The organism is Bradyrhizobium sp. RDM12 (assembly GCF_051917485.1).
In the GTDB taxonomy this organism is placed as follows: domain Bacteria; phylum Pseudomonadota; class Alphaproteobacteria; order Rhizobiales; family Xanthobacteraceae; genus Bradyrhizobium.
The window spans coordinates 1,659,089-1,714,822 of the sequence record NZ_CM133064.1; the positions used below are offsets into that span (position 1 = coordinate 1,659,089).

A 55,734-nucleotide genomic window follows, 5' to 3' on the forward strand; every position below is an offset into this window, starting at 1 on the left:
TATTTTGTCGGGCATTTTTGCCGCCGCGCTGGCTCTCGGCGCGAGCGCTGCGCAAGCCCAGGACAAGCCACCCCTGAAGATCGGCGGCATCCTCGACATGTCGAGCCTCTATGCCGACATCACCGGCCCCGGCAGCGAGACCGCAGCCAAGATGGCAGTGGAAGATTTCGGCGGCGAGGTGCTGGGGCGCAAGATCCAGGTGATTGCGGCCGATCATCAAAACAAGGCTGACCTGTCCGCCAACCTCGCCCGCGACATGCTCGACAACCAGGGCGTCGAGATGATCTACGACGTCGCGGCGTCCGCGACCGCACTTGCCGCGGGCGAGATCGCGAAGGCGCGCAACAAGATCATCATGTTCAACGGCCCGGGCTCGATCCGTCTCACCAACGAGGCCTGCGGTCCCTACACCATCCATTACGTGTTCGACACCTACGGCCAAGCCAACGTGACCGGCCTTGCCGCCGTGAAGTCGGGCCTCGACACCTGGTTCTTCCTCACCGCCGACTATGCCTTCGGCCAGGACCTGGAGAAGGACACCAGCGCAGTCGTGACGAAGACCGGCGGCAAGGTGCTCGGCAGCGTGCGCCATCCGCTCAACACGTCGGACTTTTCGTCGTTCCTGCTGCAGGCGCAGGCCTCGAAAGCCAAGGTGATCGGGCTCGCGAACGCCGGCGGCGACACCGTCAACGCCATCAAGCAGGCCGCCGAGTTCGGCATCACCAAGGGCGGCCAGAAAGTCTCGCCGCTACTCGCTTTCGTCTCCGACATCGACTCGATCGGCCTCGAGACCGCGCAGGGCCTGCTGCTGGCCGAAGCCTTCTACTGGGACCTCAATGACGACACCCGCGCGTGGTCGAAACGCTTCATGGAGCGCACCAAGCGGATGCCGACCTCGGCGCAAGCCGGCGTCTATTCCTCCGTCATGCACTATCTGAAGGCGGTGAAGGCGGCCGGCACCACGGATTCGGCCGCGGTCATGAAGGTGATGAAGGACACGCCGATCAACGACTTCTTCGCCAAGAACGGCAAGATCCGTGAGGACGGTCGCATGATCCACGACATGTACCTGTTCGAGGTGAAGAAGCCGTCGGAGTCCAAGGGCCGCTGGGACGACTACAAGCTGATCGCCACCGTGCCTGGCAGCGAGGCGTTCCAGTCGCTCGAGCAGTCGCGCTGCCCGTTGGTGAAGAAATAAGCCTCGTCATTGCGAGCGTAGCGAAGCAATCCAGAAATGTTTCCGCAAGGACGGTCTGTGCTTCGTCGCTTCGCTCCTCGCAATGACGAGAAAGACTGAGCAAAACAACGACAAGGGAGACGTCCCATGAACGACATGGTCCTGCAAAAGCTCGAAGGCGGACTGCTCACCATCACGATGAACCGTCCCGAGCGGAAGAACGCGCTCAATCCCGAGATGGTCGCCGGGCTGGTCGAGGCGGCGCGGCGCGCGGCCGACGATCCGGAGGTGCGCGCGGTGCTGTTCAAGGGCGCCGGCGGCTCGTTCTGCGTCGGCGGCGACGTCAAGTCGATGGCGGCCGGCCGCGCGCCGCTGCCGTTTGAGGTGAAAATGGCGAACCTGCGTCGCGGCATGGAAGTCTCGCGCATCCTGCATCAGATGCCGAAACCGGTGGTGGCGCAGCTCGATGGCGCGGCGGCCGGCGCCGGTCTTTCGATGGCGCTGTCGTGCGATCTCCGCATCGCCTCCGAATCCTGCAAGATCACCACGGCGTTCGCCAAGGTCGGTTTCTCCGGCGATTACGGCGGCACCTATTTCCTCACCCAGCTGCTCGGCAGTGCCCGGGCGCGCGAGCTCTATCTGACCTCGCCCGTGCTGACGGCGAAGGAAGCCCATGCGATCGGCATGGTGACCAAGGTCGTGCCCGATGCCGAGATTGATGCTGCCGCGCACGAGCTGGCACTATCGCTGGCGCAGGGACCATCGATCGCGCTCGGCTACATCAAGCGCAACATCAACAATGCCGAGCACCTGCCGCTGGAAGATTGCTTCGACGGCGAGGCGATCCATCACACCCGCTGCAGCGATACCGAGGATCACAAGGAGGCCGCGAAGGCTTTCGTCGAGAAGCGCAAGCCGGCCTTCAGGGGCGCATGACGATGGCGCCCTATATGCGGCTGCGGCAGATTTGTCTGGTCGCGCCGCAGCTCGCGCCTGTGATCTCTGATATCGCCGAGATCATGGGCCTCGCCGTCTGCTACCGCGACGGCAATGTTGCCAAATACGGCCTGGAGAATGCACTGCTCCCGGTCGACACCATCATGCTGGAGGTGGTCGCGCCCTTCAAGGAGGGCACCACGGCTGGTCGCTTCATCGAGAAGACCGGCGGCCGCGGCGGCTACATGGCGATCTTCTGCTGCAACGATCCGGACGAGCGCGGCCGCAACGCCAATGCACTTGGCGTGCGCACCGCCAATGTCATCGACCACGCGCCCTATCACGGCGTGCAGCTCCATCCCCGCGACTGCCGCGCCGCCTTCATCGAATTCAACCACACCGAGGGCAGCGACGACATTCTTGGTGCGTATCCGCCGGCCGGGCCGGACTGGCAGAAGTTCATCCGCAAGGATGTGACGCGGGCGCTCACGGCCGTGGAGATGCAGAGCCCGGACCCACAGGGGCTGGCGCAGCATTGGGGCAAGATCATCGGTGTTGCGGTTGATGACGCTGAACTGAAGCTGCCCAATGCGACGTTCCGATTCGTCAAGGGCGCCAGCGAGATCATGAGCGCGCTCGAGTTTCGGGTGGCCGATGCCGCGCACGTGCTGCAGGCCGCGAGGTCAAAGGGCTCGCGGTTGCGGCGAATGAGTTTCTGCTCGGCGGCGTGACCTTCCGCGTCAGTTGAGCCCTCGTCGCGATCCGTCACCCTGATGAGGTGCTCATCAGCGAAACGCCGCCGCAATCACCGCCCCTTGAAATTCGCCACACGCCGCTCTTCCGTGGCCTTCACGCCCTCCTTGAAATCTTCCGTCGCGCGCAGGCGGGTCTGCTCGGCGAGCTCGTGATTGGTCGCGGCCATGACGCGATCGGCCAATCCGGCGCGCATCGTGGCGCGGGTCGAGAGCAGGCCGAGCGGGGAGCATTCGGCGATCTCGCCGGCGAGCTTCATCGCCTCCGCTTTCACCTGGTCCTGCGGCACCAGCACATTGGCGAGGCCCCATTTGAAGGCCTCTTCGCCGGTGACGCGGCGGCTGGTGTAGAACATCAGCTCGGCGTTGTTCTTGCCGATCAGCTCGGGCAGCGTCGTCGTCAGGCCGAAGCCGGGATGAAAACCCAGCTTGGTGAAATTCGCGGAGAAGCGCGCTCCGGGGCAGGTGACCCGGAAGTCGGCCGACACGGCAAGACCGAGGCCGCCGCCGATGGCTGCGCCCTGCACGGCGGCGACGATCGGTTTTTTGGCCCGGAAGATGCGCACGGCCTGGATGTAGAGATGGTTGATCGGGCCGAGATTATCGGCGGGATCGCCCTTTGCTTTTTTCACAGCTTCTTGCGCTTCCTGCGCCTGCCGCGCGGGATCGCCAAAATTGGCGCCGGCGCAAAACGCTTTGCCTTGCGCTGAGAGAACGGAGGCGCAGATCTCGATGTCGCGATCGAATTCGTCGAGCGCATCCGCGATCTGGTTGATCAGGGAGATGTCGAAAAAGTTGAGCGGCGGCCTGCGGATCTCGATGGTGCCGACGTGGCCAACTTTCTCGACGCCGATATCTTTGTAGGTGCTCATGATGTCCTCGAATGATTTAGCGCAAACCAGGTCCGCGCGACTAGCGCAAACCAAGTCCGCGGGCGATGATGCCGCGCAGCACTTCCGTGGTGCCGCCCTGGATGGTGAGTTTCGGTGCGGTCTTGATCGCGAAATCGAGTTGCCGCTCCAGCGTCTCGCGGTTGGTCGCGGTCTCCTCGACGAAGGCGGCGAGATCGCGCACGCGATGCGGAAGCTGTTGCTCCCAGACCGTACCGATGTCCTTGACGATGGAGGCTTCCACCACCGGCTCCTTGCCGGCCTGCAGCATGCCGGCGACGGAGACCGACATGCGCCGCATGGTGTGGAGCTGCGCGACGAGGCGTCCGATGCCTTCCGCGCTGCGCGTATCAGGATTGGGGCCGACTGCGCGGACCAGCTCGGTCAGCACATAATAGGTTTCGAGGAAGCGCTCGGGGCCTGAACGCTCATAGGCGAGCTCTGAAGTCGCCTGTTTCCAGGCGCCGTCGACCTCGCCGAGCACGTGATCCTCGGGCACGAAGAAGTCGGTGAACACGACCTCGTTGAACTCGTATTGGCCGGTGATCTGGCCGATCGGGTTCACCTGGATGCCCGGTTGCTTCATCTTGACCAGGAATTGCGTCAGGCCGTGACGGCGGTTTTCCTTGGTCGGCGGCGAGGTCCGGAAGATCGCGATCATGTAGTCGGCGATATGCGCCGACGAGGTCCAGATCTTGGTGCCGTTGATGAGATAACCGCCATCGGTCTTGGCCGCACGCGTCTTCGCCGCGAATAGGTCGGAGCCGGAGTTCGGCTCGCTCATGCCGATCGCAAAGCAGATCTCGCCGCGGCAGATGCGCGGCAGGATCTCCATCTTGATGTGTTCTGGCGCGTACTTCAGCAGCACCGGGCCGCTCTGGCGGTCGGCGACGAAGAAGCGCCGCGTCGGGGCGTTGGCGACGCGCATCTCCTCGGTCACCACGTAGCGTTCGAGGAAGGAGCGCTCCTGGCCGCCATATTTCTTCGGCCAGGTCATGCCGAGCCAGCCCTTGGCGCCGACCCGGCGGGAGAATTCCGGCGCGTCGGTGTCCTCGCGGTTGGGCTTGTGCGGATCGAAGGTGCCGGCGGCGATCTCCTCGACGAGGAAGGCGCGCACTTCCTTGCGCAGTTGCTCGCATTTCTCGGGCAGGCGGATCGGATCGAAACGGAGCGCAGCGGTCATGTGTTTCGTTCCCTGTTAGCGCGACGCCACGAGCGGCCACAATTCATCGGCGCCGCGCCTGGCGACGAGTTTGCCGAGCTCGACGGCCCAGTGGCTTTCCGAGCCGAAATCATCGCGCCAGGCCAGCGCCCGCAACGAGTAGCGGTGCAGGATGTGCTCGATGGTGAAGCCGATCGCGCCATGGACCTGGTGCGCGATGCCGCCGCCCTTTTCCGCGGCTTCGGCGCAGCGGATCTTTGCGGAGGCGGCTTCGAGATAGACCTCGTCGTCGAACGACTTTGCGTTTGCGATGGCGTCGGCGGCCGAGGTTGCCGCCGCAAGTGCCGCGGCGGATTCGCCGGCGAGGCGCGCGAGATTGTGCTGCACGGCCTGGAATTTCGAGATCTTCTTCTCGAAGGCGACGCGCTCGTTGGAGTAGCGCACGGAGATGTCGAGCATGGCTTCCAGCGCACCCGCGATCTGAAGGCTGCGCGCGACGCCGCCCATCAGCATCAGATTGGTCTGGTCAAGGCCCTTCGGTGCGGCCTTGATGGTGACAGGCTGCACCTTGTCGAGCGTCACGGTATCGCTTTGGTCGTAGCCGACATTGAGCCCGGATTCGATCCGGCCCTTGCTTGCATCGACCAGCGCGATCGAGACGCCGTCCTTGCCATGCGCGAGCACCGCAAAATGCCTCGCCGCTTTCGCAAACGGCACGCCGCGGCAGCGGCCCGAGAGCGCGCCGTCGGCATCAATCGTGATGCGATCCTTTGGCGAGGCTGGCAGCACCGTCATTTCGCCTTCGGGCGAAGCGATCTTCGCCTGCGCCAGCAGCCAGCCCGCGAGCATCGTCTCGGCGAGGGGAACCGCGACCGCGAAACGGCCGGCGGCGTTCAGCAACGCAAAACCGTCGGCAAGGCTCGCGCCGGAGCCGCCGAGATCGTCTGGCACCCAGGACAAAGGCAAGCCGGCTTCGCTCAGCGCCTGCCACAGCGGCGCCTGCCAGGAATTCTTCTTGTCGTTGTTGATCGTTTGCGGGTCGGCGAGATCGGCGAAGATCTTCTCCGCGGTCTCGACGACGATATTGTCACTCTCCGCCACAGCGTTCCCCGTGTTTTGCCATTGGCGCGTCCTGCCCTGACAGGCCGGCGCGCGGTCTCTTCTTGCGCCCGATGATCTGAAAAAGCCATGGCCCTGACAAGCGCTGATCGCAGGCCCATCTGCAGCGCCAGCATGGGGGCAAGACCCGGTCTGGACTAATTCCGCTTAGCGGAGTTTGCTTGATTTGCAGGGCGCGGCAAACTCGTTAAACAGGGCGCCGGCAACTCGATAAGTGGGAAGGAAATCCGGATGGCAAAAGACACTCTGAATGCAATCGTGACGGGGTCCGCATCCGGACTTGGTGCTGCGACCGCGGAAATTCTGGCACGGAGCGGGGCGCGGCTCGTCATCAACTATTCGTCGAGCCAGAAGGAAGCCGAGGCCACGGCAGAGCTCTGCCGCAAGGCCGGCGCGGCGGACGTGCTGGTCGTACAGGGCGACGTCTCGAAGGATGGCGATTGCCGCAAGATCGTTGCGGCCGCGAGCGGCTGGGGCCAGCTCGACATTCTCGTCAACAATGCCGGCACCACCAAGCACGTCGTCCACGCCGATCTCGAGGGATTGTCGGCTGAAGATTTCCAGCGCCTCTATGGCGTCAACACCATCGGCCCGTTCCAGATGGTGCGCGCGGCACGCAGCTTGCTGGAAGCCGGATCGAAGGCGTCGGGGCGCCCGTCCGCCGTGGTCAACGTATCGTCGGTCGCCGGCATCAGCGGCGTCGGCTCCTCGATCGCCTATGCCGCGAGCAAGGGCGCGCTCAACACCATGACGCTGTCGCTGTCGCGCGCACTCGCGCCGCTGATCCGCGTCAACACGGTGTGCCCCGGCTATATCGACACGCCCTGGTTCACCAAGGGCCGCGGCGAAGCCGGCGCCAAGCAGGTGCGTGACAGCGTGGTGGCGAAGGTGCCGCTCAAGGTCGCCTCATCCGCCGAGGACATCGCGCAGCTCGTCTGCTTCCTGGCGATGCCGGCCTCCAGCAACATGACCGGCGAGGTCGTGCGCATGGATGCGGGGATGCATTTGATTTCCTAACTCGTCATTGCGAGCGAAGCGAAGCAATCCAGATCGTGTCCGCGGAGACAGTCCGGATTGCTTCGTCGCGCCAGCGCAAAATTGCTTCGCAATTTTGTCGCGGGCTCCTCGCAATGACAGAGTATGAGGCGGCAGCGTGGGTCTATCTGACGCTTACGCCGTCATCCCTTGATCACACCGCTCGCCACCAGCCGGTGCCAGATGAACAGCACCACCACGGCACCGATCGTGGCCATGATGAATCCCGCGCCTTGATCCGGACCGTAATGGCCGATGGCCTGGCCGATGAAGGTCGCCAGAAACGCGCCGACGATACCGAGGATGGTGGTGAGAATGAAGCCGCTCGGGTTATTCGGCCCCGGCGCCAGCCAACGCGCGATGAGGCCGGCAACGAAGCCGACGACGATGATCCACAAGATGCCGCCCATGCTCATGTCAGTGCTCCCCTCGGTTTGACTAAATCAGACTCGGTCCGAAATTTCGTTCTCGGTCGGCAGCCGTCCGTCCGGCGTCAGGTGGTCGATCACCTGGGGCAGGTACTGGCTCAAGCCGGAAAGCAGTTCGTCGCGCGACAGGCCGCTCTGGGCGGAGAGGCTCTGGATCTGGTCGGCGCCGAGTGCGTTGGCGAGATCGCCGGGGGCGATCGGTTTGTTCTCACCCTTGCCGACCCAGCTGTTCGCGGTCTCGCCGTGGCCGCCCTGCTGGAGCTGGTTGAGGAGATCGCCGAGGCCGCCGCTGAGCACGCTACCGGCTGCGCCGCCCGCGAGCAGGCCGCCGAGGCCGCCCTTGAGAACATCGCCGAGGCCGCCACCGCCGCCGAGCGCACCGCCAAGGCTGCCGCCCGGGCCCGCATTCGCCGGCGGCGGCATAGGGGTCGGCGTCGTCTGCGGGGCTGCGCCCGGCTGGCCGGCCGTTATATGCTTGAATGCCTTCCAGGCCAGCAGGCCGAGGATCGCCATGGTCATCGGCGACATGCCGCCGCCGGAGGATGATTGTGAGCTCGGAGTGCTCGGACCGCGAGGGCCGTTCTGCATGCCATTGAGGACGTCGAGTAGACCCATGGTTCTCTCCTTTGGCGTTCTCGTCAGCGAGTTCTCGCTGGTGACAAAGCCCCCGAGGCAAAAGCATATGAGGCTCTCATGACGGTTACAAGGCGGATGCGCCGTGATGGGCATGCCGCTCCGCCTCTGCTATCGAATACGGGTCGTTGAGGGAGCAAGATCTGGTGGTTACGGATCGACCGATCGTGGTGGCAGGCGCCGGCGCCATCGGCTGCTTTGTTGGAGGCCAGTTGGCGGCTGCCGACCGTCGGGTCGCACTGTTGGTGCGGCCGCGGGTGAAGACCGAGATCGAGCGGTTCGGCCTGCGTCTGACGGATTTCGACGGCGCTGAGAAGAAGCTGGATGCGGGCCGGCTCGCGCTGTCGGAAGATCCCGCAATCTTCCACAGCGCCGGCATCGTGCTGGTCACGGTGAAGAGCGCCGACACTGCTGAGGCCGCGGACCAGATCGCGCAGCACGCGCCTCACGATGCCGTCGTCGTGTCGTTGCAGAATGGCGTCGGCAATGTCGCCGTGCTGCAGCAGCGGCTCGGTGGCCGGCGCGTGCTCGCGGGCATGGTGCCGTTCAATGTGGTCGCAATGGGGGAAGGGCGTTTCCACCGTTCGACCTCCGGCGACATCACGATCGGCGAAGATGCTGATAACACGGCGGCGTCGCTCTCGGTGCCGGGGCTTAATTTGCGCGGAAGCCGTGACATCGCAGGCGTGCAATGGGGCAAGCTGATCATCAACCTGAACAACGCGCTCAGCGCCCTGTCCGACATGCCGCTCGCCGCGCAATTGGCGAACCGCGACTGGCGAAGATTGTTCGCCGATCAGATGGCGGAAGGTCTGGCCGCGCTAAAGGCCGCCGGCATCACGCCGGCTTCGACAACGCCGATCCCGCCGAACTGGACGCCGACCCTGCTGAGATTGCCCGATATGATCTTCAACGCGATCCTCGGGCGGACGATGAAGATCGATCCCGAGGCGCGCTCCTCGATGTGGCAGGATCTGAAGCAGGGCCGCAGGACCGAGATCGACTATCTCCAGGGCGCGGTCATTGCGCTGGCCGAGCAGAACAACGTCGATGTGCCGCTGATGCGCCGCATTGTTGCGTTGGTGAAGGACGCCGAAATTGCCGGCAAGGGCCCGCCGGGGCTTTCGCCGCGGCAGATCCGCGGTGTGGCCTGAGCGCGAGGAGGAGCGGGATGGAACGCTATTTGATCGTCGGGCTGGTGCTGGCCGCGCTCTGCGGCGCGTCAACGCTGGCCCAGGCCCGGCCGCCGACTGTCATGAACTCGCCCGGCTACGACGCGAGACTGCAGGAGAGCCGCAAGGCATTGAGCAATTCAGCCACGGCAAATGTGCCGACACCTGCGGTGACGCCCAAGCGCACCAAGAAGAAGCATCCGAACTGAGAATTTGGACGCAAATCTCCATCCAACTCGTCATTGCGAGTTGGGACCGGCTTGAGGAGCCGACGCGCGCTGAATGAAACGTTGTTTGGCGACGCAAATGGAATCAATGGGTTAGCTCGACGTTTCTTCCTAGCGCAGCGAAGCAATCCAGAGTCTTTCCGCGGAGGATTCTGGATTGCTTCGCTCCGCTCGCAATGACGGTTGTGACTCAGCCCTTCTTCGCCGGCTTGCTCTGCGTCGGGCTGAACAGCTTCTTCAACTCGCTCAGGCCTTCCGACAGCCGCGGCCATTCGCAGGAGAACGAACCTTTGGTGCAGGGCGCGCCCTTCTGTCGCAACACCTTCGGCCGCTCCACGGGCACGGGCACGCGCTCCACCTCGGTTCTCAGCGCGACCTGCTGAAGCTGCTGCACCTGTTGTTCCTGCTGCTCGCGCTGCTGACGTGCAGTGGCCTCGGCCGCTTCATTGCTACGGCGCTGATTGGCGAGATAGGCGGTGTAGGATTCGTCGATCTTCTTCTGCTCGTCCGTCGTCGGGTTCGGCCCGGCGATGTCGAAGGTGCGGTCCTGGAGGAAGTCGTAATAGGTATAGCCGCCGCCCGCCTTGCGCCGGCCCGCGAACTTGGCGTTGCAGTCTGCGAGCGCTGAGGTCTTTTCGGCCTTGGTCGGGGCTTTTTCCGCAGCGTCGGCGCATTCCTCGAAATCAACAGGTGCGCGCTTCCACCATTGGGCGTGGGCATGCGGCCACGTCAGCAGAAAAAACTCCTGCTGCGGTAACAAGAAGCGGCGCCGCACGACGCGATGCAACTACGTCCGACATTCTACGAGAGCATTCCCTGCAAAACTCAACTCAAACTGAGTCGGGCCCGATTTTTGCTCCATTATCGCCGTCTTGTCACCCGTGGAACTCGGGAATTTCGTGGCTGGGTTGCTGACATTTTTTGCTTGACGTGGCGCAGGAGTCACAGCCGTGCGGCGCAGGATGCGCTTAGAGTTTTATCGGTTCAAGCTGGAAGGGAATTGTTCGTCATGAGAGCGCTGACTTGTTTCGCCGCAATCGCATTGGCGCTGGTTTGCGGCCGCGCGCTCGCCGCGGACGAGGATGCACCGAACCGCAAGCCGGTGAAGGTGGTCGCCGACGCGCGGCTGTCGGTCGGCGGCCAGGGGATGTTACCGCTCTATCTCTCCAGTGACTGGTCGATACCGCTGCCGGCGATCTCGCGCGCCATCATTGTGCTGCACGGACGGCTGCGTAATGCCGACGAATATTATATGTCAGCGCATACCGCGCAGGTCGCGGCAGGGGACGATGGCAAGAGCGCGCTGATGATCGTCCCGCAGTTTTTGGCTGAGATCGACATCGAGGCGCACAAGCTGCCCGCGGAGACGCTGCGCTGGTCATTGGAAGGATGGGAAGGCGGCGATGGCGCGCTTGCTCCGAACCCGGTGTCCTCCTTCGACGCGCTCGACGCGATCCTGGCAAAGCTCTCCGACCGCCGCATCTTCCCGAATCTGAAGCAGGTCGTGGTCGCCGGTCATTCCGGCGGCGGCCAGGTCGCGCAGCGCTATGCCATCGCCGGCAAGGGCGAGGCGATGCTGTCGCGTCAGCACATCGACGTCCGCTACGTCGTCGCCAACCCCTCGTCCTATGCGTATTTCAGCGCGGAGCGGCCGGTGCCCGCCATCGCCGCATCCTGCTCGGGCTACAACAATTGGAAATACGGCATGGACGTGCGTCCGCCTTACCTTGCCGATGCGACGCCGGCCGCGCTTGAGCAGCGCTATGTCGAGCGTGACGTGATCTACCTGCTCGGCACCCTCGACACCAATCCGGAGCATCCTGCGCTGGACAAGAGCTGCATGGCCGAGGCGCAGGGTCCCTATCGCTACGCCCGCGGCCACGCCTATGTGGAAGCGATGGCCAAGCGCGATCACGGCACGCCCAATCATCGCGTGTGGGACGTCGCCGGCGTCGGTCATGACGGCGACAAGATGCTGACCTCGAAATGCGGCCTTGCAGCGCTGTTCGACAGTCCAGGCTGCGGGGCCGAGCGGTGAAGCTGATACCTTGAAGGCAGATACCTTGAAGGCAGATACCTTGAAGGCAGATACCTTGAAGGGTTGGCTCCGGCTGTTACACTTCGTCCTCGCGAGCGCCTCACCGTGAGGCGACGCCAAGAACACGAAGTGGAAACGCCTGATGCTGCTGCCCCTGTCCGATGTGCCGCGCTGGTACGCGCAACGCAAACCCGAAGGCACCATCGCCGTCCAGCATGGGCACGACAGGCTGACCTGGGACCAGCTCGAGCGCGGTGCCAACCGGCGCGCGCGGGCATTTGCGGCGAAGGGTGTCAAGCCCGGTGATTTCGTCGCGATCGGATTGCCCAACGGTAATGCGTTCTTCGAGACCGGCTTTGCGGTGTGGAAATGCGGCGCGACGCCGACCTCGCTGTCATGGCGGCTGCCGCGCGGCGAAGCCGCAGCCGTGCTGGAGATTCTCAAGCCGGCGCTGGTGGTCGGCGGCGAGGCCGACTGGAATGCGCCGAACCGGTTGCCTGCGGATTTCGTGCCGGAAGGATTTTCCGACGCGCAGATCGACCCGCCGGCGGCGCGCTACTGGAAGGCCATGACCAGCGGCGGCTCGACCGGCCGTCCCAAGGTGATCCTCGATCACAATCCCGCGGTCGTCGACACGGTCGCGCCGCCGCCGCTCAACATGCCTTTCGGCGCCTCGCTGCTCAATCCGGGGCCGCTCTACCACAATGCGCCGTTCATCGTGTCGCATTACGCGCTGTTCGGCGGCGGTAAGCTCACCGGCCTCGTCAAGTTCGACGCCGAGGAGACGCTGCGGCAGATCGAGCGCGAGCGCGTGCAATGGGTCAATTTCGTTCCGACCATGATGCATCGAATCTGGGCGCTGCCGGAGAACGTCCGCAATGCTTACGACCTGTCGAGCCTGCAGACCGTCTTCCACATGGCGGCGCCGATGCCGCCCTGGCTCAAGGAGAACTGGATCGCCTGGCTCGGGCCGGAGCGGGTCTGGGAGCTCTATGGCGGCACCGAGCGGCAGGGTGCTTGCATCATCTCCGGCACGGAGTGGCTGACGCACAAGGGCTCGGTCGGCAAGATCGGCGAGACGGCGAAGCTCCGCATCATCGGCGAGGACGGCAACGACGTCGCGCCTGGCGAGACCGGCGAGATCTATTTCCTCAACAATGACGGCAAGGATGCCACCTATCACTATCTCGGCGCCGAACCGAAGCGTCGCGCCGACGGCTGGGAATCGCTTGGCGATATCGGCAGGCTGGATGCCGAGGGCTACCTCTATCTCGGCGACCGCCTCGCTGACATGGTGCTGCGGGGCGGCGCCAACATCTATCCCGCCGAGGTCGAGGCTGCGGTGTCCGAATGTCCCGGCGTGCGCTCCTGCGTGGTGGTGGGCTTGCCGGATCCGGAATTGGGCCAACGCGTGCACGCCATCATCGAGTCGGACGCAAATGTGGACGGTCAGGCGATTGCGGACGGCATGGCGGAGTTCCTGAAAGACAGGCTCAGCCGCTACAAGCATCCCGAGAGTTTCGAGTTCGTCAGCACGCCGCCACGCGATGATTCCGGAAAGGTTCGCCGCACGTTGCTGCGCGACGAGCGCGCGGCGTGGATGAAGGAGGGGCGTGCCTTCCGGATCATGCCAGCGAAGGCGCGGGCGCACGCCGAATAAGGACTGAATTCCATGACGATTACGATCGCCGCAAACAGCGTGCCGAAGCCGCCCGCCGATATCATCGAGGGCTTCAGGAATGCACCGACCTCGATCATATCAGACAATCTCGGCCGGCTGCCGGGTGCGGTCGGGCTCAAACCCTATCATCGCAGCGGCAGGTTGATCGGCGCAGCCTTCACAGTGCGCACCCGGCCCGGCGACAATCTCGCCATCCACCGCGCGCTCGAGCTGGTCGGTCCCGGCGATGTCATCGTGGTCGATGGCGGCGGGGACGAAACCCGGGCGCTGGTCGGCGAGATCATGAAAAACATCGCGCAGTGGCGCAGGGCGGAAGGATACGTGATCGACGGTGCGATCCGCGATGTTGCGGCGTTTGCCGGCGACGACTTTCCCTGCTTCGCCCGCGCGGTGATCCATCGCGGCCCGTACAAGAACGGTCCTGGAGAAATCAACGTGCCCGTCTCGATCGGCGGCAGCGTGATCTCGCCCGGCGACGTCGTGGTGGGCGACGAAGACGGCGTGGTGTCGTTTCCCGCCGCGGGTGCGGCGGCGCTGCTGGAGGCGGTGCGTGTCCAGATCAAGCGCGAGGATGAGACGTTGAAGGCGATCCGCGAGGGCCGGTATCAGGGCTCCTATGGCAAGTCGTGAAGCAAAGCAGGGCAGGGAGAGCGACTTCTGACGCTCGCCCGCCAACGTGCCGCACACCATGCGTGCCTGGCCCCAACGGTGCCTGCGTGCTCGACATTTTCAGTCCACCACAGCCCGAGTACAAGAAGGCGGGGCGGGTTTCGGGACGACGTGAACCGAGCGAAGGGCTTCCGGTCCCGCCCTCGCTTTGATATGAACGGCGCCGGCAACCTGCCGATCGGCGGGTTCCGCGGTCCCGTAGCTCAGCCGGATAGAGCGGCGGTTTCCTAAACCGTAGGTCGGATGTTCGAGTCATCCCGGGATCGCCATTATTTCATTGGCTTAGGGCGTCTCGATCGGGCGGCCTTTGCTTTTGCCTCCTTTTTGGCTCCTTCGCCCTTTTACGGTGGTGACGTGTGACGTGCACCCGATAGAATGGTTTCGGGAACGCGGGGGCGTTGCATGACGGATTTATGGTACTACGCCGAAGGCGGACAGCAGCGTGGCCCGCTATCTCTCACCGAATTAATACCTCTCCTTGCGCGCAATAGCGACCCTCGGAACGTCCTCCTTTGGCGACATGGCTTCGGCGATTGGAAGCCGGTCGTTGAGGTGAGCGAGGTCGCTCGGCAACTCGTTCGACCGCCGCCTTTACGGCCCAACGCTCTGGCCGCTCCGCCCCTCCTACCCGTAATTCGAGAGCCCTCGGTTGGGATCGAGGACGCTGCAGAGTTAAAGAACGTGCAGCCGCCGCTTAAGGGGATCGGCGGCTGGCTGGCATTTGTCGCCTTCGGGCAGGTCGTCGGTATTCTCCGACTGATCGTTTCGGTCGGGCAGTACGTGCAGTCTGTCAGCGACGACGTATGGAAGCGTTTCCCAACGGCGGTCTGGGGCGACATCGTGATGTACATCCTGCTCATCATCCTATGTATCTACACGGCATCATTGTTGTTCAGCCACTCCCGCCGCTTCCCGAAATTCTTCATTGCGCAGTTAGTGTGCGCGATCGTGTTGCCGATCGTCGATCTCTTTTGGATCGCGGGCATTTTCTCGATCTCGCTGAACCGGCCAATGAGTGAATTCATGAAATTGGAGCCGCAGGTCGTCGGCCAAATATTCTCTGGCGTCGTCGGCGCCGCGATCTGGATATCGTACGTGCTGCGCTCCCGACGGGTAGCGAATACATTTATCAAATAAAGAATCTCTCCGCGTATGCGAGGACGTACCGACGTATTGTCCGCCGGGCTGGGCCTCGTGCTGTGCCCCCGCGCGCGGTGCGAAGGCAGCACGCAAATCCAATGAACAGGACCGCAGCCGATTTGCTTAGCTGGTGCGAAAATTGCTAACAGAAGCGGAACGAACAGTCTGGAAGACGTCCTTCCAGCCTGACCTGCTGCCGCAGGTCGCCACCCCTTCCCGTCCTATCCGGAGACGACAATGCCTTTCGACTTGATCTTGCGCGGCGGCCGCGTGGTCGACCCGTCCCAGAAGCTCGATGCTGTGACGGATGTGGCCTTTGCCGGTGGCAAGGTCGCCGCCGTCGGCAGCGGGCTCAAGCCGGATCCGGCGACCGAGGTCCGCGACGTCTCGCAGCTCATCGTGGCGCCGGGCCTGATCGATCTCCACACCCACGTCTATTGGGGCGGCACCTCGCTCGGCATCGATGCCGAGGAATTCTGCCGTGCCTCGGGCGTCACCACCTCGGTCGACACCGGCAGTGCCGGCCCCGGCAATTTCGCCGGCTTCCGCAAGCATGTGATCGAGCCGAGCCAGGTCCGCATCCTCGCATATCTCCACGTCTCCCATGCCGGCATTTTCGGCTTCTCGCACCGGATCATGGTCGGCGAGAGCGAGGAATTGCGGCTGATGAATCCGATCGAGGCGGCCAAGGTCGCGGATGCCAATCGCGACGTCATCGTCGGCATCAAGGTGCGCGTCGGGCTGCACTCCTCGGGCACATCGGGGACCTTGCCGCTCGATATCGCGCTGGAGGTCGCGGACGAGGTCGGCATGCCCCTGATGGCGCATATCGACCATCCGCCGCCGAGCTACGAGGAGGTGCTGGCCCGCCTGCGTCCCGGCGACGTGTTGACCCACGCGTTCCGGCCGTTCCCGAACACGCCGGCCACCGCGCAAGGCACGGTGAAGAAGGCGGTGCTGGATGCGCGCGAGCGCGGCGTGCTGTTCGATATCGGCCACGGCAAGGGCTCGTTCGCCTTCAAGACCGCACGCGCCATGCTCGCCAACGGCTTTATCCGGACACCATCTCATCCGATATCCATCAGCTCTGCATCGACGGCCCGGCCTTCGACCAGGTGACGACCATGTCGAAATTCCTCTGCATGGGCATGTCACTGTCGGACGTCATCGCGGCCTCGACGGAGAACGCCGCAATGGCGCTGCGGCGGCCCGAACTCGGCAGCCTCAAGCCGGGCAGCGTCGGCGATGCCACGCTGATCTCGGTGAAGCAAGGCCAGTTCGACTATGAGGGGACGTGGTTGGCGAGCACCTCATCGGCGATCGCAAGATCGTCTCTGAAGGAGTCGTCATCGGCGGCCGCTGGTGGCATCCGAATTAGGGCTTTGGTACCCTCGCCCGTAGGCACGGCGAGAGGGAGAGCAGCTCAATCGTTCTTGTCCACATTCCAGAACATCGGCGTCGCCGGGCCGTCGATCATGCCAGTGAGCGATTTGCGCCATGCGCTCGGCGCCTGGAACTGGCCGAGCGGGACGTAGATCACCTGATCGTAGGCCTCCTTCTGCACGTCGAAGGCGATCTTCTTCCGCTCTTCCGGTGAGGCGGCGCGGGCAAAGGCGTCGCGCAGCTCCTCGAGCTTGGGATCCTCGGACCAGCCGAACCAGCCGCCCTCCTTGCCCTTGCCGACCATCGCGCCATTGACGAGCGGGTTCATCGAGTCGGCAGCGCCCTGATAGGTGAAGAACATGTTCCAGCCGCCTTCCTTCGGCGGCTTCTGGTTGGCGCGGCGGGTGACCACGGTCTGCCAGTCCATCGCCTGAAGGTCGACCTTGAAGCCGGCCTCGCGCAACAGCTGTGCGACCACGACCGGCTGCGCTTTGAGCAGGATCTGATCGGTCGGCGCCAGGATCACCACGGGCGTGCCGTCATAGCCGGCTTCGACCAACGCCTTCCTGGCGTCCGCCATGCCGTTGCCCTTGATCAGGGTCTCGCCGCCGGCGTCGCTGGCGAGCGGCGTATCGCAGATGAAGAATGCGCCGCAAAGCTTGTAGTATTTGGGATTGCCGATCTGTGCGTCGAGCACGTCCTTCTGGTTCATCGCGAGCAACGCGGCGCGGCGGATCTTCACATTGTCGAACGGCGGATGCAGGAAGTTCATCCGGCCGAACGATTGGAAGCCGAATTTGTTCAGGATGGTCACGTTGACATCCGGATTGGACTCGAGCGCGGGCAGCATGTCGAACGGCGGCGTTTCGACGAAATCGACATCGCCCGATTGCAGCGCGTTGAGCGCGGTCTGGGCGTCCGGCATCGTCAGCCATTCGACCCGGTCGACCTTGACCACCTTGCCGCCCGATGTCCATTCGGCCGGCTCCTTGCGCGGAACATAGTCGGTGTTCTTCTCGTAGACGGCTTTCACGCCGGGCTGGAATTCGGCAGCGACGAATCTGAACGGGCCGGAACCGATCTGCTCCGGAATCTGCTTGCTGATCGGGGTCTCCGCAAGCCGCTTGGGCATCATGAAGGCACAGATCGACGACGGCTTGGCGATCGTCTCCAGCACGAGGCCGTAGGGCTCCTTCAACTTGAGGACGATCGTTTTGGCGTCCGCGGCTTCGATGCCGGCCGTGAAGTCCACCAGCTTGCGCGCCATGCCGTCGACGCTCGTGCCCCAGCGCTTCAGCGAGGCGACACAATCCTCCGCCGTCACTGGCGCGCCGTCATGCCACTTCAGGCCGTCGCGCAGCGTGAAGGTGTAGGTCAGCTTGTCCGCGGATACCGTCCAGTCGGCCATCTGCGGCCGCACCTTGAAGCTGGAATCGATGCCGAGCAGCGTATCGTAGACCATATAGCCATGGTCGCGGGTGATGATCGCCGTCGTGAAGCCGGGATCGGTGACGCGAAGGTCCGATTGCATCACCGCAGTCAGCGTCTTCTTTCCGGTCGCAGCAGACACAACCGACGTCCAGGCCAGGGGAAGTGCCGATGGGGCAACGGCCGCAAGCTGAAGCAGTTTCCGTCGCGAGACGTGAACCATTCGCAATTCTCCCGATGCAAGCGAGACCAGATGGCGGCTGCCGATGACGGGCAGGGTATGGCGGGGAGCCAGAGGTGACAAGCAGGCTTGCTTCCATCGAGCTGAATTCGTTGGCGACCGAGCAAGGGCTGTGCCGCCGAACCCTGCGGTGCAGCAACGCTTCAATCAGCGTTTTGATTGCCGCCCGCGCGATTGGCGTGCGCGGTAGCGACGCCCCTACAGCGACCGCGCAATGAGCAGCTTCATGATCTCGTTGGTGCCGCCATAGATCTTCTGGATGCGGGAATCGATGAAGATACGCGAGATCGGATATTCCTGCATATAGCCGTAACCGCCGAACAGCTGGAGGCACTCGTCGGCGGTCTGGACCTGCTTGTCCGAGCACCAGTATTTCGCCATCGACGCGGTGACGGTGTCGAGATCCCCGGCGACCAGGCGCTCGATGCACCAGTCGACGAAGACGCGCGCGATCATGGCTTCGGTCTTGCGCTCGGCGAGCGTGAAGGCGGTGTTCTGGAAGTCCATCAGCGGCTTGCCGAACGCCTTCCGCTCCTTGGTGTATTCGGTGGTGAGCTTGACGGCACGCTCCATCGAGGCGACGGCGCCGACCGCGAGCGCGAGGCGCTCCTGCGGCAGCTGCTGCATCAGCTGGGCAAAACCCTGGCCCTCTTCCTTGCCGAGCAGGTTTTCCGGGGCGACCTGCACATTGTCGAAGAACAGCTCCGACGTGTCGGAAGCGTGCAGGCCGATCTTGTCGAGGTTGCGCCCGCGCTTGTAGCCGTCCGCGCCCGCGGTCTCGACCACGATCAGCGAAATGCCCTTGGCGCCGGCGTCGCCGGTGCGCGCGACCACGATGACGAGATCGGCGGCCTGGCCGTTGGTGATGAACGTCTTCTGGCCGTTGATGACGTAGGAATTGCCCTGCTTCTTCGCTGTGGTCTTCACCGCCTGGAGGTCCGAGCCGGTGCCGGGCTCGGTCATGGCGATGGCGCCGACCATCTCGCCCGAGGCCATCTTCGGCAGCCAGCGCTTCTTCTGCTCCTCCGAGCCGTAGTTAAGAATGTAGTGGGCGACGATGGCGCTGTGCACGGAGACGTCGGTGGTTAGCTCCGGCACGGTGCTTTCGAGGTCGTCGAGCACGGCTGCGTCATAGGCGAAGGTCGCGCCCAGGCCGCCATATTCCTCCGGGACGCTCGCCAACAGCGCGCCCATTTCGCCCAGCCCGCGCCAGGCGAAGCGATCGACCATCTTCCGCTCGCGCCATTTCTCGGCGTGCGGCGCCAGATCCTTGGCGAGATATTTCCGGAACTGGTCGCGGAAGACATCGAGCTCTTCGGTCATCCAGGAGGAGCGGTAGGGCATGATTACCTCGGTTGATGCGACTTGCCGGCTTGGTAGGCCGGTCGGCGGCGGTAATTATTGTGTTTTCAGGCTGCGCCGGTGACGCTACCAAGGCGGCCGGAAACGTGTCTGTCGGGATGGTTGATTGTGGCTGTCAAAACTCAAGAGCTCAAGCTCGACATCGATCGCATCGGCATGGTCTCGGCGATCCTGATGCAGCCAGCCACCGCGCGCGCCTGCTACGTCCTGGCACACGGCGCGGGCGCCGACATGCGGCATTCCTTCATGGGCAAGATCGCCGAGGGCCTCGCGGACCGCGGCATCGCGACGTTCCGCTTCAATTTTCCCTACATGGAAAACAAGCAGGGCCGTCCCGACCAGCCGGCGGTCGCGCATGCCGCGATCCGTGCGGCGGTCGAGCAGGCAGCACGGCTGTGCCCGGGATTGAAGCTCGTCGCCGGCGGAAAATCGTTCGGCGGGCGCATGACCTCGCAGGCGCAGGCCAAGGCGCCGTTGCCCGGTGTGAAGGGGCTCGCTTTCCTCGGCTTTCCCCTGCATGCTGACAAGAAGCCGTCGACGGAGCGTGCCGAGCATCTCGCCCATGTCGAGATTCCCATGCTGTTCCTGCAAGGCACGCGAGACGGGCTCGCGGATCTCAGTCTTCTCAAGCCCGTCGTCGCGGCGCTCGGGGCGAAGGCGACGCTGCATGAGGTCGAAGGCGGCGATCACTCGTTTGCCGTGCTGAAGAAGTCCAGCCGCAGCAACGATGAGGCGCTCACCGAGGTGCTCGACACGTTCACGGCCTGGATCGGCGAGCTCGCCCGAGACTCAGGCTGAATACAGCCCCTTGTCGCGCGCCTTCTGGATCGCCAGCGCTGCAATGAGATCGAGCGTCGGCGTCGACAGGCCGGCGGTCCGCGCGAAGGCGGCGGGCGCCTTCACCAGCACGTCGATCTCCATGGCGCGGCCGAGCTCGTAATCCTGCAACAGCGACGGTTTGTGATTGGGGGCGGGGCCGCTACGTGTCACGCGCTTGACCTCGGGAATGAAGTGTTGCGCGATATCGTTAGCCTCATTCAACATGCGCGGGATGACCTCGGCGAATGCGGGGTCGTCGCGCACGCCACGCGCGGTCTGTCCGGTCAGCAGGCACAGCACGGAGAGCGACATGTTGGTCAGCAGCTTTGACCAGATCGCTTCGCGGATATCGGCCACCGGCGGCGATTCCAGCCGTGCGTCGTTGAATGCGCCGCGGAGTTTCGTGATGCGCTCGCAATTGCGGTCGTCGCATTCCCCGATCAGGAGCCGGTTGCGGTCCGGCGTCAGGTTCTGCACCACGCCCGGCGCGGTCACCTCATTGGAGGAGAAGACCACCCCACCGACGATCCGCTCCTTCGGGATGCAGGCGCGCAAGCGCCCGCCTGGATCGAGGAAGGAAATGTCCGGCGGTGTCGGGTGTCGCGGCGGCAGGCCGATACCGTACCACCAGGGAATGCCGTTTTGGGCAAACACGATGGCGGTGTCGTCCTCAAGCAGCGGCTTGATGTTGGAGACCAATCCGGTCAGCGCCGTGGCCTTGAGCGTCGAGATCACCACATCCTGCGGGCCGAGTTGAGCCGGATCGCCGGATGCGTTCACCTTGGCCGAGACCTCGGAATCGCCGACGCGCAGCTTCAGGCCGTTGGCGCGCACCGCCTCGAGATGAGCACCGCGCATCACGCATGAGACCTCGTGGCCAGCGCGTGCGAGCCTGACCGCGAGATGGCTTCCGACGGCACCCGAGCCGAAAATGCAGATGCGCATAAATGATGTCCCGTCCCTGATCGCCTGGCCTGGTCTCTTGGCCGCCGCCCGGCGGCAGCATGACACAAGCCGCCATGCGATGGGCGCGACCGCCCCACGCCGGAAAGATATGGATCAGGGTCTACGGCCTCGTCCATAGTGGGCGGCAATCGATATGACCGGAGGATCGCCGATGACCGCCAACCCTGTCCTGTGGACTCTCGACGAGCGTGGGGTTGCGACCGTCACGTTGAACCGCCCGGAGGTCAACAATGCCTATGACGCCGCCTTGATTGCCGGCGTGCTTGAGGCCATGGACGATCTCGGTAAGAAGCCCAATCTTCGCGTTGTCGTGCTCCGGGGCAACGGCAAGCATTTCCAGGCCGGCGCCGACCTCAAATGGATCAATGGCGTACGGCCGCAATCGCCTGAAGCCAACGAGGCGGCGTCGCGCGCGACGTTCGAGGCGGTGCAGCGGCTCAATACGCTGCCGATCCCGACGGTAGCGCTGGTGCAGGGTGGCTGCTTTGGTGGCGGCACCGGCGTGATCGCGGCCTGTGATGTCGTGATCGCCGCCGACAACGCGCTGTTCTCGATCACCGAGGTGCGCTGGGGTCTGACCGCCGCGATCATCATCCCGCAGCTCTGCGACGCCATCGGCGTGCGGCAGGTGCGCCGCTACGCGCTGACAGGCGAGCGTTTCGGCGCCGAGGACGCCCGTCGCATCGGCCTCGTCCACGAGGTCGTCCCGCTCGCCGATCTCGAAGCCGCGGGCGCCAAGGTGGTCGAGCAATTGCTGGCCAACGGACCGGAGGCGATGGCCGAGACCAAGCGCCTCGCGCTGGAGAGCTCGTTCGGCGGGATGTCGGTGGACGATGCCGCATACAAGCGGCTCGTGCAGCTGCATTCGCTCAAGCGCCAGAGCGTAGAGGCAGCGGAAGGGCTGGCCTCGTTCGCCGAGAAGCGGGCGGGGCGTTGGAGCAACCAAGGGTAGATTTTGCTCCGGCGATGTGCAGGATGGCCACCACTATCGAAAGTGTGGGGGCTGAGAGGTCATGCGTCGGAAGTTCATTCTTGCGCTGTCGTTGATCGTCGCAATCTGGCCTGGTCATGCAAGCTCCGATGACAGCGTCGTCTGCAACGACGAGAAGGTTGCCTCCAACATACGCATAAAGGTTTGCACAAGACTGCTCGATCAGGAGAAGAACAAGGAGAGCCGATCCCGACTGCTGGCCCGCCGCGCCGACGCTTATTTTGACAAGGACGACTTCGCACATGCGTTGACCGATTTCGACGAAGCGATTGCAAGTCATCCGGGGAATGCTGACGCCTTTATGCGTCGCGGTTTCCTGCACTGGTACCGTCTCGAAGATGACGCCGCGTTCAAGGATTTCGATGCGGCGCTTCGGCTTGATCCGACGCCATCGCACCTGTTGTCCCGCGGGCGGAGATACGTTTTGCTGCGACAGTTTGATGCTGGGATCGCCGACATGACACGGGCGATCGAGCTCGATTCCCGTTCCAGGGACGCCTATGCGGATCGCGCATGGGCTTACAGCCGGAAAAAGGCATTCGATCTCGCGATCGCGGACTATGACCGGTTGCTCAAGCGTGACCCGAGCGACGGCCGCAGTGCGCTGGCGCGTGAGAATGTGCGCGCGGCGAAGGGCGCAGGTGTGAAATCCATCGATGGATACATCCGCATGTTGGTTGCGCGGCTGCAAATCGAAAAGTCCTACCCGCGGCGGCCCCTCAGCGAAAGGGTCGAGGGGACGGTTGAGCTTGCATTCAGCATCACCCGCTGGGGATTGCTCGCGGCGAGCAGCGTGAAAACCAGCTCGGGCTCGGCCATGCTGGATGAAGCGGCGCTCAATACCCTCAGACAGGCACAACCGTTCCCGCCATTGCCTCCCGGCAGCAGGTCGATCGAGGCCTTCGTGATCTCACTGGTCTATCGAAATCAAGTGGAGCGCTAGGCGCCTTGAGTTCAGTCGCGATCTCAGCAGCCGCGGCAGATGTTGTTGATGCTGCGATAGACGGCGTCGTCGTCCTGCCGCATCTGCCGCACCGATTCGAGCGTCTTACTCTCGGTGGCCGGCGCCGCCGGCTTGCGCTTTGCCGCGAGTTCTTCTTCCTGCCGCTTGTAGCAGGCCTCGCGATCGGTCTTGGCCTGGATGAAGCGGCAGTTCTGCTCCACGGCGGCAGCGGAGCTGCCGAGAGCGCAAGGACGACAAGGGCGGGCAGAGCGGATTTGACGATCATGGAATTCATGCGAGCACTTCTGTCAGGTCCGTCATGTCTAGACAACCGTCTTGTGGCACGCGTGTAGCCCGGATGGAGCGGAAGCGTAATCCGAGGACCGGCGTCCCCGCATTCCGCTGCGCTCCATGCGGGCTACAGCGACGGCGCGAGCGACGTTTTCAGCAGAGTCAGCAGCGCCTGCACTGCGGCCGCATTGCGCCGCCGCTCGGGAATCGCGGCCTTCACCCACAGTTCGGGAATCGGAAAGTCGCGCAGCACGGGCTTGAGCGTGCCGTCACGCAACGCCTCCGCGACAAGATAATGCGACATCAGCGCAATGCCGTTGCCGGCGATCGCGCTTCGCGCCAGCACATGTCCTTCGTTGGACGACAGCAGCGGGCTGACCTGGATGTTGATGCGGCCGCGCGGTCCGTCAAAGATCCATTCAGGGCCGGTCGGCAGGAAGCTGAGGCAGCGATGATCGACGAGGTCGCGCGGATGCTTTGGCGTGCCGTGCTTCTTCAAATAGGCCGGTGAGGCGCAGAGCAGCCGCTTCAGCACGCACAGCGGCTCGTCGACGACGCCACCGAATGAGTGCGGGAAGGCGCCGATGGCAATGTCGAATCCCTCGGTCACCGGATCGACCGGACGATCGATCAGCACGATCTCGAGCTTTAATCGCGGGTTCTGGGTCTGGAAGGCGCTGAAGGCATCGGCGAGCCGCGCCACCGTCAGCGAGGTCGGCGCCTTGATGCGGAGGTGATCGACCAGATCGTGGCCCTTCTCGCCCATGCGCGAGAGCAAATCGGTGGCGTCGGTCACGACGCCGCGGGCGCGATGCACGTAGCGCTGGCCGGCGTCGGTCAGCCGCAATTGCCGGGTCGAGCGGTGAAACAGCGGCGTGCCGATCCGCGCTTCCAACTGCGTGACGCGTTTTGCCACCACCGAAGTCGAGACGCCGAGCTTTCGCGCGGCGGCAGAGAAGCCGGCGGTATCAGCGGTGGCAAGGAAGGCCTGGAGGTTTACGAGAATGTCCATCTCGACCTTTCTCGATTCGCGAAAGCTGATCGCTTATTTTGGTGGATTGTAGCGCAAGCCGCGTTAATTCATAGTCGCCCCCAAGCAAGGATTTTGGGAAGGATGCGCGATGCGGGCCACGACGATCAATGAACCGGCGCGCCAGGTGCCGATCTACGGCGAATACGAGGTCGTCGTGCTCGGCGGCGGCCCGGCCGGCATCGTAGCGGCGGCCTCAGCCGCGCGCGCCGGGCGGAAGACGCTGCTGATCGAGCGCTACGGCTTCCTCGGCGGCATGGGCACGGCTGCCGGCGTCACCAATTTCTGCGGCCTGCATGGCAACGTTTACGGCGAGGCCGTCCGGCTGGTGCGGGGCATGGCGTCCGACCTGCTGGCGCGGATCGATCATCTGAACGGCCTCAACGCGCCGCATCTGATCCTAGGCAAGGTTTTCGCCCAGGCCTACGACACCGCCGCCTACAAGATCGCAGCCGACGAATTGCTGGCGAGCCACAAGGTCCACATCCTCTTCCATGCGCTCGGTGCCGGCGTCGTGATGGGTGAAAACCGCCGCATCGATGCGCTGATGGTCGAGACCAAGGCCGGCCGGCAGGCGGTGCGATCGGAGATCTTCATCGATTGCTCCGGCGACGGCGATCTCGCAGTCTGGGCCGGCGCGCCGTTCGACATCGGCGATGAGCACGGTCATCCGATGTACCCGTCCATGATGCTCCGCCTCAACGGTATCGATCCCGCAAAAGCGGGCGATGCCTGGCGGACCATCCCGCAATTGATGGAAGCGGCCACCGCCGCCGGCACGCACACATTCCCGCGCAAGAGCGCGATCGTGCGGCCGCAAAAATCCGGCATCGAATGGCGCGTGAACTTTACCCAGGTCGCGCGCGAGGACGGCCACGCCATCAATGGTGTCGAGCCGGACGATCTCACCCGCGGCGAGATCGAGGGCCGCAAGCAGGCGCTCGCAGCTTTCGCATTCCTGCGCACCGTGCCCGGGTTTGAAAAATCCTACATTGTCGATCTGCCGCCGCAACTCGGCATCCGCGAGACCCGCCGCATCAAGGGCGGCTACCAGCTCAGCGGCGAGGACGTGCTCGGCTGCGCCTCGTTCGAGGATTCCATCGGCGTCAATGGCTGGCCGATCGAGGCCCATGTTCCCGGCGACGTCGTATTCACCTTTCCGCCGATCCCGGAATCGCGCGGCTATAACGAGCTGCCGTACCGGATGCTGCTGCCCGAAGGCGTCGATAATCTCCTGGTCGCCGGCCGCTGCGCCTCGATGACCCATGAGGGGCAGTCGGCGGCGCGGGTTTCCGGGGCCTGTTTCGTGATGGGGGAGGCGGCCGGTTCCGCAGCCGCCCTGGCGCTGTCCGGAAACCGGATCCCGCGTGACTTACCCGTTGAAAAATTGCAGGAAACGTTGAAACAACAGGGCGCCTTCATCGGGCGGGACCAGCCGGTGCCGGAGGGCCTGTAACGGACTGCAAGAAGAACCATTGGAGGAAGCGGGATGATCGGAATTGCGCGGCTCGCCGCAGCTAGCCTTATGGCGATCATGGCGATGGGCACGGCCCGGGCCGAAGACGCACTGAAGGCCAGGATCGGCGTGCTCCGCCTGTCGTCCTCCGCGCCGGTCTTCATCGCGCAGGACAAGGGCTACTTTCGCGAAGCCGGCCTCGATGTCGAGCTGAAGTTCTTCGACGCGGCGCAGCCGATCGCAGTTGCCACCACCTCGGGCGATGTCGATTTCGGCGTCACGGCCTTTACCGCCGGCCTCTACAATCTCGCCGGCAAGGGCGTGCTGAAGGTGATCGGCGGCATGAGCCGCGAAAAGGCCGGCTATCCCCTGATCGGCTACTTCGCCAGCAACAACGCCTATGCGAGCGGCCTGAAGACGCCGAAGGACCTCGCGGGCAAGCGCATCGCGATGACCCAGGTCGGATCCTCCTTCCATTATTCTCTCGGCCTGCTCGCCGACAAATACGGCTTCAAGCTTTCTGAGGTAAAGATCGTGCCGCTGCAGTCATTGTCGAACGCAGCCGCCGCGCTGAAGGGCGAGACCGTCGATGCGGCGCTGCTGCCGATTTCGACGGCGCGAAAGCTGATGGACGAAGGCGGTGCAAAATTTCTGGGCTGGGTCGGCGACGAGACGCCCTGGCAATTGGGCGCCGTATTCGCCTCGCCGAAGACGCTGACCAACAAGGTGCTGGTGACAAGATTTCTCGAGGTGCTCGCCAAGGCCGATCGCGAATATCACGACGTCATTCTCGCCGCGATGAAGGACGGTGTTGCCCCGATCAACGACAAGACAAAGCCGCTGCTGGAGATCATCGCCAAATACACCAATTTGCCGGTCGAGCAGGTGGTCGGCAACTGCGCCTACATCGATCCGGACGGCAAGCTCGACGTCAAGAACGTCGACAACCAGATCAAATGGCTCCAGGAGCAGGGCTTTGCTGACAAGGGCTTTGATGCCAATACGATCATCGCCAAGGACTTTGTGAAGGCGGATTGAGAGCAGAACGTGGACCTGATCGCCAACCACATTAGTCACCGCTTCGGCGATCTCGCCGTGCTCGACGACATCTCGTTCACGGTGAGCGCCGGCGAAGTGGTGGCGATCGTGGGGCCGTCGGGTTGCGGCAAGAGCACGCTGCTGTCGATCCTCGGCGGGCTGCTGCTGCCGACCTCAGGAGCGCCCGAGTTGCGCGGCGCGCCGCCGGCGGACAGTCTCAACCCGCTCACCTTCGTGTTCCAGGACTTTGCGCTGTTGCCCTGGGCGACGGTGGAGGAGAACGTCGAATTCCCGCTATTGCATGCCCAGCTCTCGGCCGCCCAGCGCCGTGCGCAGGTCGATGATGCCTTGCTGCGCACCGGACTGACCGATTTTCGCAAGACCTATCCGAAGCAGCTCTCCGGCGGCATGCGCCAGCGCGTCGGCATTTCGCGCGCGCTTGCGGTCAGGCCTGCCATTCTGCTGATGGACGAGCCGCTGTCGGCTTTGGATTCACAGACGCGCGAACTGCTGATGGAGGATTTCGTCCGCCTGCTCGCCGATGGCGGCATGGGCGCCGTCTATGTCACGCACAATCTCGAAGAGGCCGCACGCCTTGCCGACCGTATCGTCGTGCTGTCGCGGCGGCCCGGCCGCATCCGCGAGGTCGTGCCGGTGCCGATGACGCGCGCCGAACGCGGCGAAATCGCTGCGCGGGAAAAGCTGCTCGCGCTGCAGAACCAGATCTGGTCGCTGATCCGCAACGAGGCGATCGATGCCGAGCGCGAGGTCCAGCATGCTTGATCGCGCGACGGATCCATCAACGAAGGACGCCGTGACGCGGCGCGTCCGCTTTCGCGGCGCAGGCTTCGTGCCGGCCTCCAGTCGTTTCGGCGGCTGGATCGCGCTCGCGCTGGTCATCGCGATCTGGCAGGTGGCCGGAAGCGCCGGTCTCGTCAATCCGTTGTTCCTGCCGGCGCCGTCGGCCATCGTGCGCGCGATCTACGAACTCGCGATCTCCGGTGCGCTGTGGCAGCATTTGTCCTCTTCGATCCTCCGCATCGGCGTAGGCTGGGCGTTGGGAACGACGGCCGGCATCGCCGTCGGCTTCGCCATCGGCCTGTCGCGGCTTGCGCGCAGCGTCGGCATCACCTTCATCTCGGCGTTGTTCCCGATCCCGAAGATCGCGTTGCTGCCGCTTCTGATCCTCTGGCTCGGCATCGGCGAAGAGCCGAAGATCGCGACCATCGCGCTCGGAGTGTTCTTCTCGACCGCGATCTCGGTCTATAGCGGCGTCGATGCGGTGCCGCGCAACCTCATCCGCATGGCGCAAAGCTTCAACGTTCCCTTTGCGACCATCGTGCGCAAGGTGGGTCTGGCCGGGCGCGCTGCCCGCGATTCTTGCCGGCTTCCGCATCACGGCGTCTGTGGCGCTATTGCTCGTCGTCAGCGCCGAGATGATCGGCGCCCAGTACGGCATCGGCGCCTTCGTGCTTCAGGCCGGCAATCTCATGCAGACCGATCAGCTGCTCGCAGGCGTGGTGATCCTGTCGGTGTTCGGGCTTGTGGTGGGCAAGGTGATCAATTTGCTGGAGATCAAGCTGTTGCACTGGCGGTGAGGCATACTCCGTCATTGCGAGGAGCGAAGCGACGAAGCAATCCAGACTGTCTCCGCAGAAAAGATTCTGGATTGCTTCGCTTTGCTAGGAAGAAACGTCGAGCTAACCCATTGATTCCATTTGCGTCGCCAAACAACGTTTCATTCAGCGCGCGTCGGCTCCTCAAGCCGGTCCCAACTCGCAATGACGGTGTGGCTAGCAGCCCACCTCACGCGTTCCCGCGATCCTCGCGAAACAGATCCAGCTTTTGCTGCACCGGGCGGTCCGAGAAGCTGAACAGCACGGCGTCGTCATCGGCCTCGTGCGTCACCCATTGCCAGCTCGGCACCACGAACAGATCGCGCGGGCCCCACTCGAAAACCGCGTCGCCAATGCGGCTGCGGCCCCGGCCTTCGATCGGGCAGAACACGGTCGCATCGGTCGCGCGGTAGCGTGCCGTCTTGAACCCCTTGGGCAGCAACTGAATGAACGTCCCGATGGTCGGCATCGCGAAATCCCCGGTTTCGGGGTTGCTGAACCTCAGCTTTAGCCCGTGGCAGGCGTCCCACTCCTGGCGCGCGCGTGCCTTCTCCAGCGCCTCGCGCGTGTAGGCATAGGGATAGCTGAAGATCGGCGAGGTCTTCGATGATCGCTTCACATCGACTGGCAGAAGATTGTGGCCGTAGCGCGCAAAGCTGTCGCCGGCAGGCTTTGTGATCTTCTGCTGGTCTTCTTTGGAGCCTTCCGCGAAGGAGCAGTCGAAGAACTGCACCAGCGGAATGTCGAGGCCGTCGAGCCAGAACATCGGCTCATCCGTTTCGTTGGAATGATCGTGCCAGGTCATCGACGGCGTAATGATGAAGTCGCCGGGCTCCATGGCGGTGCGCTCGCCGTCGACGGCGGTGTGGGCGCCCTTGCCTTCGAGCACGAAGCGCAGTGCCGACTGGCTGTGCCGGTGCGCGGGCGCGATGTCGCCGGGCACCACCATCTGCACGCCGGCATAAAGCGATGTCGTGATCCTGGACTGGCCGCGCAGGCCCGGGTTCTCCAGCACCAGCACCCGCCGCTCGGCTTCCTTGGCCGTGATCAGCTTGCCGGCTTCCCTCATGTAGTCGCGGATGACATCGAATTTCCAGAGATGCGGCCGGCAGGCGCTCTTCGGCTCCGGTGTGATCAAATCGCCCATCACCGTCCACAGCGCGGTGAGATTCTCGCCGTCGATCTTCCTGTAGAACGCCTCGCGTTCCGGCGTCTTGGTCACGGCTTCCATGGCGCGGCTCCCATCGTTTGTTAATTGACAGTATACTTACAGTCTGGGTAGCGTCAACTTGACGAACGACATACAATCGTCGTCATTCCGGGCTCTCGCTTCGCGAGCCCCGGAATGACAGACAGGAGGGTTCCGATGAAGCTGCACGGCTATTTCCGCTCCAGTGCCGCCTACCGCGTGCGGATTGCGCTGAATCTCAAGGGTCTCGGGGCCGAGCATTTGCCGCACCATCTTCGCAAGGGCGAACAATGCGCGCCCGCCTATCTCGCCATCAACCCGCAGGGCCTGGTGCCGGCGCTGGAGAACGACGCCGGTGCGGTGCTGACGCAATCGGTGGCGATCATCGAATGGCTCGAGGAAACGTACCCCAGCCCGCCATTGCTGCCGAAGGATGCGTTGCAGCGCGCCAAGGTGCGGGCTTTCGCATTGGCCATCGCCTGCGACACTCATCCGGTTCAGAATCTGAAAGTGCTGGCGCGGTTGCGCGAGCTTGGGCTGCCCGAGGACAAGGTTCAGGACTGGGCGGCGTGGGTCAATCGCGAGGGGCTGTCGGCCTGCGAGACGCTGATCAAGGGCGGACCGGGGCCGTTCTGCTTGGCGACGCGCCGACGCTCGCCGATCTCTGCCTGGTGCCGCAGCTTGCCAATGCACGCCGCTTCGACGTCGACGTCGCGGCATACCCGCGCCTGCTCAAGGCCGAAGCCGCCGCCAAGGCGCTACCCGCCTTCGCCAATGCCGCACCGGAGAAGCAGCCCGATGCCGAGTAAGCCTGCCGCTCCGATCACGATGGACGCGGTCTATGCCGCGCCGGGCTATCTGTTCCGGCGCATGCAGCAGATCGCGGTGTCGATCTTCATGGAGGAGTGCAAGGCGTTCGACCTCACGCCCGTGCAATATGCGGCGCTGATCGCGATCCACACCCATCCCGGCATCGACGCGACGCGGCTGTCGGCGGTGATCGCCTTCGACCGTTCCACGCTCGGCAGCGTGATCGAACGGCTCCAGTCCAAGGACTTTGTCGAGCGCAAGCCGGCGCCGGAGGACAAGCGGATCAAGCTGCTCTATTTGACCAAGCCGGGCGCCGCGATCCTGCGCGAGATCATCCCCGCCGTCGAACGTGCCCAGGCGCGCATGCTGGAACCGCTCAAGCCCGGCGATCGCAAGGCGCTGATGGGGCTGATGGCGCAGCTCGTCGATCTCAACAATGAGGCCTCGCGGGTGCCGTTGAGGGCGGAAGATGCGCTGGAGCATCTGGGGAAGGCGGGGTGAGGGCGGTGTGAATGCCCGGCGATGACAGCGGTGGCTACATCCGCAACAACGCCTGCCGGTCAATCTTCCCCGTCCCCGTCTTCGGGAGCTCGTCGATAAAGATCACCTCGCGCGGATATTTATAGGGCAGCAGCTTGCCTTTGACGTAGTCCTGCAGCCGCCGCGTCGCCTCGCTCTGGTCGGTGGCGCGATTGTTCATCACCACCACGGCCTTCAGCGTCATGCGCCGGTCCGGCAGTTCGGCCGCGAACACGGCGCATTCGCGAATCTCGGGATGGTCGGCGAGGCACAGCTCGACCTCCAGCGGGTAGACCCACTGGCCCGAGATCTTGATGAGATCATCGGCGCGGCCGCGGAAGAAATGAAAACCGTCGCTGTCGCGAACAAAACGGTCGCCGGTGTATATCCACCCCTCATCGCGGATGGTCTCGGCGGATTTGTCCGGCCGGTTCCAGTACAGCGGCGTGTTGGAATCGCCACGCACCCACAAGATGCCTTCCTCGTTGTCGCCGACATCGCGGCCGTCCTTGTCGCGCAGCGCGACCTCGTAGCCGGGAACGCGCAAGCCCGCCGCGCCGAGCTTCTTCTGCTCGGGACGGTTTGAGAGATAGATGTGCAGCACCTCGGTCGAGCCGAGACCTTCGACGATCTCGAGGCCAGTAAGCGTCTTCCAGCCGTTGAAGACGTCGGCCGAGAGCACTTCGGCTGCCGAGAGCGCCATGCGCAGCGACGAGAAGTTCGTCTTGTTCGCGCCTTCGGCCTTGGTCAGCGACGTGTAGAGCGTGGGCAGACCGAAGAAGACCGTCGGCCTGTACTGCTCGATCGCGGCAAAGATCGATGCCGGCTTCGGCTGTCCCGGCAGAAGCAAAGTTGCCGCGCCCGTGGAAAACGGGAAGGTGATGGAGTTGCCGAAGCCATAGGCGAAGAAAATCTTCGGCACGGAGAAGCAGATATCGTCCGGCGCCAGCTTCAGCACGTTCCGTGCAAAGGCGACCTCGCTGTAGGCCATGTCGTGCTGGAGATGCACGATGCCCTTGGGCCGGCCGGTCGAGCCGGAGGAGTACATCCAGAATGCCATCTCGTTGCGATGCGTATCGGCTTCCGCAAGCTCCGTCTGGAATTGCGCAAGCCAGCTTGTCGCCGCGAGCGCGGCAGGGGCGGCGTGCTCTCCGACCGCGCCGTTGACGACAATCAGCGTGCGCAGGTTCGTGTCCTTGCAGGCCTCCGCGTTGAAGCGCCCGCAGAACTCGGCATCCGCTACCGCAACGGCTGCGCCGGAATCGATGAGGTAGAATTGCAGCAGGTCCGGCGGCGTCAGCGCGTTGATCAAGAGTGGCACGAAACCTGCGCGCACGGCGCCGAAGAAGGCGGCGGGATAGGCCGGCGTGTCGTCGAGGAACAGCAGCACGCGGTCGCCGCGCGCGAGGCCGAGCGACGCAAGGCCGTTGCCCCAGCGGCACGCCTCGGCACAGAGCTCGCCATAGGTCCGCGTGCCCGCCGGGCCGGTCAGCGCGAGCTTGTCGCTGCGGCCGTTGGCGAGATTGTCGAACAGCACGCGGCTCGCGTTGTAGATTTGCGGAACGGCAAAGCCGATCTCGCGGGTGCCTGCGCTGTCCGCGGGCACCTGGTCGCGTATCTCGTTGCTCATGCCGTAGTCTCGCGGCCTGCGTCTCCGCCGTTCTTTGCGGCCTCGTAGCGTGCCATGAAGGCCGGCGACATCGCGCGCAGTCGCGAATCGTCGATGCGGCCGGAACGGGTGATGTAGCTATAGGCAAAGTCCAGCAGGCCAAGCTGCATGTGCTGGGCAAAGTGTTCGTACCAGAAGGCCGAGGTGCGCGCGGCATTGACCAGCTTCTGCACCACAGGCTTGCGTGCGGCCTGGTAGCGGTGCAGCGCGGTCGTCAGATGCGCATCCGATTCCAGCGCCTTGACCAGCGCGATGGCGTCCTCGATCGCGAGCCGCGTGCCCGAGCCGATCGAGAAATGCGCCGAGTGCAGGGCATCGCCAATCAGCACCATGTTCTTGAACGACCAGTGCTCGTTCCAGACCCAGGGAAAGTTGCGCCAGACCGATTTGTTGGAGACCAGGCAGTGGCCGCCGAGCGTGTCCGCAAACACCTCCTCGCAGACGCCCTTGGACTGCTCGAGGTCCTTGTAGGCGAAACCGTAGGCCTGCCACGTCGCGTGATCGCACTCGACCAGGAAGGTGCTCATGTTCGGCGAGTAGCGGTAGTGGTGCGCATTGAACGCGCCGCGGTCGGTCTTCACGAAAGTCTGAGACAGGGTGTCGAAGCGCTTTGAGGTGCCGTACCAGACGAATTTGTTGGAGGAGTAGGACAGCGAGGTACCGAAATCGCCCTCGTAGGCGCGGCGCACCAGCGAGTTCAGGCCGTCGGAGGCGACGATCAGATCGTGACCGTTGAGCTGGTCGATCGTTTGGATCTGGGTATCGAAGCGCGCCGTGACGCCGGCATCAAGCGCGAGCTGCTGCAGGAACTGCAGCAGCTCGAGCCGGCCGATCGAGGAGAAGCCGACGCCGTCGATTGCGATGCTGTCGCTACCGTGGTTCAGCGTGATGTTCTCCCAGCTCTCCATATGCGGCGCGATCGCGTCGACCGTCTCGGGGTCGTCGGCGCGCAGGAACTCGAGGGCCTGGTCGGAGAACACGACGCCAAAGCCCCAGGTCGCATCGGCCGGGTTCTGTTCGAACAGGTCGACTTGATCCTCGGGGTGACGTTTCTTCCAGAGATAGGCGAAATAGAGCCCACCGGGCCCCCCGCCAATCACGGCGATCCGCAACTTCTGCCTCCCTAATTGACAGTATACTTACTATCTCAGGGTAGACTAATGGGCTCCGACCTCCCACGCCAGCGGAATTATCGACAAGGCGAGGGGCGCCGCAGCACGGCCGCGGGCACGCGTTTCGCGCATGCCCGGAACCGTCAGTTGCGAATCATAGCCAAACCGCGCCGGGTTGACCACCCGCGCGTCACACGCAGCGCTTCACATAGACCCCGTTCACCAGGACTCTGGTACAGCGGACCACCGGCACCGGCTTGCGGACCACGACGGCCGCGTTCGGTCCGGCGCAACCGGCGCGGTAGACGCCGCGGGCGCATACCACCGCGTTGGCATCAGACGACTCGAAGGTCATGGTCGCCGCGAAGGCGAGTAGTGCGGAAGCGATGAGCAGGACTGCACGCATGTCTTTCTCCCGGTCTCGTCGTGATGGACATCCGATCTCGGCAAAAGGTTAGTCGCAACAGGCACTCCAAAAATTCACGCGCGCCGCTCACCATCGGTGGCGGCGTGAGCTCCGTGCTGCTTATCGTGCGGCGAACGGCGCAAGCACGTCCTTGCAGCCGGGCGAGAGCGACGCCGCATTGCCGGCAATGCATTGCACGATGCGGCCACCACCGGGCTGGACGCCGGCGCAGAGCGTGCGGATGTCGGCGCCGCAGGCGGAGCGGACGATGAACAGCTCTTCACGCGGCCGCAGCGGGCGCAGTACGATCACGCCGGGCGCCGCCGCCGGCGCGGCTCCGGCCGCCGGTGCGGCAGCACTTCCCGGCGTCGCCGTGGCTGTCGCGCCGCCGCCGGTTGCAGCGGCCACGGCCTTCGCGCAAGCCGCCGAGACCTTGGCCTTGTTCTTCTCCAGGCATCCGAGCGCGGGAGCTCCGCCCGGCGGCACGCTGGCGCAAACCTTGGGATAATCGCCGCGGCACGCGCTTTTGACCGCACTAGCTTGTGCACTGCTCGGCGGTTTGGGCGCCGCTGCTTTCGGAGTGGCTTCCGCGGCCGGCTTCGCCGCCGGCTCGGCTGCGGGCGCTGCTTCGGTCTTTGCAGGCCCGGGTTTGGCAGGCTCAGATTTAGCCGGCTCAGATTTGGCGGGGGCTGCTTCGGTCTTCGGCGCTGCAGCCGGCTCGACCGCGCGAACCGCGGTCTGGCATCCCGACGACAGGCTCGACATGTGGCTCTGCAAACATTGATACGCTTCGAGGCCGCCGGGCGTCACGCTCGCGCAGTGTGCCATGAAATCCGAGCGGCATGCGGAGCGGATGGCGCTTTTCTGAGCCTCGGTCGGCGCTTGCGCAAATGCGCTTGTTGCAATTGCGAAGAGTGCTGCGGCGAGCAATGCCTGACGCGTCGATGCATGTTTCAATGGGTTGAACATTTGGATGAATTCCTGCCCTGTCGGTAACGCCGACGCTTTATCAAAAGTGATGCAAACAATCGTCGCGGGGGATGCTGCGCTCGGCATCCTTGGCCGCTTCGGCCACTACCGCAAGTAGATCATACGCGTGGAATTGCGACGTAACTACGTCGTTAGACCTTGACCATGCGCTTGCCGCGGTTCTCGCCGGCGAGCAATCCGATCAGCGCCTTCGGCGTGCTCTGCAATCCGTCCATGATGTCTTCCTGCACCTTCAGTCTGCCGGATTTCACCCAGGCCTGGAGCTCGGCAAGGGCGCGCTGGCTCTCCTTCATGTAGTCCATCACGATGAAGCCCTGCATCACGAGCCGCTTCACCACGATCAGGCCGGGCACGCCGCGCGGGCCGTGTGCCGATGGCGTCCCGTCGTACTGCGAGATCGCACCGCAGCAGGCGATGCGGCCGTAATTGTTCATTTGCGGAATGCAGGCTTCCAGGATGTCGCCGCCGACATTGTCGAAATAGACGTCGATCCCCTTTGGGGCGGCTGCGCGCAGCGCCTTGAACACCGCGCCGTCCTTGTAGTCGACCGCGGCATCGAAGCCGAGCTCGGAGGTCAGCCAGTGGCATTTGTCGGCGCCGCCCGCGATGCCGATCACGCTGCATCCCTTGATCTTGGCGATCTGTCCGACGATCGAGCCGACCGAGCCCGCGGCCGCCGAGACCACGACGGTCTCGCCTTCCCTGGGCTTGCCGACCTCGAGCAGGCCGAAATAGGCCGTGAGGCCGGCGATGCCGAACACGCTGAGCAGATGCGTCAACGGCTCGAGCTTCGGCATTTTCGTCAGATGCTTGGCGGGCACTGCGGCAAACTCCTGCCAGCCGGTGTCACCGAACACGATGTCGCCCGGAGCAAGCTCCGGCGCTTTCGAGCTGATGACCTCGGCAATGGCGCCGCCCGCCATCACGCTGTTGGCTTCGACGGCCGAGCGATATGTCGCGCCGTGCATCCAGGCGCGGTTGGCGGCGTCGAGCGAGATGTAACGCACGCGCAGCAACGCCTCACCGTCCTTGGGCTCCGGCAGCGCGCTCTCGACCATCTTGAAATGCTCGGGACCGAGCTTGCCGTTGGGCTTTTCCACCAAAAGAATTTGGCGATTGACGCTTCCGGTCATGGCGTTCCCTCTCCGATTGCATGACGTTTATTGATGCAGCTGCGGCAAACAAAACGAGCAAGCCGCATTTGTTGTGCGCTGCATGAAGGCTAGATCGCCGCGTTCCGTTTCGCAACGGGAACATCCGGCTCGGGCGACCGCACGCAAAGCGTGTTGCGCCGCTGTCATATCTGCGACATCATGAAGCGGTCGGTGTATTGGGGGTCATTGATGTCGAACAGATTTACGCAATACATTTTGGCGGCGATGGTGCTGGGCATCATCATGGGCTCGGCGATCTACAATTTCCTGCCGGATACGCGTGGAGATTGGGCGTCGTCCATCAACCTGATCGCTGTGATCTTCCTGCGCCTGATCAAGATGATCATCGCGCCGCTGGTGTTCGCGACCCTGGTCGGCGGCATCGCCCATATGGGTTCGGGCGCCAAGCTCGGCCGCATCTTCGCCAAGACCATGGGCTGGTTCGTCAGCGCCTCCTTCGTGTCGCTGATGCTTGGCCTCGTCATGGTCAACCTGCTCCAGCCCGGCGCCAACTTCCCCGGCACGCTGCCGGACAAGGCGCAGTCCACCGGCCTGCCGGTCTCCGCGTTCTCGATCGAGAAATTCCTGACCCATCTGATCCCGACCTCGATCGCGGATGCGATGGCGCAGAACGAGATCCTCCAGATCGTGATCTTCGCGGTGTTCTTCTCGGTGGCGATGGGTGCGCTGCCGGAGCGGTCGAAGCAGATTCTGGCGCTGATCGACGACCTCGGCCACATCATGCTGAAGGTGACGAGCTATGTGATGCTGTTCGCGCCGTTCGCGGTCTGGGCCGCCATCACCGCGACCGTCGCCAAGAACGGCCTGCTGGTGCTCTGGAAGCTGATCGTGTTCATGGGCGGCTTCTATCTCTCGCTGTTCCTGCTCTGGGGTATCCTGGTGATCGTCGGCTTCATCGTGATCGGGCCGCGCTACAGCCATCTGCTCAGGCTGATCCGCGAGCCGCTGATGATCGCGTTCTCCACCGCGAGCTCGGAAGCGGCCTATCCGAAGACGCTGGAGGGACTGAACAAGTTCGGCGCCTCGTCGCGGATCTCGAGTTTCGTGCTGCCGCTCGGCTATTCGTTCAACCTCGACGGCACGATGATGTACTGCACCTTCGCGAGCATCTTCATCGCGCAGAGCTATCACATCGACATGCCGCTCGGCACGCAGCTCGCGATGCTCGCGACCCTGATGATCACCTCGAAGGGCGTCGCCGGCGTGCCGCGCGCCTCCTCGTCGTGATCGCCTCGACGCTGTCGCAGTTCAACATTCCCGAGGCGGGTCTGTTGATGATCATGGGCATCGACACCTTCCTCGACATGGGCCGCAGCGCCACCAACGTGATCGGCAACACGCTGGCGACCTCGGTCGTGGCGAAGTGGGAAGGCGAGCTCGGGCCCGAGCATGCGATGGGACCGAGCGACGCCGTGCCTGATGACATGGTGCCCGGCGAAGTACCCGCGTTGGCCGGCCACTGACGGGAGTGCTTCATGCGCCCTTTGACGGCGATTTCGGGCGGCCTGTTGCTGACAGCATGTCTGCTGGCAACGGGGGCTTCCGCCCAGACCGGCGGCAGCGAAGGGCTCAGCCCGACGTTGCTTGCCATCAAGAACGCGCACACCGTGCGGCTCGGCTACCGCGAAAGCTCGCCGCCGTTCTCCTTCCTCGACCAGGCCAATCGTCCGATCGGCTACAGCCTCGAACTCTGCGAGGCCATCGTCGAGGAGATCGGCGTCGAGGTCGACGATCCCAACCTGAAGATCGATTACGTCAAGGTCACCTCGGATGACCGCATCGACGCGGTGCTCCAGAACAAGATCGATCTGGAATGCGGCTCGACCACGGCCAATTCCGAGCGCGGCAAGCGCGTCGCTTTCTCGCCGCTGATGTTCGTCGCCGGCACCAAGCTGATGGTGCCGAAGGCGTCCAGCGTCCAGTCGCTGGCTGATCTCAAGGGCAAGACCATCGTGGTGACGAAGGGCACCACCAACGAGCAGGCGATCCAGGCGGCCGACAAGAAGTTGTCGCTGGGGCTGAACATCGCCGTCGGCGCCGACCATGAGCAGTCGTACCAGATGCTGGTCGACGGCAAGGCTGACGCGTTCGCGACCGACGACATTCTCCTCTCCGGCCTGATCGTCCGCCACAAGGCGCAGGACAAGTTCCGCGTCACCGGCGACTTCCTGTCCTACGACCCCTACGGCATCATGTTCCGCAAGGGCGAGCCGCAATTATCAGCCGTGGTGGAGCGCACCTTCCGCAAGCTCGGCTCCAACCACGATCTCGTGCCGCTGTATAACAAATGGTTCACCGCGCGAATGCCGACCGGCGAGCGGATGAACGTGCCGATCTCGCTGCAACTGGAAGAAGCCTTCAAGGCGATGGACGATTCCGCGAGCGCGAATAATTAGGGCGGTCTCTCTTCCCCTGCCTTCCAGGGGAGGGTGAATTGAGCCCGCGGCTATTTGCCTGTCCCAAACATCCGGTCCAGCGCCGAGTCGTACGTCGCCTGCACCAGCTCGGGATGGAGCTTCGCCAGCGCTTCCATCATCACGCCGGAGTTGATTTCCAGCACGCGCCAGTCGCCATCCACGCGCACCACGTCAATTGAGGAAAAGGCGATGCTGATCGCTCTTGCGGCATCGGTCGCCAGCTTCACGCAGGTCGCGCGGACCTCGCCGCCCTCCAGCAGCACGGGCTTTGCGCCGGCGTCGAGATTGTGCCGCCAATCCGAGCCACGCTGCTTGCTGTAAACGATGCGGGGAACATCATCGAGCAGGATCACACGGACCTCGTCCTCGATCTCGAGATAGGGCGAGATCACGAGCCCCGTGCTCATCGAAAAGACTTCGACAGCCGCGCGGTCGAGTTCGGTCTCTGTCGTCACCTTGAAAACCGATCGTCCCGACGTCCCCTCGTTGGGCTTCACAACCACGCCTTGCGGATTGTCCTGAAGCAGCCCAAGCATGGCCTCTCGCCAGGCGGCATCAACGACATTGCTGCCCAGCTTCGGGTTGAGGAAGAGGTGATGCGGAATGCAGGGCACGCGTGCAAGCGACAGGGCCTCGGCGGTCGCCGATTTGTCATTGGCGAGGCGATGCGCAATCGCACTGTTGAGGCCGATATCGTAGCCGAACGCGAAGCGGCGCATCTCGCCACGACGCATCGCGATCAGCCAGCCGCCGGAGCGGACATCGACGTCGATGCCATGGCGCGCCCCATAGCTCCTGATCGCCTGGACGAAGATCCGCTCGCCGCTTGCCATGTCCTGATCGTTCCTGTCGCCAAAAGCCGCAAAAACGCGGGAACTGGCGCCAAACCGGGGTGAAAGTCAGAACTATTCTTAATGAAATTCTCGCGAGCGAGATGGAAATTAAGTGCTGCTATTGCGCCCAAAAGGGAAAAGAAATTGTCCTCTGCTCGCTCCGGACAGCAGATCCGTTAATGATGCGGCCATTTCCGCCGCAAATGCCGCTTTGACCGGCATCAATTGCATCCGGAACGAGGTTGATTATTGGTCTCAATGGCGTAGATCACACACGCGAAATCCTCCGCCATGGCAATGGTGTCGGCCCCGTTTTCAGGGGCCGGGCAACGCTTTTGCCCTTAAGCCGCAATTATTCGGAACATCGAAAATCATGAGCGCGTTTTACCGAGAGAAGGTTCTTTCCGTCCAGCACTGGACCGACACGCTGTTCAGCTTCCGCGCCACGCGCGACACCGGCTTCCGCTTCCAGAACGGCCAGTTCGCGATGATCGGCCTCGAGGTCGATGGCCGTCCGCTGCTGCGTGCCTACAGCATGGCCAGCGCCAATCACGAGGAAGAGCTCGAGTTCTTCTCGATCAAGGTGCAGGACGGACCGCTGACCTCGCGCCTCCAGAAGATCAAGGAAGGCGACACCATCCTGGTCGGCCGCAAGGCGACCGGCACGTTGATCACCGACAACCTCATCCCCGGCAAGCGGCTGATGCTGTTCTCGACCGGCACCGGCCTCGCGCCCTTCGCCAGCCTGATCAAGGACCCCGAGGTTTATGACCAGTTCGAGAGCATCGTGCTGGTGCACGGCTGCCGCCAGGTCTCCGAGCTCGCCTATGGCGAGAAGCTGGTCGCGAATTTGCGCGAGGACGAGCTGTTCGGCGAACTGCTCGCGGACAAGCTGATCTACTATCCGACCGTGACCCGCGAGCCGTTCCGCAACCGCGGCCGCATCACCGACCTCATCAGCTCCGGGCAGATCTTCAACGACATCGGCCAGGGCCCGCTCGACATCGCAACCGACCGCGTCATGATGTGCGGCAGCCCGGCAATGCTCGAAGAGCTGAAGCTGATGTTCGAGGGCCGCGACTTCGTCGAGGGTTCCGGCAACAAGCCTGGCCATTTCGTGATCGAGAAGGCGTTCGTCGAGCGTTAAGCGCCGGTCGGCTGCCTTAGCCGCCCCGGTTCTGCAATCATCTTGCCCGGGACGACGGCTCGCCTGGTGGAACCCTAGTGGCTCCACTGGCGGCGCTGCGCGCGCCTGCCGTGCCCGAATCCACCCGCGTCTATTGCACTGCAAAAAGACCAGCCGTCGCGCTGATTGATTTGCCTTGGCCGAATTCGCTAGCCAGAAACAACCGCCACGTCATATCCGTATGACAGGCGCGGGCGTATCGTGCCGCCTCATGGCAAGAGGATCGGATCGTGACCGACGACAACAAAACACAGGGGTCCCCCAAACGCCTGCCGCTGGCGGAAGAGGGGATCATGGAAACCCTGCTGCTTCCATTCTCGCCGCGCTTCATCATCCTGACGATCTGCGCGGTCGTCACCGCATTGCTGATCGGCATCGGCATCGCGGACCGCAAGATCTTCGGCATCCTGCTGATCCCGATCGTGATCTTCGGCGCCCTGACGGCGCTCGGTGTTCGTGATCTCATGCAGAAGGGCCATGCGGTTCTGCGCAATTACCCGATCTCGGCGCATATCCGCTTCCTGCTCGAAGAGATCAGGCCGGAGATGCGGCAGTATTTCTTCGAGAGCGAGAAGGACGGCATGCCGTTCTCGCGCGACATCCGCGCAGTGGTCTATCAGCGCGCCAAGATGCAGCTCGACAAGCGTCCGTTCGGCACTCAGGAGGATGTCTATCGCGAGGGCTATGAGTGGATGCATCACTCGGTGTCGCCGAAGGCGCATGCCGAGGAGAAGTTTCGCGTCACCATCGGCGGGCCAGATTGCCCAAAGCCCTATTCGGCCTCGGTGTTCAACATCTCGGCGATGAGCTTTGGCGCGCTCAGTCCGAACGCGGTGCGCGCGCTCAATGCCGGCGCCAAGAAGGGCGGCTTCGCCCATGATACCGGCGAGGGCGGCTTCAGTCCCTATCACGCCGAGATGGGTGGCGACATCATCTGGGAGATCGGCTCCGGCTATTTCGGCTGCCGTCATCTCGACGGCAGCTTCGATCCCGAGGCGTTCGCGCGGGTTGCGAGCCATGACCAGATCAAGATGGTCGAGCTCAAGATCAGCCAGGGCGCCAAGCCAGGCCATGGCGGCGTGCTGCCGGCAGCGAAGGTCTCGGAGGAGATCTCGAAAATCCGCGGCGTCTCGATGGGTGAGGACTGCATCTCGCCGGCCTCGCATCGCGCCTTCTCCACGCCTGTTGGCATGATGCAGTTCATTGCCGAGATGCGAAAACTCTCCGGCGGAAAGCCGGCCGGCTTCAAGCTCTGCATCGGCCACCCCTGGGAGTTTCTGGCGATCTGCAAGGCGATGCTGGAGACCGGCATCTATCCTGATTTCGTCGTCGTCGACGGTAACGAGGGCGGCACTGGTGCCGCGCCGCTGGAGTTCATGGACCATTTGGGCATGCCGATGCGCGAGGGCGTCAATTTCGTCCATAATGCGCTGATCGGGATCAATGCCCGCGACCGCATCAAGATCGGCGCGTCCGGCAAGATCGCCACCGCCTTCGATATGGCGCGCGCAATGGCGATCGGCGCCGACTGGTGCAATTCGGCGCGCGGCTTCATGTTCTCGCTCGGCTGCATCCAGTCGCTGAGCTGCCACACCGACCGCTGCCCGACCGGCGTCGCGACCCAGGACCCGACGCGTGCGCGCGCGCTCTACGTGCCGCTCAAGATCGACCGCGTGCACAATTATCACCACGCCACGTTGCACTCGCTGGCCGAGCTGATCGCCGCGGCGGGTCTGGAGCATCCCCAGGAGCTACGCCCGGTCCATTTCAGCCAGCGGACCTCGACGACCCATGTGCAGACCTTCGCACAGCTCTATCCGGCGCTGCGCCTGGGCGAGCTGCTCGAAGGGACGGAAGACCCGCGGTTCGGCGAGGCCTGGCGGATGGCGCGCGCGGATACGTTTCAGCCGGCGCTGTGAGGCTCCGCTCCACCGCATGATACCGCCGCAGCCTGCCGCGGCGTAAATTCATCGCGAGTCCGTTGCATCTTAACCTCTGTGTCAGCTTCGGGTGTAAATTGGCTCAATGGACGAGGAACGACGCAACAAGACCAGGCATCGTGTATTGAAGGCCGGGACCATCGAGTTCGGCGGCGGCGCGATCGACTGCACCGTCCGCAATTTCTCCGCTACCGGCGCAGCCCTCGACGTCACCAGCCCGGTCGGTATCCCGGACCAGTTCACCCTGTCCATCAAGGCCGACGGAGCGCATCTCGCCTCCGTGGTGGTGTGGCGCAAGGAAAAGCGGATCGGGGTAAGGTTCGGGTGAGGGTGGCGCACTCGCGCTCACCCCGTCTCGACTTCGCCCAGCCGGCTCGCCAGAATTTTGTCGATCCTCCTGCCATCGAGATCGACCACCTCGATGTGCCAGCCGGCAAAGTCGAAGGCGTCGCCGACATTGGGCAACACCGTGAATTGCTGCAGCACGAGACCGGCCACCGTGTTGTAGCGGTGATGCGGCGGCAGCTCGATGCTCAGCAGTTCGCCGAATTCGTCGACCGGCATCCAGCCTGAGACGAGCAGTGAGCCATCCGCGCGCTCGACGTAAGCCGGCTCCGGCGGCCCTTCCTCGGAATGGAAGGCGCCGACGATCGACTCCAGAATATCGGCTGCCGTTACCACGCCCTCGAACGCGCCGTACTCGTCATAGACGAAACCGACATGAACCGGCGCAGCTCTGAGAATTGCCAGCACATCGCGGGCATCGGCTGAGGCGGGAATGCTTGGCGCTTCGCGGATCAGCGCTCGCAGATCCGGCGTGCGCTCGTTCATGTAAGCGACCAGCAGGTCCTTCGCCTGGAGCACGCCGATCGGCTTGTCGCGATCGCCGTCGGAGACTGGAAAGCGCGAGTGCGGGCTCTTCGCGATCAGCGTCTGGATCGCTTGCTGATTATCGCCCAGATCGATCTCGTCGACCTCCGTGCGTGGTGTCATCACGGCGCCGACCGGGCGGTCGCCGAGCCGCATGACGCCGGCAATCATCTCCTTCTCGCCGGGCTCGAGCACGCCCGCGCTCTCGGCCTCGCTCACAAGATGATGGATCTCGTCCTCCGATACTTTCTCCTCGGCTTTGCCGCCGCGGCCAAGCAGCGTGAGGATCAGCTTGCCGGAGAGATCGAGCAGAAACACGAGCGGCAGCGAGACCCGCGCCAGCACGTGCATCGCGGGCGCGACCTTCACCGCGATGCTTTCGGGGTCGCGCAGCGCCACCTGCTTCGGCACCAGCTCGCCGACGATCAGGGTCGCATAGGTGATGATGGTGACGACGATGCCGACGCCGACGATATCGGCAATGCCCGGGGACAGGCCGAGCTCGACCAGCCATTGCGTCAGCCGCTGCCCGAGCGTCGCGCCGGAGAACGCGCCCGAGAGCACGCCGACCAGGGTGATGCCGATCTGCACCGTGGAGAGGAACTTCCCGGGATCGGCGGCCAGTGTCAGCGCGCGCTCGGCGCCGCGCACGCCTTTGGCGGCCAGCAGCGACAGCCGCGCCGGGCGCGATGAGACCACGGCAAGCTCCGACATGGACAGCAGGCCGTTGATGACGATCAGGATGACGACGAAGATGAGTTCGACAGACAACATTGTGTGCAAGCGAAGGGGAAAATCAGCCTGGCGGACGCCGGACCGAGCCCTCATATAGGAGCGCGACGCGCGTTTTGCCTGGTTCCGACCAACTTGTCGCACCGGCGGGACATCTGTTCCCGCAGCCTCAGAACTCGGCGTGCAGGCGGCCCGAGAAGATCGACACGGGCCCGCGGTCTGCGTTGTAGGCGGGATTGACCACGAGCTGATAGTCGGCGGTCAACGTCACGCCCTTGATCACCGAATAGGCGTAGTAGGCCTCGAGGATGCGTTCGGTGCGATAGTTGAGCTGGCCGTCGCCGATTAGGAGGCCGGTGCCGCCGGCGGCAAGAAAATCGCGATGTGGGGCCGAGAGGCCGTTGATGGCACCGCCGATGCCGACGGTGTCATCCGGCCGTCCCCAGTGGCTGCCCTTGATCGACAAGCCGCCCGACAGGCTACGGTCGATGTCGGTGAAGGACAGGATCTGGTTCTGGCCGTCGTTCCAGCTTGCGCGCGCGAACAATCCGACGTCCTTGACGATCTGCTGCTCGAGATTGACGTAGAAGCCGTATTTGGGCCGGGTTCGCTGATCGGCGAGCGCGATGTCGTTGATGTCGAGCGCGGGATTCGCCGCGGCCAAGTCCACCACCTCGCGATAATTGGCGGTGTTGCCGCTGTTGGCGAAGACGCCGACGCGCAATTTGCCGGGTTGCTCGAAGATCGAATGACGCTCCTCAAACTCGACGACGGTGCCGCCGGTCTTGAAGGTCAGCACATCACTGTTCGGCGCGGATGGCACCTGGAACAGGCCGGCGCGGATTGCCCAATCCTTGCGGTTGAGCTCGACCATGGCGCCGCGGGTGTAGCCGGGCAGATCGGCGGGGAAGTCATAGGCGGCCGACGCCCACATCGCCCAGTTCATAAAATCGGCGCGCGGATCTTTTGCATAGGAGTTGCCGTCGAAGAAATCGCCGACGGCGAAGCGGCCGACGATCAGCGTGACGCGATCGACATCGCGCTTGCCCGCGAGCTGGTTCGGCGCGTCGTCGACGTTTTCCTGTGCGCCGCCAAGACCAAACGTCTGCTTGACATAGTAGCGCTGCGCCCGGATTTTCGGGAATGGCGCGCCGGCCTTCTGCGCTTCGCCATTGGAGAAGCCGGCAAGCCCGAGCGTGCCGTTCAGACCAAATCCCTGCGCCAGCTCGGGGTTGAAATAGAGCTCGCCGCCGTCCCAGAGCCGCGCTCCCAGGAATGCGGTCGTCGTCCAAGTCGCCTGGAACTGGCCGCTGCCGGGAAGGCTGAACGGGCTCGCATAGGGCGAGTGGATCGGTCCATAGCCTTGCGGCAGCACGGTGGTCTGGGCGTGGACGTTCCAGTCGTCGGATTCAGGCAGCTTGGTCTTGCCGCCGACGACCGGCATCCACGGCGTGTCGCCGAACTGGTAGTTCAGGCCGAGCTTGAACAGGTGAATGCGTGGATCGACGTTGACGCTGCCGAGGCCAAAGCCAGTGAGATCGTAAGTCTTGCGAGAGAGGTTGACATAGTCGTATTCGGCCTTCGCGGTCCAATTGTCGCTGACGGCGTATTCGAGACCGAGGCCCGCTGTCCATCCGGTCTGGTAGTGGCCGACCGGAAATAATCCGGTGACGCCGTCGCCGTCATTGACGTTGATATGCGCGTGTCCCCACGCGATGCCACCGGTGACGTAAGGCATGAACCGATCGAAGGCATAACCGATGCGGCCGCGCACGGTGCCGACATAATCAATCGTGGTGTGGAATGGCGCCGGCGAACGTGCGAGTGCCGGACCGTCAGACGGACTCGTGAAGGTCGAATCCGCCTCAATGCCGAGCACGATGCGGTTGGAAAGCTGCCGGTTGTAGCCGAGCTGGTAGCCGCCCGTGAGCCCGGTCGCACTGTGCGGCAGGATGACGCCCTGCTCAGGCATGGGATTGGTGCCGGGTCCGAAACTCGCGTCGCCATAGCCGAAGTGGCCGCCGACATAGAAGCCGGTCCACTCGTAGATTGTTTTCGCGGCGCGCGCCTTCAGCGGGAGGTCGGCGGCAAAGCTCGCGTCCGGCAGCGCCAGCACGCCTGAGGCGAGCGCCGCGGCCGTCCGCAAATGCCTGTAACGGTGACCTTGCAACGTCAAAACTACGCCCCCAGCCGCGACCCTGCCCCAACCGCGCCCGACATCCCTGCCGATTCGCGGTGCTCCTGTCATCAGGGTCTTGGCTGTTCGCGCGATCGGACGAGACGAGCTCGTTTCGATGCGTTTCACCCCAAGGTCACGCCAAGTCCCTGCGCTCGCTGCAAACTTTATTGCTAATAATTCGCAATAGCAACTAGTGCGTGATGTCGCAGACGCTGGTTCGCACCCTTATGTGACGGGGCTGCAACAAATTTCCGGTCGCCAAAAACGGATGACCCCGCCCGGGGGGACAGCCGGGCGGGTGGATGAGGCGCCCGTGTCGGACGCGGGATCCACGTAAGATCGCCCTCAGATATCTGGATCAGTAGCAAGTCCGAATGTTGCCGACGAACTGGCCGTAAGCGTTGTACTGGGCGACCCAGCCGCAGCGGTGATAGCCGTAGGGTTGGCTGCTGGCGACGACCGCCGTGCCGATGATGGTGGCGGTAGCGATGTCCGCGCCGACACCCCAGCCCCAACCGAGCGGCTTGGCCTGAGCAGTCGACGTGGTGGACGCGACACCGGCGGTGACGGTGAGGGCGGCGAGAGCGACGGCAGCAATCCTGGTCTTGATCGACATGAGAAACTCCATGCGGGGCTGAGGCGGTCCGTTGTGGCCCGCGTGCCCAATTGGACGGAGGCTTGCCGAAACTGGTTCGAAGGCGCCTCGGATGGCCTGGAAATGCAGCTCTTTCCAGAATAATTTCAGCTAGATGCGAGCTAACCGAGGGGGCCTTTGGCGAGCCTGTTCACGTCGAAGTTATCGACCTCGGCCAGCAGCTCGCAAAAAGCACGCGCGCCTTCGTCGATGAGCTGCTCGCCCTTCTCGATCACGGCCAATGTCGCATTGCCGACGGCGCCGCCGGGGTTGAGATCCTGCGCCTGCCAGGCAAAGGGCGCGGGCCGTTGCGTCGAGAGCCAGCGATATTGTTTCTCCATCGCGATGCTGCTCGCGGGAAAATCCGCGATCGCATCCACGCGCACCTGATCGGCATAGCGCGCCAGCATGATCGAGGTCTCGACCGCGCCGCCGTGAATGCCGTGACGAACTTCATCAGCCGGGAACAGCTTTTCTGCAGCCGACAGGCGCGACCACGACGTCGTCACCACGAGCAGTTTTTGATGTGCACGCAGATCCTGCGCCACCAGCATCATCGCTGCGCTGTTGCCGCCATGGCTGGTGATGATGACGAGCTTCTTCACGCCGCGTCGCGCGATGTCCTCGCCGATCGTGGTCCAGCGCTTCAGCGCCACCTCCGTCGGCAGCGTTCGCGTGCCCGGATAGTCGATATGCTCGGTGGAAATGCCGATCGGTTCAACCGGCAGGAAGGTCGCCGGAATGGCCGCGGGCAGCATCTCCTGCACGCGTGCAAGATAGGCGTCCGCGATCAGCACGTCGGTATCGAGCGGCAGATGCGGGCCGTGCTGCTCGGTCGCCGCCAGCGGCAGCACCGCGATCCAGCGCGACACGTCCGCAGGGTTCGCATCGGCCCAGCGGATCTCGGTCCAGTTGCGCGGAGGCGCCATCAAGGTTTCTTTGCCCGAATTTGTCACGTAGTTTGGTGCTATGCAGGGGATGCGGGCCTGGCCGGTTCGCGTCCCCGAATGTCTTGCTTTATCGCGTTGGTCTGGCATCGGCCAGACACGATCGACGGAGTCCCATTATGAGCCCTTCCCATCTGCGGCGAGCGTTAACGGCAGGCTTGCTGGCCACGGTCCTGCCGATCCTGCCGGCGCGCGCGGAAACCCTGGACAAGGTCACCTTCGGCACCAACTGGGTGGCCGAGGCCGAGCACGGCGGCTTCTTCCAGGCGGTCGCCGACGGCACCTACAAGAAATATGGGCTCGACGTCACCATTGTTCCGGGCGGGCCCAACGAGAACAACCGGATGCTGCTGATCGCCGGCAAGATCGATTTCTTCATGGCCGCGAACACGCTGATGTCGTTCGACGCGGTCGCCAACAACGTCCCCGTGGTCACCATCGCCGCGGTCTTCCAGAAGGACCCGCAGGTGATGCTGACGCAGCCGGATGCGAAGGTCACCAAGATCGAGGACCTCAAGCCGCTGACGCTGTTCGTCTCCAAGGAGGGCATGACCAGCTACTTCCAGTGGCTGAAGTCCGAATACGGCTTCAGCGAGAAGAACGTCCGGCCCTATAATTTCAATCCGCAGCCCTTCATCGCCAACCCCAAGAGCGCGATGCAGGGCTACGTCACCTCCGAGCCTTTCGCCGTCGAGAAGGCCGCCGGTTTCAAGCCCAACGTCATCCTGCTCGCCGATGCCGGCTTCAACACCTATTCGACGCTGATCGAGACGCGTCGCGACCTGGTCGAGAAGAAGGCGGACCTGGTGCAGCGCTTCGTCGACGCCTCCATGATCGGCTGGTACAATTACATCTACGGCGACAATTCCGCCGGCAACGCCATGATCAAGAAGCTCAATCCGGAAATGAGCGACGAGCTGCTTGCCTATTCCGTCGCCAAGATGAAGGAATACGGCATCGTCGATTCCGGCGACAGCCTGAAGAACGGCATCGGCGCGATGAGCGACGATCGCTACACCTCCTTCTTCAACAAGATGGTGAAGGCCGGCGTCGTGAAGGGCGATCTCGATTTCCGCAAGTCCTACACCCTGCGCTTCGTCAACAAGGGCGTCGGCGTCGAGCTGCGCCCTGCCAAGCCGTAGCGCATGTCGAGATTTGGCCAAGGTGCATCGGCGTCCTTCACCTCTCCCCGATGGGGAGAGGTGGGCAGCAGCGCTCGATGGTAGAGAGCAAAACTCCGCACACGGTCGAGGCCAGCCTGACGGCGCTCGCCGTCAGCCTGCGCGGCGTGACGAAGGCCTATGACAACGGCGTCATGGCGCTCGGTCCCTTCGACCTCGCGGTGCGCAAGGGCGAGTTCATCTCGCTGCTCGGGCCTTCCGGCTGCGGCAAGTCGACGGCGCTGAGGCTGATTGCGGGGCTCAGCGCAGCGTCATCGGCACGGTGCGGATGTCGCGTCATGGAGGTCCGGCGCAAATCGGCCATGGCATCGGCTTCGTGTTCCAGGAGCCGACCCTGATGCCCTGGACCAGTGTGCGCGAAACGTGCGGCTGCCGTTGAAGCTCGGCGGCGTCCCGAAGGCCGAAGGGCGGGCGCGGGCCGATGCGGCGCTGGCGAGCGTCGGGCTCGCCGATTTCGCCGACGCCTTTCCACGCGAATTGTCCGGCGGCATGAAGATGCGGGTGTCGCTCGCGCGCGCGCTCGTCACCGATCCCGACATTCTCCTGATGGATGAGCCGTTCGCGGCGCTCGACGAGATCACGCGCTTCCGCCTCAACAACGATCTGCTCGCGCTGTGGCGCAGCCTTGGCAAGACCGTCATCTTCGTCACCCATTCGGTGTTCAGATCCGTCTATCTGTCCCAGCGCGTCGTGGTCATGACGGCACGTCCCGGTCGCATCCAGGCCGACATCCGCGTCGAAACCGTCGAGCCGCGCGGTGAGGAGTTTCGCACCTCGGCGGCGTATTCGGATTATTGCCGCAAAGTATCGGCCGCGCTGGCGCCCTCCTACTCGGAACAGTCGGTGCTATGAACGCGCAAGCGCCCCTCGTCGCAAGGCCGTCCGGCGCGCAGACCGCGGTGCGCTTCGTGCTGCCCATCATCGTGTTCGCGGCCGGCCTTGCCGCCTGGGAGCTCGTGGTTCGCATCCGGGAGATCCCACCTTATGTGCTGCCGGCGCCATCGGTCATCTTCCTGACGCTGATCAAGGACTGGGCGGTGCTGTCGCAATCGCTCGCCACCACGCTGCTGACGACGCTGGAAGGTTTTGTCGCCGCGAGCATCGGCGGCATCGCCTTGGCGCTGCTGTTCAACCAGTCGAAATGGCTGGAATACTCGCTGTTCCCCTATGCCGTCGTGCTGCAGGTGACGCCGGTGATCGCGATCGCACCGCTGCTCCTGATCTATCTGGAGCAGCAGACCGCGGTCGTCGTCTGCGCTTTTATCGTCGCCTTTTTCCCGGTGTTGTCGAACACCACGCTCGGGCTGAACTCGGTCGACCGCAACCTCGCCGGCCTGTTCCAGCTCTATGGCGCCTCGCCGCCGCAAACCCTGCGCTTCCTGAAGCTGCCCGCGGCGCTGCCCTACATTTTGGGCGGCCTGCGCATCGCCGGCGGCCTGTCGCTGATCGGCGCGGTCGTGGCCGAGATCGCGGCGGGAACGGCGGGCGCCGGCTCCGGCCTCGCCTACAGAATTGCCGAATCCGGCTATCGATTGAACATACCCCGCATGTTCGCAGCGCTGCTTTTGTTGTCGCTGGCCGGGATTGTCATCTATGGGGTGCTGGCGCTAGTTTCCCACCTCGTTTTACGGCGCTGGCATGAGAGCGCGCTTGGAAAGGAAAGCTGATGTCCACCGGTTCGATTTCGTCCGACAAGATCGACCTTCTGATCTATGGGCCGGTGCGGCCGATCCTCGAGAACGGGTTTTCCGATCACTTCGTCGTGCACAAGGCCGAGACGCGAGGCGACCTCGAGCGGCTGACCCCGGCGATCCGCGACAAGATCCGCGGCGTCGCGGTGACCTATCACACCGTCCGTGCCGACAAGGATTCGCTGTCGCAATTGCCGGGGATCGAGATGGTGGCGAGCTTCGGCGTCGGCTACGACCACATCGACGCCAGATACGCCGCCGAGCACAACATCATCGTCACCAACACGCCTGACGTGCTGACCGAGGAGGTCGCCGACGTCGCGATGGGCCTGCTGATCTCCACCGTGCGCGAGTTCATCAAGGCCGACCGCTACGTCCGCTCGGGCCTGTGGCAGACCCAAAACTATCCGCTCAGCGTCGGCTCGCTGCGGGACCGCCAGGTCGGCATCGTCGGCATGGGCCGGATCGGCCAGGCGATCGCGCGTCGGCTCGATGCCTCGCTGGTGCCGGTGGTCTATCACTCGCGCAATCCGTCCAAGGACGTCTCCTACAAGCACTACCCCGACCTGATCGAGATGGCGAAGGCGGTCGACACGTTGATAGTGATCGTGCCGGGCGGCGCCTCGACCGACAAGATAATCAATGCCGAGGTGCTCAAGGCGCTCGGCCCGCGCGGCGTGCTGGTCAACGTCGCGCGCGGCTCCGTCGTCGACGAGCAGGCTTTGGTCCAGGCGCTGAAGTCCGGCACCATCCTCGCTGCCGGCCTCGACGTGTTCGCGGCCGAGCCCAACGTGCCGGAGGAGCTCAAGACCATGCAGAACGTCGTGCTGCTGCCGCATATCGGCTCGGCGTCGGTGGTCACGCGCAACGCCATGGACCAGCTCGTGGTCGACAACCTCAAGTCCTGGTTCGCCGGCAAGCCCCCGCTGACGCCGGTTGCGGAAACGCCGTTCAAGGGGCGCTGATGAGAGTTCTTCGGGTCGTTGCTTTGCTGATCGCGGCCTGCGTCGCCGCGAGCAGCGCTGCGCGTGCGCAGGATGCGACGACCCTGAAGAAAGAGATGCCCGGACAATGGGAGCTCTCGACCACCGAACGCAGCAAGACCTGCGTCATCACGATGAAGGGCGACGCCGCGGCGCAAGGTTTCAAGCTCGAGCTCGAGCCGGCCTGCAAGACTGCGCTGCCTTTCACCAAGGACATCGTCGCCTGGAGCGTCAAGGGGCTCGACATCTTGCGCTTGCAGGATGCGACCGGTGAATCCGTGATCGACTTCACCGAGGTCGAGGCCGGCATCTTCGAAGGCCTGCGGCAGGGCGAGGGCGTCTACATCCTGCAGGACCTCGCCGCCGCCCGCTCGATGGCGAAGTCGATGGACCAGATGATCGGCGACTGGGCCATGGTGCGCGGCAACGGCCAGCCGCTCTGCGGATTGACGCTGACCAACACGGAAGCCGATCAGGACAATTTCCAGGTTTTCCTCAAGCCGAAATGCGATGCGGCGATCGCCCAGTTCAATCCGACCCAGTGGCGGCTCGAGCGCGGCCAGATCATCCTGAAGTCGAAAACGGGCGACGTCTGGCAGTTCGAGGCCGACGACAACGCGCAATGGCGGCGGGTTCCCGATACGGCCGATCCCCTGATCATGCTGCGCCAATAGGCGCGGTTCCGGTTTTCTCCTCGCAATTTTTCCTGCGCCCATGTCGATCCGGCTCCGGCTGGATCGTCATCCCAATAGCGAGCTGATCGCGCGGCCGAACCGGCCGCGTCTCGCCTCAACAGGAGTTTTGCATGCGCTTCATGTACATCGTCACTTCCAGCCGGCCGATGACCGGCCCGACCCCGGCGCTGATGGAGGCCATGCAGAAGATTTCCGAACGGGAAATCAGGGCCGGCCGGATGATCGACAATGGCGGCCTGATGCCGCTTGCGACCGGCGCGCGCGTGCGGATTGTCGACGGCGAGCTCAGCGTCATCGACGGTCCCTTCATCGAGGCCAAGGAAGTGGTCGGCGGCTACGCCATTTTCGAGTTGCGCGACAAGACGGAAGCCCTGGCCATGGCCAAGGAGTTCATGCAGCTGCACCTCGATCACATGCCGGGCTGGGACGGCACCTGCGAGTTGCGGGCCTTCGCCACGCCGGGCGTGGACGGCGCCTGCGAGGTCGACGCCCGGTCCGGGGTAGCTGCGCACGCCTGATGGTCAGCATCGCTCATTCCGGTCGGCGGCGATGACGGCCGCCGACATCGACCAGATCCGTGCCACGATTCACGCCACCTGGCGCGTCGTGCAGCCGCGGCTGCTCGCGACGCTGTCGCGGATGCTGCGCGACGTGCCGCTCGCGGAAGAGCTGACCCAGGACGCGCTGGTTGCGGCCCTCGAAGCCTGGCCTGTCATCGGCGTGCCCGACAATCCCGGCGCCTGGCTCATGACCACTGCGAGGCGCCGCGCCCTCGATGTCCTGCGCCGCGGCAGAATGCTTGCGGACAAGCACGACATGCTGGCGCGTGACATGTTGCAGGAGCAGGAGATCGTGCCGGATTTCGATGCTGCGCTCGACGATGATATCGGCGATGAATTGCTGCGGCTGGTCTTCACCGCCTGTCATCCGATCCTGTCGCGCGAGGCACGCGCGGCGCTGGCGCTGCGCATGATCTGCGGCTTGACCACGTCCGAGATCGCGCGCGCCTATCTCGTGCCGGAAGCAACCATCTCCCAGCGCATCGTCCGCGCCAAGCGAACGTTGTCGGGATCCGGCCTTGCCTACGAGACGCCGGGCGGCGAGGCTCTGTCGGAGCGTCTCGCCTCGGTGCTGGAGGTCGTCTATCTCATCTTCAACGAAGGCTACCTCGCGGCGCGCGGCGAGGAATGGCTGCGGCCGCAGCTCTGCGACGAGGCGCTGCGCATGGGCCGCGTGCTCGCCGGCCTCGCCTCGGACGAGCCCGAGGTCCACGGCCTCGCCGCTCTGATGGATTTGAATGCCGCGCGAGCCCGTGCTCGCATCGACGCGAATGGTGACCCCATCCTGCTGATGGACCAGGATCGCACGCTCTGGGATCGCTCGCAGATCCGTCGCGGCCTGCGCGCACTCGAACGTGCCCGCGAGCTCGGCGGCACGGGAAGGTTTTACGCGCTTCAGGCCGCGATTGCGGCGTGTCATGCCACGGCGGGAACGGCTGCGGACACGGACTGGCGGCGCATCGCGCAGCTTTACGCCGAGCTGGCGCGGCTGGTGCGCTCACCGGTCATCGAGCTCAATCGCGCGGTCGCGGTCGGCATGGCCGATGGACCGCAGGCCGGACTTGACGTGCTTGACGAGATCGCCGGCGCGCCGGCGCTGTCGGCCTATCATCACCTGCCGGCGGTTCGTGGTGATTTCCTGCAAAAGCTCGGACGGCTTGCGGAGGCGCGGCACGCGTTCGAGGCCGCCGCGCATCTTGCGACCAATGGGCGTGAGCGCGCGTTGATGGAGCGCCGCGCCGCGGCGCTCCACGCCCAAGATATCTAGAGATATCTGGATATCTAAACTGGAACGGCTTTAAGCTGAATCAGCCGGCCGCGGGCTCGTTCACCTCTCCCGCTTGCGGGGAGAGGCCGGAATTTGGGAGAGCAAATCCCGGGTGAGGGGGGACTCTCGGCGAGTCCGTCCTTCACCGTCTTTGCGGAGGCGCCCTCACCATGTAAGAACGGGGCGCGGAAGAGGAGAGAGCCCTTACGATCCTCCGCCCGCGGTGCCCGAGTTCACTGGCGCCAGCTCGTCTTCACGGCAACGCCAGCCGTCGGCGGCTTTCACGAAGGCAAACGTCCGCTGGATCCGCAGGCGGCGCGTGACGTTGAAGGCTGCTGCGGAGCGCTCCTTGTTGGTGGCTCCCGATTGCGGACGGCCGGTGCTGGTGTCCCAGCAGGTGCCGGTGCAGGTGGTGGCGACCTTGCTGCAGGCGGTGAAGGGCGCCAGCACGACCATCTCGATCTCACCGGTGACCTGCGCTTCCTGACCGGTCACCTGGCTGTCGAGCGCGTAGACGCGGTTGATGCGGAGGAAGTTGCCGCACGAATTGGCGGCGTGGATGCGCGCGGCGCAGAAATCGACGGCATCGGTGTCGGGCTCCCTGGCCGCGACCTGCCGGCCGAACACCTTCTTCGGATCGCCCCTGGCGGCCGCGATCTCGTCGGTCCTGCGCTTCAGGTAATCGGCGAGGCAATCTTCCGCAGAGCCAAGCTCCTGAGGTGGCACGTTCTCCTTGCCGACCAGATTGCACTTGCGATCGCGCTCTCGCGTCCAGCGACCGTATTCCGCGAAGGCAAAGCGCGCCGCGGTCGGGTCCAGCTTGCCGATCAGGCCGAGCACCTGGCCGTTGAGCTCGGTCTCGGTGAGTGCCAACGACGGGTCTGCGCAGATCAGCGCGCCGGCCGCGGTGTTGGCCGCGAGACAGTCGAAATCCGGATCTCGCACGATCGCGGCGCGTTCCTCCGTCACCTTGAGAAGGCAGGCCTTCACCCGGTCGAAATCGTCGGCGCGGATTTCGGTCTGGCCAACGATGCCGCAACCGAGATTGCGCTGGCGGATCCAGATCGCGTTCTCTTCGATTGCAGGCAGGCGATCGGGCAGGCGGGCGAGCCGCGCCTCGATGGCG

The 55,734-nt window shown here is 64.0% G+C and carries 49 protein-coding genes, 1 tRNA gene and 8 pseudogenes (3 of these 58 cut by a window edge); 34 read left to right on the forward strand and 24 right to left on the reverse strand.

Annotated features, from left to right (window positions below; all coding sequences use genetic code 11):
* On the reverse strand, positions 1–15 hold the 5' end (the start) of the coding sequence (locus ACTGJ9_RS07885) for a hypothetical protein (protein ID WP_456676605.1). Its footprint begins 171 nt before the window's first position; 15 of the gene's 186 nt are visible here — the first part of the coding sequence; the start codon lies at positions 13–15; its stop codon lies off the left edge, out of view.
* Here ACTGJ9_RS07885 and ACTGJ9_RS07890 point away from each other — a divergent pair.
* The 3 genes and pseudogenes from ACTGJ9_RS07890 to ACTGJ9_RS07900 all read left to right on the forward strand — a co-directional run.
* Positions 1–1,198, forward strand: the 3' portion of a protein-coding gene (locus tag ACTGJ9_RS07890; RefSeq protein ID WP_456676606.1) for an ABC transporter substrate-binding protein. 8 nt of this gene lie to the left of the window's left edge; only the last 1,198 of its 1,206 coding nucleotides appear in the window; its start codon lies off the left edge, out of view; the stop codon is at positions 1,196–1,198. The genes ACTGJ9_RS07885 and ACTGJ9_RS07890 overlap by 23 nt on opposite strands.
* A 126-nt stretch (positions 1,199–1,324) precedes the next feature.
* Entirely contained in the window at positions 1,325–2,113 is a 789-nt protein-coding gene (locus tag ACTGJ9_RS07895; protein ID WP_456676607.1) for an enoyl-CoA hydratase, read from the forward strand.
* A 2-nt stretch (positions 2,114–2,115) separates the two neighbouring features.
* Positions 2,116–2,861 (forward strand): annotated as a pseudogene (locus tag ACTGJ9_RS07900) (VOC family protein).
* A gap of 57 nt (positions 2,862–2,918) precedes the next feature.
* On the opposite strand, the gene ACTGJ9_RS07905 reads toward ACTGJ9_RS07900, so the two are convergent.
* The 3 genes from ACTGJ9_RS07905 to ACTGJ9_RS07915 are packed head-to-tail and all read right to left on the reverse strand — an operon-like array spanning position 2,919 to position 6,018.
* Positions 2,919–3,737 carry an enoyl-CoA hydratase/isomerase family protein gene (locus ACTGJ9_RS07905; protein ID WP_456676608.1) on the reverse strand — a complete coding sequence of 273 codons (819 nt, stop codon included), beginning with the start codon at positions 3,735–3,737 and terminating at the stop codon, positions 2,919–2,921.
* Positions 3,738–3,777: 40 nt separating this feature from the next.
* Entirely contained in the window at positions 3,778–4,938 is a 1,161-nt protein-coding gene (locus ACTGJ9_RS07910; protein WP_456676609.1) for an acyl-CoA dehydrogenase family protein, read from the reverse strand.
* 15 nt (positions 4,939–4,953) lie between these two features.
* The gene (locus tag ACTGJ9_RS07915; RefSeq protein ID WP_456676610.1) at positions 4,954–6,018 is read right to left on the reverse strand and encodes an acyl-CoA dehydrogenase family protein; all 1,065 of its coding nucleotides are present in this window, start codon (positions 6,016–6,018) and stop codon (positions 4,954–4,956) included.
* Positions 6,019–6,267: 249 nt separating this feature from the next.
* Here ACTGJ9_RS07915 and ACTGJ9_RS07920 point away from each other — a divergent pair, with 249 nt between their 5' ends.
* Entirely contained in the window at positions 6,268–7,053 is a 786-nt protein-coding gene (locus ACTGJ9_RS07920; RefSeq protein WP_456676611.1) for an SDR family NAD(P)-dependent oxidoreductase, read from the forward strand.
* Positions 7,054–7,214: 161 nt separating this feature from the next.
* Here ACTGJ9_RS07920 and ACTGJ9_RS07925 read toward each other — a convergent pair whose 3' ends face one another.
* Both ACTGJ9_RS07925 and ACTGJ9_RS07930 read right to left on the reverse strand, forming a co-directional pair.
* A complete protein-coding gene (locus ACTGJ9_RS07925; RefSeq protein ID WP_197087151.1) occupies positions 7,215–7,487 on the reverse strand; it encodes a GlsB/YeaQ/YmgE family stress response membrane protein in 273 nt (90 codons plus the stop codon).
* 27 nt (positions 7,488–7,514) lie between these two features.
* A complete protein-coding gene (locus tag ACTGJ9_RS07930; RefSeq protein WP_456676612.1) occupies positions 7,515–8,114 on the reverse strand; it encodes a YidB family protein in 600 nt (199 codons plus the stop codon).
* Between the two features lie 164 nt (positions 8,115–8,278).
* Here ACTGJ9_RS07930 and ACTGJ9_RS07935 point away from each other — a divergent pair, with 164 nt between their 5' ends.
* Together ACTGJ9_RS07935 and ACTGJ9_RS07940 are read left to right on the forward strand one after the other, a co-directional pair.
* The gene (locus tag ACTGJ9_RS07935) at positions 8,279–9,286 is read left to right on the forward strand and encodes a 2-dehydropantoate 2-reductase (protein WP_456676613.1); all 1,008 of its coding nucleotides are present in this window, start codon (positions 8,279–8,281) and stop codon (positions 9,284–9,286) included.
* 17 nt (positions 9,287–9,303) lie between these two features.
* The gene (locus ACTGJ9_RS07940; protein ID WP_456676614.1) at positions 9,304–9,513 is read left to right on the forward strand and encodes a hypothetical protein; all 210 of its coding nucleotides are present in this window, start codon (positions 9,304–9,306) and stop codon (positions 9,511–9,513) included.
* A gap of 208 nt (positions 9,514–9,721) precedes the next feature.
* Here ACTGJ9_RS07940 and ACTGJ9_RS07945 read toward each other — a convergent pair.
* Positions 9,722–10,331: pseudogene (locus tag ACTGJ9_RS07945) on the reverse strand (hypothetical protein).
* A gap of 209 nt (positions 10,332–10,540) precedes the next feature.
* Here ACTGJ9_RS07945 and ACTGJ9_RS07950 point away from each other — a divergent pair.
* The 7 genes and pseudogenes from ACTGJ9_RS07950 to ACTGJ9_RS07980 all read left to right on the forward strand — a co-directional run bounded on the left by ACTGJ9_RS07950 (position 10,541) and on the right by ACTGJ9_RS07980 (position 16,437).
* Positions 10,541–11,569 (forward strand): alpha/beta hydrolase, encoded by a 1,029-nt coding sequence (locus tag ACTGJ9_RS07950; RefSeq protein WP_456676615.1) that lies wholly within the window; start codon positions 10,541–10,543, stop codon positions 11,567–11,569.
* Positions 11,570–11,711: 142 nt separating this feature from the next.
* Complete coding sequence (locus ACTGJ9_RS07955; RefSeq protein WP_456676616.1) at positions 11,712–13,229, forward strand: AMP-binding protein; 1,518 nt, start codon at positions 11,712–11,714, stop codon at positions 13,227–13,229.
* Positions 13,230–13,241: 12 nt separating this feature from the next.
* On the forward strand, positions 13,242–13,880 hold the full coding sequence (locus tag ACTGJ9_RS07960; RefSeq protein WP_456676617.1) for an RraA family protein: 639 nt from the start codon (positions 13,242–13,244) through the stop codon (positions 13,878–13,880).
* Positions 13,881–14,111: 231 nt separating this feature from the next.
* Positions 14,112–14,188, forward strand: a tRNA-Arg gene (locus ACTGJ9_RS07965).
* A 133-nt stretch (positions 14,189–14,321) separates the two neighbouring features.
* Positions 14,322–14,420: pseudogene (locus ACTGJ9_RS07970) on the forward strand (GYF domain-containing protein); the annotation flags it as partial.
* 180 nt (positions 14,421–14,600) lie between these two features.
* Entirely contained in the window at positions 14,601–15,056 is a 456-nt protein-coding gene (locus ACTGJ9_RS07975; RefSeq protein ID WP_456678469.1) for a DUF2569 domain-containing protein, read from the forward strand.
* 240 nt (positions 15,057–15,296) lie between these two features.
* A pseudogene (locus tag ACTGJ9_RS07980) lies at positions 15,297–16,437 on the forward strand (amidohydrolase/deacetylase family metallohydrolase).
* Positions 16,438–16,482: 45 nt separating this feature from the next.
* On the opposite strand, the gene ACTGJ9_RS07985 reads toward ACTGJ9_RS07980, so the two are convergent.
* Positions 16,483–18,093: an ABC transporter substrate-binding protein gene (locus tag ACTGJ9_RS07985; protein ID WP_456676618.1), complete on the reverse strand. Its 1,611-nt coding sequence runs from the start codon at positions 18,091–18,093 to the stop codon at positions 16,483–16,485.
* A 216-nt stretch (positions 18,094–18,309) separates the two neighbouring features.
* Complete coding sequence (locus ACTGJ9_RS07990) at positions 18,310–19,455, reverse strand: acyl-CoA dehydrogenase family protein (protein ID WP_456676619.1); 1,146 nt, start codon at positions 19,453–19,455, stop codon at positions 18,310–18,312.
* Positions 19,456–19,581: 126 nt separating this feature from the next.
* Between ACTGJ9_RS07990 and ACTGJ9_RS07995 the strand changes: the two genes are divergently transcribed.
* Complete coding sequence (locus ACTGJ9_RS07995; protein ID WP_456676620.1) at positions 19,582–20,271, forward strand: alpha/beta hydrolase family protein; 690 nt, start codon at positions 19,582–19,584, stop codon at positions 20,269–20,271.
* On the opposite strand, the gene ACTGJ9_RS08000 is transcribed toward ACTGJ9_RS07995, so the two are convergent.
* Positions 20,263–21,237 (reverse strand): ketopantoate reductase family protein, encoded by a 975-nt coding sequence (locus ACTGJ9_RS08000; protein ID WP_456676621.1) that lies wholly within the window; start codon positions 21,235–21,237, stop codon positions 20,263–20,265. The two genes, ACTGJ9_RS07995 and ACTGJ9_RS08000, sit on opposite strands and share 9 nt — an antisense overlap.
* A gap of 172 nt (positions 21,238–21,409) precedes the next feature.
* On the opposite strand from ACTGJ9_RS08000, the gene ACTGJ9_RS08005 reads away from it, so the two are divergent.
* Together ACTGJ9_RS08005 and ACTGJ9_RS08010 are read left to right on the forward strand one after the other, a co-directional pair.
* Entirely contained in the window at positions 21,410–22,210 is an 801-nt protein-coding gene (locus ACTGJ9_RS08005) for an enoyl-CoA hydratase-related protein (protein WP_456676622.1), read from the forward strand.
* Positions 22,211–22,271: 61 nt separating this feature from the next.
* On the forward strand, positions 22,272–23,192 hold the full coding sequence (locus tag ACTGJ9_RS08010; RefSeq protein WP_456676623.1) for a TonB family protein: 921 nt from the start codon (positions 22,272–22,274) through the stop codon (positions 23,190–23,192).
* Between the two features lie 23 nt (positions 23,193–23,215).
* Here ACTGJ9_RS08010 and ACTGJ9_RS08015 read toward each other — a convergent pair whose 3' ends face one another.
* On the reverse strand, positions 23,216–23,413 hold the full coding sequence (locus ACTGJ9_RS08015) for a hypothetical protein (protein ID WP_456676624.1): 198 nt from the start codon (positions 23,411–23,413) through the stop codon (positions 23,216–23,218).
* A gap of 197 nt (positions 23,414–23,610) precedes the next feature.
* Positions 23,611–24,495: a LysR family transcriptional regulator gene (locus tag ACTGJ9_RS08020; RefSeq protein ID WP_456676625.1), complete on the reverse strand. Its 885-nt coding sequence runs from the start codon at positions 24,493–24,495 to the stop codon at positions 23,611–23,613.
* A gap of 109 nt (positions 24,496–24,604) precedes the next feature.
* On the opposite strand from ACTGJ9_RS08020, the gene ACTGJ9_RS08025 reads away from it, so the two are divergent.
* The 4 genes and pseudogenes from ACTGJ9_RS08025 (at position 24,605) to ACTGJ9_RS08040 (ending at position 28,605) form a co-directional block, all read left to right on the forward strand.
* A complete protein-coding gene (locus tag ACTGJ9_RS08025; protein WP_456676626.1) occupies positions 24,605–25,969 on the forward strand; it encodes an FAD-dependent oxidoreductase in 1,365 nt (454 codons plus the stop codon).
* A gap of 33 nt (positions 25,970–26,002) precedes the next feature.
* Entirely contained in the window at positions 26,003–27,007 is a 1,005-nt protein-coding gene (locus tag ACTGJ9_RS08030; protein ID WP_456676627.1) for an ABC transporter substrate-binding protein, read from the forward strand.
* A gap of 9 nt (positions 27,008–27,016) precedes the next feature.
* Complete coding sequence (locus ACTGJ9_RS08035) at positions 27,017–27,790, forward strand: ABC transporter ATP-binding protein (RefSeq protein ID WP_456676628.1); 774 nt, start codon at positions 27,017–27,019, stop codon at positions 27,788–27,790.
* Positions 27,783–28,605, forward strand: a pseudogene (locus ACTGJ9_RS08040) (ABC transporter permease). The gene ACTGJ9_RS08035 and the pseudogene ACTGJ9_RS08040 overlap by 8 nt, the downstream one beginning before the upstream one ends.
* 208 nt (positions 28,606–28,813) lie before the next feature.
* Here ACTGJ9_RS08040 and gtdA read toward each other — a convergent pair.
* A complete protein-coding gene (gene gtdA / locus ACTGJ9_RS08045) occupies positions 28,814–29,854 on the reverse strand; it encodes a gentisate 1,2-dioxygenase (protein WP_456676629.1) in 1,041 nt (346 codons plus the stop codon).
* 135 nt (positions 29,855–29,989) lie between these two features.
* Between gtdA and maiA the strand changes: the two are divergent.
* Both maiA and ACTGJ9_RS08055 read left to right on the forward strand, forming a co-directional pair.
* A pseudogene (gene maiA, locus ACTGJ9_RS08050) lies at positions 29,990–30,621 on the forward strand (maleylacetoacetate isomerase).
* Positions 30,611–31,123 carry a MarR family winged helix-turn-helix transcriptional regulator gene (locus ACTGJ9_RS08055; protein ID WP_456676630.1) on the forward strand — a complete coding sequence of 171 codons (513 nt, stop codon included), beginning with the start codon at positions 30,611–30,613 and terminating at the stop codon, positions 31,121–31,123. Before maiA ends, ACTGJ9_RS08055 begins: the two are co-directional and overlap by 11 nt.
* 34 nt (positions 31,124–31,157) lie before the next feature.
* On the opposite strand, the gene ACTGJ9_RS08060 is transcribed toward ACTGJ9_RS08055, so the two are convergent.
* From ACTGJ9_RS08060 to ACTGJ9_RS08080, 5 genes are all read right to left on the reverse strand, one after another.
* Positions 31,158–32,771 (reverse strand): benzoate-CoA ligase family protein, encoded by a 1,614-nt coding sequence (locus tag ACTGJ9_RS08060; protein WP_456676631.1) that lies wholly within the window; start codon positions 32,769–32,771, stop codon positions 31,158–31,160.
* Positions 32,768–33,922 (reverse strand): FAD-dependent monooxygenase, encoded by a 1,155-nt coding sequence (locus tag ACTGJ9_RS08065; RefSeq protein WP_456676632.1) that lies wholly within the window; start codon positions 33,920–33,922, stop codon positions 32,768–32,770. The genes ACTGJ9_RS08060 and ACTGJ9_RS08065 overlap by 4 nt, the downstream gene beginning before the upstream one ends.
* A 190-nt stretch (positions 33,923–34,112) precedes the next feature.
* The gene (locus tag ACTGJ9_RS08070; protein ID WP_456676633.1) at positions 34,113–34,328 is read right to left on the reverse strand and encodes a hypothetical protein; all 216 of its coding nucleotides are present in this window, start codon (positions 34,326–34,328) and stop codon (positions 34,113–34,115) included.
* 120 nt (positions 34,329–34,448) lie between these two features.
* A complete protein-coding gene (locus ACTGJ9_RS08075; RefSeq protein WP_456676634.1) occupies positions 34,449–35,297 on the reverse strand; it encodes a cysteine rich repeat-containing protein in 849 nt (282 codons plus the stop codon).
* Positions 35,298–35,449: 152 nt separating this feature from the next.
* On the reverse strand, positions 35,450–36,451 hold the full coding sequence (locus ACTGJ9_RS08080) for an NADP-dependent oxidoreductase (protein ID WP_456676635.1): 1,002 nt from the start codon (positions 36,449–36,451) through the stop codon (positions 35,450–35,452).
* Positions 36,452–36,661: 210 nt separating this feature from the next.
* Here ACTGJ9_RS08080 and ACTGJ9_RS08085 point away from each other — a divergent pair.
* Both ACTGJ9_RS08085 and ACTGJ9_RS08090 read left to right on the forward strand, forming a co-directional pair.
* Positions 36,662–37,956: pseudogene (locus tag ACTGJ9_RS08085) on the forward strand (dicarboxylate/amino acid:cation symporter).
* Between the two features lie 12 nt (positions 37,957–37,968).
* A complete protein-coding gene (locus ACTGJ9_RS08090; RefSeq protein ID WP_456676636.1) occupies positions 37,969–38,889 on the forward strand; it encodes an amino acid ABC transporter substrate-binding protein in 921 nt (306 codons plus the stop codon).
* Positions 38,890–38,939: 50 nt separating this feature from the next.
* On the opposite strand, the gene ACTGJ9_RS08095 is transcribed toward ACTGJ9_RS08090, so the two are convergent.
* Positions 38,940–39,743 (reverse strand): ATP-grasp domain-containing protein, encoded by an 804-nt coding sequence (locus ACTGJ9_RS08095; protein WP_456676637.1) that lies wholly within the window; start codon positions 39,741–39,743, stop codon positions 38,940–38,942.
* 373 nt (positions 39,744–40,116) lie between these two features.
* Between ACTGJ9_RS08095 and ACTGJ9_RS08100 the strand changes: the two genes are divergently transcribed.
* The 3 genes from ACTGJ9_RS08100 (at position 40,117) to ACTGJ9_RS08110 (ending at position 43,197) form a co-directional block, all read left to right on the forward strand.
* Positions 40,117–40,890, forward strand: a complete 774-nt coding sequence (locus ACTGJ9_RS08100; RefSeq protein ID WP_456676638.1) for a ferredoxin--NADP reductase — start codon at positions 40,117–40,119, stop codon at positions 40,888–40,890.
* A gap of 269 nt (positions 40,891–41,159) precedes the next feature.
* Entirely contained in the window at positions 41,160–42,848 is a 1,689-nt protein-coding gene (locus ACTGJ9_RS08105) for an FMN-binding glutamate synthase family protein (RefSeq protein ID WP_456676639.1), read from the forward strand.
* 106 nt (positions 42,849–42,954) lie between these two features.
* Positions 42,955–43,197, forward strand: coding sequence for a PilZ domain-containing protein (locus tag ACTGJ9_RS08110; RefSeq protein WP_456676640.1), 243 nt, complete (start codon positions 42,955–42,957; stop codon positions 43,195–43,197).
* Between the two features lie 17 nt (positions 43,198–43,214).
* Here ACTGJ9_RS08110 and ACTGJ9_RS08115 read toward each other — a convergent pair whose 3' ends face one another.
* The 4 genes from ACTGJ9_RS08115 to ACTGJ9_RS08130 form a co-directional block, all read right to left on the reverse strand.
* On the reverse strand, positions 43,215–44,513 hold the full coding sequence (locus ACTGJ9_RS08115; RefSeq protein WP_456676641.1) for a hemolysin family protein: 1,299 nt from the start codon (positions 44,511–44,513) through the stop codon (positions 43,215–43,217).
* Between the two features lie 127 nt (positions 44,514–44,640).
* Positions 44,641–46,647, reverse strand: coding sequence for a carbohydrate porin (locus tag ACTGJ9_RS08120; protein WP_456676642.1), 2,007 nt, complete (start codon positions 46,645–46,647; stop codon positions 44,641–44,643).
* Between the two features lie 361 nt (positions 46,648–47,008).
* A complete protein-coding gene (locus tag ACTGJ9_RS08125) occupies positions 47,009–47,266 on the reverse strand; it encodes a hypothetical protein (RefSeq protein WP_456676643.1) in 258 nt (85 codons plus the stop codon).
* A 140-nt stretch (positions 47,267–47,406) separates the two neighbouring features.
* Positions 47,407–48,213 (reverse strand): creatininase family protein, encoded by an 807-nt coding sequence (locus tag ACTGJ9_RS08130; protein WP_456676644.1) that lies wholly within the window; start codon positions 48,211–48,213, stop codon positions 47,407–47,409.
* 137 nt (positions 48,214–48,350) lie between these two features.
* On the opposite strand from ACTGJ9_RS08130, the gene ACTGJ9_RS08135 reads away from it, so the two are divergent.
* The 7 genes and pseudogenes from ACTGJ9_RS08135 to ACTGJ9_RS08165 all read left to right on the forward strand — a co-directional run bounded on the left by ACTGJ9_RS08135 (position 48,351) and on the right by ACTGJ9_RS08165 (position 54,608).
* On the forward strand, positions 48,351–49,373 hold the full coding sequence (locus ACTGJ9_RS08135) for an ABC transporter substrate-binding protein (RefSeq protein WP_456676645.1): 1,023 nt from the start codon (positions 48,351–48,353) through the stop codon (positions 49,371–49,373).
* A gap of 77 nt (positions 49,374–49,450) precedes the next feature.
* A pseudogene (locus ACTGJ9_RS08140) lies at positions 49,451–50,264 on the forward strand (ABC transporter ATP-binding protein).
* On the forward strand, positions 50,261–51,079 hold the full coding sequence (locus ACTGJ9_RS08145; RefSeq protein ID WP_456676646.1) for an ABC transporter permease: 819 nt from the start codon (positions 50,261–50,263) through the stop codon (positions 51,077–51,079). Before ACTGJ9_RS08140 ends, ACTGJ9_RS08145 begins: the two are co-directional and overlap by 4 nt.
* Positions 51,079–52,068, forward strand: coding sequence for a 2-hydroxyacid dehydrogenase (locus tag ACTGJ9_RS08150; protein ID WP_456676647.1), 990 nt, complete (start codon positions 51,079–51,081; stop codon positions 52,066–52,068). The genes ACTGJ9_RS08145 and ACTGJ9_RS08150 overlap by 1 nt, the downstream gene beginning before the upstream one ends.
* Positions 52,068–52,760 (forward strand): AprI/Inh family metalloprotease inhibitor, encoded by a 693-nt coding sequence (locus ACTGJ9_RS08155; RefSeq protein ID WP_456676648.1) that lies wholly within the window; start codon positions 52,068–52,070, stop codon positions 52,758–52,760. The genes ACTGJ9_RS08150 and ACTGJ9_RS08155 overlap by 1 nt, the downstream gene beginning before the upstream one ends.
* A gap of 131 nt (positions 52,761–52,891) precedes the next feature.
* Positions 52,892–53,299, forward strand: coding sequence for a YciI family protein (locus tag ACTGJ9_RS08160; protein ID WP_456676649.1), 408 nt, complete (start codon positions 52,892–52,894; stop codon positions 53,297–53,299).
* A 31-nt stretch (positions 53,300–53,330) separates the two neighbouring features.
* On the forward strand, positions 53,331–54,608 hold the full coding sequence (locus tag ACTGJ9_RS08165; protein WP_456676650.1) for an RNA polymerase sigma factor: 1,278 nt from the start codon (positions 53,331–53,333) through the stop codon (positions 54,606–54,608).
* 204 nt (positions 54,609–54,812) lie between these two features.
* On the opposite strand, the gene ACTGJ9_RS08170 is transcribed toward ACTGJ9_RS08165, so the two are convergent.
* Positions 54,813–55,734, reverse strand: partial view of a lysozyme inhibitor LprI family protein gene (locus ACTGJ9_RS08170; RefSeq protein ID WP_456678470.1) — the 3' portion only. The gene runs 203 nt beyond the window's last position; only the last 922 of its 1,125 coding nucleotides appear in the window; its start codon lies off the right edge, out of view; it ends in the stop codon at positions 54,813–54,815.

Bases quoted from the DNA above. Each gene is read 5' to 3' on its own strand.
- ACTGJ9_RS07895 (WP_456676607.1), top strand. From the start codon at position 1,325: ATGAACGACATGGTCCTGCAAAAGCTCGAAGGCGGACTGCTCACCATC.
- ACTGJ9_RS07905 (WP_456676608.1), bottom strand. From the start codon at position 3,737: ATGAGCACCTACAAAGATATCGGCGTCGAGAAAGTTGGCCACGTCGGC.
- ACTGJ9_RS07910 (WP_456676609.1), bottom strand. From the start codon at position 4,938: ATGACCGCTGCGCTCCGTTTCGATCCGATCCGCCTGCCCGAGAAATGC.
- ACTGJ9_RS07920 (WP_456676611.1), top strand. From the start codon at position 6,268: ATGGCAAAAGACACTCTGAATGCAATCGTGACGGGGTCCGCATCCGGA.
- ACTGJ9_RS07925 (WP_197087151.1), bottom strand. From the start codon at position 7,487: ATGAGCATGGGCGGCATCTTGTGGATCATCGTCGTCGGCTTCGTTGCC.
- ACTGJ9_RS07930 (WP_456676612.1), bottom strand. From the start codon at position 8,114: ATGGGTCTACTCGACGTCCTCAATGGCATGCAGAACGGCCCTCGCGGT.
- ACTGJ9_RS07940 (WP_456676614.1), top strand. From the start codon at position 9,304: ATGGAACGCTATTTGATCGTCGGGCTGGTGCTGGCCGCGCTCTGCGGC.
- ACTGJ9_RS07950 (WP_456676615.1), top strand. From the start codon at position 10,541: ATGAGAGCGCTGACTTGTTTCGCCGCAATCGCATTGGCGCTGGTTTGC.
- ACTGJ9_RS07955 (WP_456676616.1), top strand. From the start codon at position 11,712: ATGCTGCTGCCCCTGTCCGATGTGCCGCGCTGGTACGCGCAACGCAAA.
- ACTGJ9_RS07960 (WP_456676617.1), top strand. From the start codon at position 13,242: ATGACGATTACGATCGCCGCAAACAGCGTGCCGAAGCCGCCCGCCGAT.
- ACTGJ9_RS07985 (WP_456676618.1), bottom strand. From the start codon at position 18,093: ATGGTTCACGTCTCGCGACGGAAACTGCTTCAGCTTGCGGCCGTTGCC.
- ACTGJ9_RS07990 (WP_456676619.1), bottom strand. From the start codon at position 19,455: ATGCCCTACCGCTCCTCCTGGATGACCGAAGAGCTCGATGTCTTCCGC.
- ACTGJ9_RS08000 (WP_456676621.1), bottom strand. From the start codon at position 21,237: ATGCGCATCTGCATTTTCGGCTCGGGTGCCGTCGGAAGCCATCTCGCG.
- ACTGJ9_RS08005 (WP_456676622.1), top strand. From the start codon at position 21,410: ATGACCGCCAACCCTGTCCTGTGGACTCTCGACGAGCGTGGGGTTGCG.
- ACTGJ9_RS08010 (WP_456676623.1), top strand. From the start codon at position 22,272: ATGCGTCGGAAGTTCATTCTTGCGCTGTCGTTGATCGTCGCAATCTGG.
- ACTGJ9_RS08020 (WP_456676625.1), bottom strand. From the start codon at position 24,495: ATGGACATTCTCGTAAACCTCCAGGCCTTCCTTGCCACCGCTGATACC.
- ACTGJ9_RS08025 (WP_456676626.1), top strand. From the start codon at position 24,605: ATGCGGGCCACGACGATCAATGAACCGGCGCGCCAGGTGCCGATCTAC.
- ACTGJ9_RS08030 (WP_456676627.1), top strand. From the start codon at position 26,003: ATGATCGGAATTGCGCGGCTCGCCGCAGCTAGCCTTATGGCGATCATG.
- gtdA (WP_456676629.1), bottom strand. From the start codon at position 29,854: ATGGAAGCCGTGACCAAGACGCCGGAACGCGAGGCGTTCTACAGGAAG.
- ACTGJ9_RS08055 (WP_456676630.1), top strand. From the start codon at position 30,611: ATGCCGAGTAAGCCTGCCGCTCCGATCACGATGGACGCGGTCTATGCC.
- ACTGJ9_RS08060 (WP_456676631.1), bottom strand. From the start codon at position 32,771: ATGAGCAACGAGATACGCGACCAGGTGCCCGCGGACAGCGCAGGCACC.
- ACTGJ9_RS08070 (WP_456676633.1), bottom strand. From the start codon at position 34,328: ATGCGTGCAGTCCTGCTCATCGCTTCCGCACTACTCGCCTTCGCGGCG.
- ACTGJ9_RS08075 (WP_456676634.1), bottom strand. From the start codon at position 35,297: ATGTTCAACCCATTGAAACATGCATCGACGCGTCAGGCATTGCTCGCC.
- ACTGJ9_RS08080 (WP_456676635.1), bottom strand. From the start codon at position 36,451: ATGACCGGAAGCGTCAATCGCCAAATTCTTTTGGTGGAAAAGCCCAAC.
- ACTGJ9_RS08090 (WP_456676636.1), top strand. From the start codon at position 37,969: ATGCGCCCTTTGACGGCGATTTCGGGCGGCCTGTTGCTGACAGCATGT.
- ACTGJ9_RS08095 (WP_456676637.1), bottom strand. From the start codon at position 39,743: ATGGCAAGCGGCGAGCGGATCTTCGTCCAGGCGATCAGGAGCTATGGG.
- ACTGJ9_RS08100 (WP_456676638.1), top strand. From the start codon at position 40,117: ATGAGCGCGTTTTACCGAGAGAAGGTTCTTTCCGTCCAGCACTGGACC.
- ACTGJ9_RS08110 (WP_456676640.1), top strand. From the start codon at position 42,955: ATGGACGAGGAACGACGCAACAAGACCAGGCATCGTGTATTGAAGGCC.
- ACTGJ9_RS08115 (WP_456676641.1), bottom strand. From the start codon at position 44,513: ATGTTGTCTGTCGAACTCATCTTCGTCGTCATCCTGATCGTCATCAAC.
- ACTGJ9_RS08125 (WP_456676643.1), bottom strand. From the start codon at position 47,266: ATGTCGATCAAGACCAGGATTGCTGCCGTCGCTCTCGCCGCCCTCACC.
- ACTGJ9_RS08130 (WP_456676644.1), bottom strand. From the start codon at position 48,213: ATGGCGCCTCCGCGCAACTGGACCGAGATCCGCTGGGCCGATGCGAAC.
- ACTGJ9_RS08135 (WP_456676645.1), top strand. From the start codon at position 48,351: ATGAGCCCTTCCCATCTGCGGCGAGCGTTAACGGCAGGCTTGCTGGCC.
- ACTGJ9_RS08145 (WP_456676646.1), top strand. From the start codon at position 50,261: ATGAACGCGCAAGCGCCCCTCGTCGCAAGGCCGTCCGGCGCGCAGACC.
- ACTGJ9_RS08150 (WP_456676647.1), top strand. From the start codon at position 51,079: ATGTCCACCGGTTCGATTTCGTCCGACAAGATCGACCTTCTGATCTAT.
- ACTGJ9_RS08155 (WP_456676648.1), top strand. From the start codon at position 52,068: ATGAGAGTTCTTCGGGTCGTTGCTTTGCTGATCGCGGCCTGCGTCGCC.
- ACTGJ9_RS08160 (WP_456676649.1), top strand. From the start codon at position 52,892: ATGCGCTTCATGTACATCGTCACTTCCAGCCGGCCGATGACCGGCCCG.
- ACTGJ9_RS08165 (WP_456676650.1), top strand. From the start codon at position 53,331: ATGACGGCCGCCGACATCGACCAGATCCGTGCCACGATTCACGCCACC.